The 43,599-nt window shown below is 41.5% G+C and carries 40 protein-coding genes and 1 tRNA gene; 9 read left to right on the top strand and 32 right to left on the bottom strand.

The window, feature by feature from the left end:
* Positions 1 to 206: 206 nt before the first annotated feature.
* On the top strand, positions 207 to 488 hold the full coding sequence (locus tag Q0238_RS06950) for a hypothetical protein (RefSeq protein WP_297944335.1): 282 nt from the start codon (positions 207 to 209) through the stop codon (positions 486 to 488).
* A gap of 360 nt (positions 489 to 848) precedes the next feature.
* Here the strand turns inward: Q0238_RS06950 and Q0238_RS06945 are convergent, their stop codons facing one another.
* Both Q0238_RS06945 and Q0238_RS06940 read right to left on the bottom strand, forming a co-directional pair.
* Positions 849 to 1,805 carry a hypothetical protein gene (locus Q0238_RS06945; protein ID WP_297944332.1) on the bottom strand — a complete coding sequence of 319 codons (957 nt, stop codon included), beginning with the start codon at positions 1,803 to 1,805 and terminating at the stop codon, positions 849 to 851.
* Positions 1,806 to 1,815: 10 nt separating this feature from the next.
* A complete protein-coding gene (locus Q0238_RS06940) occupies positions 1,816 to 2,337 on the bottom strand; it encodes a hypothetical protein (RefSeq protein ID WP_297944328.1) in 522 nt (173 codons plus the stop codon).
* Positions 2,338 to 2,436: 99 nt separating this feature from the next.
* Here Q0238_RS06940 and mobB point away from each other — a divergent pair, with 99 nt between their 5' ends.
* From mobB to dapE, 6 genes are all read left to right on the top strand, one after another.
* Positions 2,437 to 2,925 carry a molybdopterin-guanine dinucleotide biosynthesis protein B gene (mobB, locus tag Q0238_RS06935; RefSeq protein WP_297944327.1) on the top strand — a complete coding sequence of 163 codons (489 nt, stop codon included), beginning with the start codon at positions 2,437 to 2,439 and terminating at the stop codon, positions 2,923 to 2,925.
* Positions 2,926 to 2,935: 10 nt separating this feature from the next.
* Positions 2,936 to 3,784 (top strand): class 1 fructose-bisphosphatase, encoded by an 849-nt coding sequence (locus tag Q0238_RS06930; RefSeq protein WP_297944325.1) that lies wholly within the window; start codon positions 2,936 to 2,938, stop codon positions 3,782 to 3,784.
* Positions 3,784 to 3,993, top strand: a complete 210-nt coding sequence (locus Q0238_RS06925) for a hypothetical protein (RefSeq protein ID WP_295151906.1) — start codon at positions 3,784 to 3,786, stop codon at positions 3,991 to 3,993. Before Q0238_RS06930 ends, Q0238_RS06925 begins: the two co-directional genes overlap by 1 nt.
* 536 nt (positions 3,994 to 4,529) lie before the next feature.
* Positions 4,530 to 4,667: a hypothetical protein gene (locus Q0238_RS06920; RefSeq protein WP_297944322.1), complete on the top strand. Its 138-nt coding sequence runs from the start codon at positions 4,530 to 4,532 to the stop codon at positions 4,665 to 4,667.
* Between the two features lie 551 nt (positions 4,668 to 5,218).
* The gene (locus Q0238_RS06915) at positions 5,219 to 5,815 is read left to right on the top strand and encodes a LysE family translocator (RefSeq protein ID WP_297944319.1); all 597 of its coding nucleotides are present in this window, start codon (positions 5,219 to 5,221) and stop codon (positions 5,813 to 5,815) included.
* 15 nt (positions 5,816 to 5,830) lie between these two features.
* Positions 5,831 to 7,009, top strand: coding sequence for a succinyl-diaminopimelate desuccinylase (gene dapE / locus Q0238_RS06910; protein WP_297944317.1), 1,179 nt, complete (start codon positions 5,831 to 5,833; stop codon positions 7,007 to 7,009).
* A 225-nt stretch (positions 7,010 to 7,234) separates the two neighbouring features.
* On the opposite strand, the gene Q0238_RS06905 is transcribed toward dapE, so the two are convergent.
* The 4 genes from Q0238_RS06905 to Q0238_RS06890 form a co-directional block, all read right to left on the bottom strand.
* Complete coding sequence (locus tag Q0238_RS06905) at positions 7,235 to 7,414, bottom strand: hypothetical protein (protein WP_297944314.1); 180 nt, start codon at positions 7,412 to 7,414, stop codon at positions 7,235 to 7,237.
* 655 nt (positions 7,415 to 8,069) lie between these two features.
* On the bottom strand, positions 8,070 to 8,633 hold the full coding sequence (locus tag Q0238_RS06900; protein ID WP_297944312.1) for a methylated-DNA--[protein]-cysteine S-methyltransferase: 564 nt from the start codon (positions 8,631 to 8,633) through the stop codon (positions 8,070 to 8,072).
* A gap of 144 nt (positions 8,634 to 8,777) precedes the next feature.
* Positions 8,778 to 10,679, bottom strand: a complete 1,902-nt coding sequence (locus Q0238_RS06895; protein WP_297944309.1) for a hypothetical protein — start codon at positions 10,677 to 10,679, stop codon at positions 8,778 to 8,780.
* 25 nt (positions 10,680 to 10,704) lie between these two features.
* Complete coding sequence (locus Q0238_RS06890; RefSeq protein ID WP_297944306.1) at positions 10,705 to 11,517, bottom strand: M23 family metallopeptidase; 813 nt, start codon at positions 11,515 to 11,517, stop codon at positions 10,705 to 10,707.
* Positions 11,518 to 11,625: 108 nt separating this feature from the next.
* On the opposite strand from Q0238_RS06890, the gene Q0238_RS06885 reads away from it, so the two are divergent.
* Both Q0238_RS06885 and Q0238_RS06880 read left to right on the top strand, forming a co-directional pair.
* Positions 11,626 to 12,441: a lipid-binding SYLF domain-containing protein gene (locus Q0238_RS06885; protein ID WP_005872227.1), complete on the top strand. Its 816-nt coding sequence runs from the start codon at positions 11,626 to 11,628 to the stop codon at positions 12,439 to 12,441.
* Positions 12,442 to 12,697: 256 nt separating this feature from the next.
* Positions 12,698 to 12,773: transfer RNA gene (locus tag Q0238_RS06880), tRNA-Lys, on the top strand.
* Between the two features lie 170 nt (positions 12,774 to 12,943).
* Here the strand turns inward: Q0238_RS06880 and Q0238_RS06875 are convergent.
* From Q0238_RS06875 to Q0238_RS06750, 26 genes are all read right to left on the bottom strand, one after another.
* Positions 12,944 to 13,159, bottom strand: a complete 216-nt coding sequence (locus tag Q0238_RS06875; protein ID WP_297944305.1) for a hypothetical protein — start codon at positions 13,157 to 13,159, stop codon at positions 12,944 to 12,946.
* Positions 13,160 to 13,305: 146 nt separating this feature from the next.
* Complete coding sequence (locus tag Q0238_RS06870; protein WP_297944302.1) at positions 13,306 to 13,674, bottom strand: hypothetical protein; 369 nt, start codon at positions 13,672 to 13,674, stop codon at positions 13,306 to 13,308.
* Between the two features lie 18 nt (positions 13,675 to 13,692).
* Positions 13,693 to 14,466, bottom strand: coding sequence for a hypothetical protein (locus Q0238_RS06865; RefSeq protein WP_297944299.1), 774 nt, complete (start codon positions 14,464 to 14,466; stop codon positions 13,693 to 13,695).
* Between the two features lie 207 nt (positions 14,467 to 14,673).
* On the bottom strand, positions 14,674 to 14,832 hold the full coding sequence (locus tag Q0238_RS06860; RefSeq protein ID WP_297944296.1) for a hypothetical protein: 159 nt from the start codon (positions 14,830 to 14,832) through the stop codon (positions 14,674 to 14,676).
* 231 nt (positions 14,833 to 15,063) lie between these two features.
* Complete coding sequence (locus Q0238_RS06855; protein WP_297944294.1) at positions 15,064 to 16,374, bottom strand: sugar transferase; 1,311 nt, start codon at positions 16,372 to 16,374, stop codon at positions 15,064 to 15,066.
* A 1-nt stretch (position 16,375) separates the two neighbouring features.
* A complete protein-coding gene (locus Q0238_RS06850) occupies positions 16,376 to 17,740 on the bottom strand; it encodes a mannose-1-phosphate guanylyltransferase/mannose-6-phosphate isomerase (protein WP_297944291.1) in 1,365 nt (454 codons plus the stop codon).
* Positions 17,733 to 18,857 carry a glycosyltransferase family 4 protein gene (locus Q0238_RS06845; protein ID WP_297944289.1) on the bottom strand — a complete coding sequence of 375 codons (1,125 nt, stop codon included), beginning with the start codon at positions 18,855 to 18,857 and terminating at the stop codon, positions 17,733 to 17,735. The genes Q0238_RS06850 and Q0238_RS06845 overlap by 8 nt, the downstream gene beginning before the upstream one ends.
* Positions 18,854 to 19,912 carry a glycosyltransferase family 1 protein gene (locus tag Q0238_RS06840; protein WP_297944286.1) on the bottom strand — a complete coding sequence of 353 codons (1,059 nt, stop codon included), beginning with the start codon at positions 19,910 to 19,912 and terminating at the stop codon, positions 18,854 to 18,856. Before Q0238_RS06840 ends, Q0238_RS06845 begins: the two co-directional genes overlap by 4 nt.
* Positions 19,913 to 20,010: 98 nt before the next feature.
* Positions 20,011 to 21,135, bottom strand: a complete 1,125-nt coding sequence (locus Q0238_RS06835; protein WP_297944283.1) for a glycosyltransferase — start codon at positions 21,133 to 21,135, stop codon at positions 20,011 to 20,013.
* Entirely contained in the window at positions 21,128 to 23,212 is a 2,085-nt protein-coding gene (locus Q0238_RS06830) for an alginate lyase family protein (RefSeq protein WP_297944281.1), read from the bottom strand. Before Q0238_RS06830 ends, Q0238_RS06835 begins: the two co-directional genes overlap by 8 nt.
* Complete coding sequence (locus tag Q0238_RS06825; RefSeq protein WP_297944279.1) at positions 23,212 to 24,615, bottom strand: hypothetical protein; 1,404 nt, start codon at positions 24,613 to 24,615, stop codon at positions 23,212 to 23,214. The genes Q0238_RS06830 and Q0238_RS06825 overlap by 1 nt, the downstream gene beginning before the upstream one ends.
* Complete coding sequence (locus Q0238_RS06820; protein ID WP_297944276.1) at positions 24,608 to 25,306, bottom strand: class I SAM-dependent methyltransferase; 699 nt, start codon at positions 25,304 to 25,306, stop codon at positions 24,608 to 24,610. The genes Q0238_RS06825 and Q0238_RS06820 overlap by 8 nt, the downstream gene beginning before the upstream one ends.
* A complete protein-coding gene (locus tag Q0238_RS06815; protein WP_297944273.1) occupies positions 25,293 to 26,399 on the bottom strand; it encodes a hypothetical protein in 1,107 nt (368 codons plus the stop codon). Before Q0238_RS06815 ends, Q0238_RS06820 begins: the two co-directional genes overlap by 14 nt.
* 80 nt (positions 26,400 to 26,479) lie before the next feature.
* The gene (locus Q0238_RS06810; protein ID WP_297944271.1) at positions 26,480 to 27,433 is read right to left on the bottom strand and encodes a glycosyltransferase; all 954 of its coding nucleotides are present in this window, start codon (positions 27,431 to 27,433) and stop codon (positions 26,480 to 26,482) included.
* Entirely contained in the window at positions 27,426 to 28,787 is a 1,362-nt protein-coding gene (locus tag Q0238_RS06805; RefSeq protein ID WP_297944268.1) for a hypothetical protein, read from the bottom strand. Before Q0238_RS06805 ends, Q0238_RS06810 begins: the two co-directional genes overlap by 8 nt.
* Positions 28,784 to 30,913 (bottom strand): bi-domain-containing oxidoreductase, encoded by a 2,130-nt coding sequence (locus tag Q0238_RS06800; RefSeq protein WP_297944266.1) that lies wholly within the window; start codon positions 30,911 to 30,913, stop codon positions 28,784 to 28,786. The genes Q0238_RS06805 and Q0238_RS06800 overlap by 4 nt, the downstream gene beginning before the upstream one ends.
* Positions 30,910 to 31,881 (bottom strand): acyltransferase, encoded by a 972-nt coding sequence (locus Q0238_RS06795; RefSeq protein ID WP_297944263.1) that lies wholly within the window; start codon positions 31,879 to 31,881, stop codon positions 30,910 to 30,912. Before Q0238_RS06795 ends, Q0238_RS06800 begins: the two co-directional genes overlap by 4 nt.
* A 123-nt stretch (positions 31,882 to 32,004) precedes the next feature.
* Positions 32,005 to 33,198 (bottom strand): UDP-N-acetyl-D-mannosamine dehydrogenase, encoded by a 1,194-nt coding sequence (gene wecC / locus Q0238_RS06790; protein ID WP_297944337.1) that lies wholly within the window; start codon positions 33,196 to 33,198, stop codon positions 32,005 to 32,007.
* Positions 33,192 to 34,328, bottom strand: coding sequence for a UDP-N-acetylglucosamine 2-epimerase (non-hydrolyzing) (gene wecB, locus Q0238_RS06785; RefSeq protein ID WP_297944260.1), 1,137 nt, complete (start codon positions 34,326 to 34,328; stop codon positions 33,192 to 33,194). The genes wecC and wecB overlap by 7 nt, the downstream gene beginning before the upstream one ends.
* A gap of 727 nt (positions 34,329 to 35,055) precedes the next feature.
* Positions 35,056 to 36,564 carry a hypothetical protein gene (locus tag Q0238_RS06780; RefSeq protein ID WP_297944257.1) on the bottom strand — a complete coding sequence of 503 codons (1,509 nt, stop codon included), beginning with the start codon at positions 36,562 to 36,564 and terminating at the stop codon, positions 35,056 to 35,058.
* A 95-nt stretch (positions 36,565 to 36,659) separates the two neighbouring features.
* Complete coding sequence (locus Q0238_RS06775; protein WP_297944254.1) at positions 36,660 to 37,094, bottom strand: hypothetical protein; 435 nt, start codon at positions 37,092 to 37,094, stop codon at positions 36,660 to 36,662.
* Positions 37,087 to 39,147 carry a glycosyltransferase family 39 protein gene (locus Q0238_RS06770; protein WP_297944253.1) on the bottom strand — a complete coding sequence of 687 codons (2,061 nt, stop codon included), beginning with the start codon at positions 39,145 to 39,147 and terminating at the stop codon, positions 37,087 to 37,089. The genes Q0238_RS06775 and Q0238_RS06770 overlap by 8 nt, the downstream gene beginning before the upstream one ends.
* A gap of 2 nt (positions 39,148 to 39,149) precedes the next feature.
* Positions 39,150 to 39,848 (bottom strand): 3-methyladenine DNA glycosylase, encoded by a 699-nt coding sequence (locus tag Q0238_RS06765; protein ID WP_297944251.1) that lies wholly within the window; start codon positions 39,846 to 39,848, stop codon positions 39,150 to 39,152.
* Positions 39,845 to 39,970 (bottom strand): hypothetical protein, encoded by a 126-nt coding sequence (locus tag Q0238_RS06760; RefSeq protein ID WP_297944249.1) that lies wholly within the window; start codon positions 39,968 to 39,970, stop codon positions 39,845 to 39,847. The genes Q0238_RS06765 and Q0238_RS06760 overlap by 4 nt, the downstream gene beginning before the upstream one ends.
* Positions 39,967 to 40,950 carry an ATP-binding protein gene (locus Q0238_RS06755; RefSeq protein ID WP_297944247.1) on the bottom strand — a complete coding sequence of 328 codons (984 nt, stop codon included), beginning with the start codon at positions 40,948 to 40,950 and terminating at the stop codon, positions 39,967 to 39,969. Before Q0238_RS06755 ends, Q0238_RS06760 begins: the two co-directional genes overlap by 4 nt.
* The coding region (locus Q0238_RS06750; protein WP_297944244.1) for a DEAD/DEAH box helicase at positions 40,934 to 43,599 on the bottom strand (2,666 nt) is incomplete at its 5' end. The genes Q0238_RS06755 and Q0238_RS06750, both read right to left, overlap by 17 nt.

The following is a 43,599-nucleotide window of genomic DNA, read 5'->3' as shown; positions in this document are numbered from 1 at the left end:
CGAGAAATTTTAAAAGCCGCCGCCCCAAAAGCGCAAAATTTGCCAGCCAATAGCTTAGACGAGCAGATCAAAACGGCGAAATTTTACCGCAAAAGTAGGCAAGGCGCTATAAAATCGTGCGAATTTATTTTGACTTCAGTGGTTAAATTTTATCTATTAATGCCTAATGACGACCATTTCCAGATCTGCACGAAAGGTGGCGTGCCATGCAAATTATCGCGACCGTAGTTCTCATAATAGCCGCCATTTTGTGCGTATCGTCGTTTAAAGACGAAAAGAAACGCACCGCAAATTTAGCGGCTTGCTTGTTTTTTATGACGTTTACGTATTGCGTGCAATTCGGCGTAGGGGACAAGAGCTGCGTCCGAGCGGGCGGCGCGGCGCTGATAGTCTTTTTATCTTTGCGCTTGCTTTTTTCGAGCTTTATTTCTGAGGTGACGAGCTTTAAAATTCAAAATTCATTGAAATTTTATCGCGGCGTTTTGTGAGCGATCAAATTAGCGCCCGAACGTATAATTTTAAGTGACATGAAATCAAAATCGGGCGCTTTTGGTTATGGAATTTAAACATATAACCTATCCGCAGCTTATCCGCCGCAAAGGCTGTGGCAGGTTTAAATTTAGCCGCTTTGCAGCTTGTTTGCTTGTTTGAGACGCCTTAAAATTTCGTAACTTCGGATATGCAAGCCGCCGTTTTAAAATTTCGGCAAGTTTTAAATTTTAAATCTACGCCTCTTTGCCGCGCCGTTTTAGCTAAATTTAACCGCGCAGGGTCTGCGGACGTGAGATGATTTAATTTTACGACCTTAACTCCGCGCGAGCTTCGGCGGAATAAAGCGATCAAATTTGCTATTTAAAAAGCCCTTTGATCTTGCCGAAAAGCGACTTCTCGCTGCCTGCGGAGGTTGCGTCTTTATGATCTTCTGCGGCGAAATTCTCGTCGCCGCCTTCTATCGTATCGCCGCTGTACGGGACGGGATTCTCGCCGTTTGCCTTCATTGCGCCGCCATCCGCTTCCATTGCACTGCCGCCGCCCGTTACATCGACGCCGCGCGAGGTAAAATTCTCTCTAACCATCCTATTGCCTCCGCATGCCTTATCTCGCTCTATCGCCTCGCCGATCTGCTGCGCCGCAATATCCGCGTAGATCAGCGCGCCCTGCGTATCGCAATTAAAAAGATTTGAAAATGACTCGGACCTATTCAGATCGATCGGATTGGGCTCAACCACTTCGGTAGCCTCAAGCAGCCCTACTCCAAGCTCGCGCGCCAAATTTAGCGCCTTTAAAAACACGGGCAAATTCTGCGCGTAAAACTCATCTATCGCCTCTTTTATCTCGCCGTCCGCTTCGTAATCGCGCAGCAGTTTCTGCACGCCATCGGCGCCAAGGTACGCGCCGCAGCAGTAGTTTTCGATGATCTCGTTGTGAATTTGCCCGCTAAACTCCGCTAAAAATTCCGCCGGTAAAACCTCGCGCCAATCGCTTATGTAAGGTTTAAATTTAGAGCTTTGCTCCGCCAAAAAGCTAAACGCCGTGCCGCGCGTGTAAAAATACTCTCTAAAATAGCCCTGCACCACGGCTATATGAAATCCGTGCGTTTTATTAAAAATCCCCTGCGTGCCGTACTGTAGCGCCGAGCGGAAGCCGTCCGCGTATTTTTCTGCGTAAAATTCATCCACCCCCGCTTCGCGCGCTATTTTAGCGATAGCCTCAAAATCTCCCTTCTGCGCGAGCTTTAGCGGCTTAAAATACCACTGCGGAATTTCATCTTTGCCGATCGCGTGATAGCTTATATCGTAACCCACCTTCTACCCTTTAATCTTTTAGATCGATCTGCGGCTGCCAATACAGCGACTTTGAAATTTTACGAAATTTCATCGTGGCATCCAGACCATTTGAGGTGCGGTAGCTAAGCACCAACTCGTCCTTATCGCTCCTAGGTGCGGTAATCTTGTAGCGGCTCGCCCACGCGATCTTAAAAAGCTCCTTTTGCAAAAGCGGATCCCCGTCGTGCAGCAGCACTACGTTTGCGTTAGCGCCGTTGATCTGCACCGCGAGGATCTGAATCTCTTTAGGATAGGAGGTGAGCAAAAACACCTCGTCTCCAGCGGCGTTTCTAAGCTCTGGCGCGACGGGATTTAGATAGGTCGCCACTGCCAAATAGCGATCGCCCGCGCGCACCGATTCAAATTTTTGCGTGTAGGCCAAAAACTCGTTTTTAAGCGGATCGTGACGGGGATCGTTCGCGGAGCAGGAGTTTAAAAATAGCGCTAGCGCGGCTAAGAGCAAGCCCTTCAGCAGGCCGTTTAGCGCGCCGCTAAAATCAAATTTCTTCATCGATTTTCCTTTGAAATTTTAGGCCCATTTTAACGAATTTTGCTTTTTAAAAGGCTAAATTCGCTACAATTGCACATCTTAAAAAGCCGGATTTTAAAAATGAAAAGACTTGCCATCGCATTTTCAGGCCCTTCCAACAGCGGCAAAACGACGCTAATCTGCAAGATCGCTAAAATTTTTATCGCTAGCGGTCTACGGACTGCGATCGTAAAGCACGATCCGGGCGATAAGGCGCGCTTTGACGTAGAGGGCAAGGACAGCGCCAAATTTAGCGAGCTCGGCGCCGAGACCGTGGTGATGAGCCCTACGCGGACGAGCTATTTTTCGCAGCGCTGTATGCAGATTGACGAGGTCGTGCGGATGCTAGGCGAGTTTGATATCTTGCTCGTAGAGGGGCTAAAGACGCTGCCGCTGCCGCGCATAAGCCTGTTTCGCGACAGGATCGATCCAGCGTATCTGCCCTTTTCAGACGCGATCGCTTCAAATTTAAGCGGTGAGCAGATGGATAAATTTTGCCGCGTAAATTTCGACATCAACGACGCTGCGGGCATTAGCGAATGGATATTAAAAAACGCCAAAAAAATGTAAAGGAAACAGAATGCAAGAGATCGTAAAATCAATCCAAAATATCGCGCTACAAATCGCCGAGGAACTGAAATACGCAGACTTCGGCTACACAGATCATCACAACAGCACGGGCGATACGCAGCTCAAACTCGACGTAAAAAGCGACGCCATAATCGAGGCGGAATTTCGCAAAAACCCGCTCGTACGCGCCCTAATCAGCGAGGAGAAAGAGGAGACGCTAGAGCTTCGAAAAGACGCGCGCCTAATCATCGCTTACGATCCGCTCGACGGCTCGAGCTTGGTGGATGTAAATTTCGCCGTGGGCTCGATATTTGGCATCTACGAGGATGAAATTTCGCCCGCAAACTTAAAAGCGGCGATCTATTGCATCTACGGACCGCGCCTTGAGATGGTCGTTTGCGAGGACGCGCCGAAGCTCTACCGCCTAAATCGCGAGGGCAACTTTAGCTTCGTAAAAGACCTGCGCCTACAGCAAAAAGGCAAACTAAACGCCACGGGCGCGACGCAAAAGGGCTGGAGCGAGCCGCACCGAAAGCTCGTGCGGGCGCTGTTTGATGAGGGCTACCGCCTGCGCTACAGCGGCGCGATGGTAAGCGATCTGCATCAAATTTTATTAAAAGGCGGCGGACTTTTCAGCTACCCCGCTACCAGCGATCATCCTCGCGGCAAGCTTCGCGTAACCTTCGAGGTTCTGCCGTTTGCGTTCATCTTCGAGCACGCAGGAGGCGCCACTAGCGACGGCGAGAACGGCTCGCTTTTGCAGCTTAAAATCGAGAAAATCCACCAAAGCAGCCCTTGCTTTTTCGGCTCGAAGTACGAGATCGCGAAAATGCATGAAATTTACGGCGAGAAAAACTGATGGCGGATACCGAGAGCAGCGCGCCGCGCGACGTTTACGACGAAATTTTGGATAAAAGCTTAGCCGCGCTGCAAGCCTGCCAGGCAGAGCACAATCTCACCAGCTGCTTGGAGTGCGAGAAGCTGCTAGATTGCGCCGTGCGCGATAAATACGTCAAGGCGGTTTATGAGAGCATGTCGCACGGCGCGACGGGGGATTTTTCGTTTTAAATTTGGCTATTGCGATGCGACGAGGGATTTTTACGAATTCGGGTATAAATATACCACCGCCTTCCTCTTGCGTCGCGAGGTTTTCACGAAAATAGCTGCGGCGCGGAATTTGCTCTGCGGTGCAGATTTAATCCGGCGGCGCGCAGGCTCTTGCTTTGCAGTGTAAAAAATTTGCTCCGCTGCGAAACGATAAAATTTACGGCGCGATTTGGCGTTGCGGCGAAATATGCTCTGAGGCGCGCCTGTTTTGCGGGCCAGATTTTACGGCGGGCGATAAAATTCAAAATGAAGGTGTAGCCAAATTGCAGGCACGCGGCTAAATTTCAAACGCACATACGGTTAATTCGGCACGCGGCTAATTGAAGCGGACAAACGTTGAGCGGGCTCCGCGGTCGGATTTTTAAAATTTGTGGATAAAATTTTAAGACAGGCAGAACGGCGGGATTGTATCCTTCGTTGAGTTTTTAAAATTTACGGATAAAATTTTAAGGCGCGATTTCGCTTCGCAAAATTTTATCTGCGATCATAAGCCGTTTATGAGCGCAAATATGCAAAATTACGCAAAGCAAAATTTCGGCGGGCTAAATTTTACCGCCGCGATCTTTAAATTTACGCGATTAAAATTTACCGACTTGCGCAAGCCGTCGTTCGTCGCCAATCTTTTGCTAGTTTAAATTTTGCCTTGTTAAATTTAGCTCACGACTAGAGTGACGGCTCTGCTACCAGCGATGAAATTTAAATTTTGCCTTGCGGAATTTAACTCGAAAACTTAGCGACGCAGCAAAACGGCAAATTTTGCCTCGCAAAATTCTAGCCGCAAAATTTAAAGTGTAAATTTAAATCGCGATCCATGCGTTAAAATTTAAAAACTAAATTTGAAGTCTAGTAAGCGGGTCCACCGCACGAATGCTCGTATAAATTTCAAGCACATAATGCTCATATTGAAATTTTGCGACTGAGCATGTATGTGAAGCGCTCGTTAAAATTTCAAATCCGAAGCCCATGCAACTACACACGTTAAAAATTTTAGATCCGAGCGCGCTACGACGCTTGCGTTAAAATTTTAAAGCCAAGGCGCATTACGGCGGCGGTTGCGTTAAATTTAAAACCGATCGCAGGTCGCGCGAGATTTCAGATCGATCTATTCGCAAAGCCGCGCCCATAGGTTTTTTCGCAGCATCGCACGCCGAAATTTTAGAGCAGTTTGGGGAGTACAAGCAAAAGGATGCAACCATTCGTACAAGGGGTTTTGATGGGGCTGGGCGTTAGCGTGCCGATCGGCCCGGTAAACGTACTGATAATGTCCTACGCGCTGCGAAGCTACACCAAGGCGCTGTGCCTGGGCTTCGGCGCCATGAGTGCGGATATGCTGTATCTAGCGCTATCGGCGTTTGGCATATCGCAGTTAGCTAAAATCCCGATCGTTTTTACCTGCATATCGGTATTTGGCGCGTGCTTTTTGATCTACACGGCGTACAAGATCTGGCATAGCACGGCTAGCTCGGTGCAACCTACAAGCGTCGAGCCTTGCTCGGGCGCGGCGCTTTACGGCAAAGGCTTTTTAATAAATTTACTAAATCCATACGTCATTATGTTTTGGCTCAGCGTCTCTGCCGGTACCGCGCGAGCAAATTTCGCGCTTGCTCTTGCGGGGCTTGTAAGCGGAATTTTAGCTTGGATCACGCTTTTTCCGCTTGCAATATATCTAGCTCGTAGCAAGCTTCCAAATATAGTAGTGCGGGCATTTGCATATATCTCGGCGTTTATTTTGACATTTTTTGCGCTAAAGCTTTTATACGCTATAATTTTCGCTAAAATTTAAACCAAAGGAAGGCTTATGAAACCGATTGAAATTCTAAAAGAGCTCATCAAATTCCGCTCGCTCACGCCTAGCGACGACGGAGCTTTCAACTACGTCTCAATGCTGCTGGCGGACTTTAGCGAGGATAGATTCGAGCTAAACGGCGTAACTAACGCGATTTTTACCAAGCGCTTCGGACAGGGTCCGCATCTGTGCTTTGCCGGGCACATCGACGTCGTGCCGCCGGGCGAGGGCTGGGCGAGCGATCCGTTTGTGCCGGTGGAAGCGGATGGCTTTTTATACGGGCGCGGCGCGCAGGATATGAAAAGCGGCATCGCAGCGGCAATCTGCGCGCTAGCGGCGGCACGCGATTTTAAGGGCACGCTAAGCCTGCTGCTAACCAGCGATGAGGAGGGCGACGGCATCTACGGCACGCGCGAAATGCTCTCTAAATTGCGCGAGCAAGGTGCCCTACCCGACTTCGCAATCGTTGCGGAGCCTACATGCGAAGTGCGCTTCGGTGATACCATTAAGATCGGCCGTCGCGGCTCGATTAACGGCGTCCTCACACTCACGGGTATCGGCGGGCACGCAGCCTACCCAGATAAATGCATCAATCCTGTCCACATTTTAGCGCCGGTGCTTGCAAGCCTCGCGGGGCATGATCTGGACGCTGGCAGCGATGATTTCGCTCCAGCCAAGATAGTCATCACCGACATTCGCGGCGGTTCGCAGGTAGTAAACGTAACACCCAAGGACGTACGCGTGATGTTTAACGTACGCGGCGGCGTAGGGCTGGGGCTAGAAGACGTGCGAGACTATGTACTGGGGTTATTTGAACTGGACGCAAAAGATGCGCTATGCAACGAAAGCGAATCCTGCGGCAAGCTAGAAATGAGCTGCACCGCGCAGCTGCGAGCAGGCGCGTCGCTACACCTCGCGCTAAAAAGCTCCTCAAAGCCTTTTTTAACTCAGCGAAGCTCCAAAATCGTGCAAAAACTAAGCGCTAGCGTGCAGAAGATCTGCGGCGCAGCAGCCGAGCTAAACACCGCAGGCGGTACGAGCGATGCGAGATACTTCGCGGAGTTTGGCGTGGAGACGGCGGAGTTTGGCGTGCGAAACGACACGATCCATCAGATCAACGAACGAGTAGAGATTAGCGACGTCGAAAATTTAGCTAAAATTTTTAGCGATCTGATAGAAAATTTTGGCTAATTTAGGAATTTGGCAAAGCTGCGTAGATTTTCTGCGTTCTGCCAAGCTTCGCCAAATTTGCCAGGGTTTTCGCTCGTAGCTGCTTGGCAAATTTTATCTCTGCCGTGCGTATTGCGTAGAAATTTTGCCCTGCTACGCCGCTTTTGCTAAGAATTTTATCTGCAGCACGCTCGCCGCTTTTACAATTACTTTGCTATGCAACGTCGATTTCGCAAGAAAGAAGCCTTAGCTAAACGTCGCCACTTCAAAGGTGAGCTTTGACGACGATAATGCTGTCCCTACTAGGAATTTTTTAAAAGAATACTGCTTTTGCGCGAATTTCAGCAAATAGCGCGGTCTTTGCGCAAAATTCATCTCGCTCTCTTTGCGTAGAATTTCATCTTCGTCAGGTGTCTCTAGCAACATACTGCTGTACTTTGCCGTCTTCGTGAAAAATTTTATCTTTGACGCGCCCGCTGCTTACGCAAGAAGCTTGGCTAAGACAATGCCGTTTCTGCTGGGATACCGCCCGCTTCGTGGATTTATAGAATTTTATTTAGTCACGTTGCCGCTGAGATAAATTCTGCCCCGCTTACCGCTTCTGCGCGGATTTTAACCATGCCTGACAAGCGCAATTAAAATTTTTACTTTGCTTTGATACGGCGGCGTTGAATTTTACCTTGCAGCGCGGTGACGCAGAATTTTTAAGCTATGCAAAATTCTGCCGCAAAACCTTGCTATGCTCGCCCTATTTGCACGAAAAAGGCTCAAAATTTGCCGCCTCGCGTGCTGCTACACTAAATGCACGCAAGATAAAAATTTATCGAAGGACTTCAGCGCAGAATTTCGCAAGGCTAAATTTATCACTGCGAAAAATTTCAACCGCTCATAGTAGGCGTCTAAGGCGCGATAAATTCCAAATTAGAGCTTCAGCCGGCTTACCAGGCTTCTTGCCAAATTTTAACTACCTTGGTCGCCGTAAGACTAGAAATTTGCAAAATCGCTTTATGAAATTTCGCAGCGTCGCGCGGTAAAATTTTAAAATAAACGCCGTACCTGCAAAGCAGAATTTAATGGAATTTTACTTGCCAAATTTGGCTAAGCTTTCTCTTTCAAAGTTTAGTAGCCACGCTTTGGTCGCTACGCCGCCCGCGCCGCTGTATCCGCCGAGCCCGCCTGCAGCTACGACGCGGTGGCACGGCACGATGATGGGGATTTTGTTTTTGCCGTTTGCGCTACCTACTGCGCGGCTTGCGCGCGGTCTGCCGATAGCCCGGGCTAGCTCGCCGTATGTTACGACCTCGCCGTAGGGGATCTCTAAAAGCGCGCTCCACACGGACTTTTGAAACTGCGTGCCATTTTGGCTCAGTTTAACGCTAAAGCTCTCAAGCTCGCCCCTAAAATAGGCGCTAAGCTCGTCGGTGCAAAGAGCCAAATTCTTTCTTAAATCACTAAGCTTTAAATCGCGTCCTTTATCATCCACAGCACACACAAAGCCGAATTTAAGCTCTGCGTCGTGTTTTTTAAAGATCTCATCATTGGGCTCGCAGACAGAGCTTTTGACCCAGTCGATACTGCAGATCCCGATCTCGTCATCACAAATTTCAAGCATTCCAATGGGCGAATTAAAAAAGGCTTTTTGCATCTCAATCCTTTCAAATTTTTACTGGTTTGATCAAAAAAATTTTAAAAAGCGCTTGTTGCGGTGCGAGCTAAAGCTCGAAAACGATGGAATTTCATGCGGTAACGCGAATTTTTTAAAATTTATACGCAAGGCCCTGCAAAGTCTCTACTCAAACCGCACGAGGTTTACCAAAACCCCGTCGAAAACGTCCTGCTTAAAGAGTTTGATCTCGCGCACGATATCTGCGTTATCATCGTCGATGACGCCGTTTTTGACGAGGCTGTCCTCGATGAGCTTAAAGATAAAGGCGTGGTTGCTGACGTCGGAGATACCGCTTTTAAAGCCCATTTCAAGGCGTACTGGCACATCGATATGCACGCCGCGCAGATCCTTGGCGATGTAAAGATCAGCGATCGTGCGCACCATTTTTTTAGCCATTTGGTAGCTCGCCGTGGACGACAAAATATCATTAAGACCGAAATTCTCCATCAAAAGCGGAATACGAACGCGCGCCAAAACCCCTTCGCCAGGCTCGCTCGCGCTCTTTTTCAAAAACGAAATTTTAATCCTATGCGCGATGCCTATGAAACGCGGCTTAAGCTCGATGAGCCTAGCTTTAGACGCTTGCGGTAGCGAAATAGGACGCGAAGTGCTTGCAATAGGCAGAGCCTGCGGACGCTCTCGAAGGCTCGCGCGCTCTTTCGTAGGCGCTTTGCGCGCAGGCTTGCCATAGAAATTTACGGGCTTAGTCGCAAAAGTTGATTCGCTCCCAAAAGCAGCAGACGCGGGCTCATCACCAAGCGCCCCCTCCGCCATAGAAGAAGCAAACGTAGAATTCTCACCCGTTAACGCAGACTGCGCGGATTGCTCGAATTCGGGCACAAATTTATTTCCCGCTTGCGGTGGCAAATTTAAAGGGTGCCACTCTTGTGCAGAGATTTTCTGTGCTAAATTTTGCCCATCGGAATTTTTTAGCGCGTAATTTTGCCCTTTTGCCAAAAACGCGGAATTCTCACCAACGCAATTCTCATCTTGAGGCGTAAATTCCGAGGCATTTTCTGAGACAAAATTTGCGGCACGGCGGCCAGCGAAATTAGCGCTTTGCCCCTTGGAAAACTCGGAGCCTTGAGACCCACAATCATTTGCGCACTTTATATCAAGCGCAGAATTTGCGAAAGTGGGATTTTTTGATGTAGAGCTTTGCGCCGTAGAATTTTTACTTCGTAGGTTCGCACCTTGCTCTGCTACAAACGAATTTTCAGCCACAAAATTCTCCGTTTGCGCCATAAAATTAGAATTTTGCGACTCAAATGCGGAATCTTTCACGAGCGCAGAGCTTTGCGCGGAAATAAAATTTCGCGATGCAAGAATGAAGCTTCGCCCTTTGGCAGAATTCGTAGGCGCAGAGCTTTGCGGCATAAAATTTTCGCTCCTCGCATTTGCGCTCTCTTCGAAACTAGCAGCAAGCCCCACACTCATGTCATCCTGCGCAGCATCATTTTGCGAAATTAAATTCTCGCGCGTCGTATCCCACGCGGTATCTGCGCAAAATTCCGCCCGAGCTGCGCCATAAAATTCTGCTTGCGAAGCATCTTGAAATTCTGCTCGTGAAGCAAAATCTCGCGCGCTCTGAGCGCTGCGCGCAGAAAAATCTCGCTCGCCGCACCTTGCGTTTGTGGCATACGAAGTCTTTGCCAAGCTGCCGCCAGCTTCTGGCGAAACTGCGCCCGAATCTCCTTCGCAAAAGCTACCAAAATCGCAGGCGCCGTCAAACTCCGCATAGCCATCTGCCGCGCGGAGACGATCTGCGCGGGCTTTCTTTTTGGGCGTAGAAGAGAGCGTGAGCCTGCCTGCAAGCTCGCGTCCGCCAGAGTTTAAAATCCCAAAAATTCTAGCCCGAAACCGCTCAAACTGCTCGCCACTGAGCGAAATTTTGTCGCTTAGGCTCTGCACGCCGAAGTCTGCGGCGGTAAAATTTACGATCGCTCCGTCCCTACTCGCGACGCGCACACGACCTTTGACCGAGCCTTTTAGCTTAAAATCGCTGCCTGCGAGAATTTTTTTCATCAACTCCTTCGGATTGTAGGGCATTTTAGCGCTCGCCAAAAACCACTTCGTTGAATTTAGCGACGAAGCTTAGCGGATTGACGCTCACGCCGTTGATCGCGATGCCGAAGTGCAGATGCGGACCGCTAACTCTACCGCTTTCGCCTGAAAGCGCGATTTCATCACCTTTGTGAACGCGATCGCCAAGCGTCACCTTGATTTCGCTTAGATGATAATATTGCGAATAGATGCCGCCGCCGTGATCGATCACGACCGAACCGCCGGCGTAGTAGCGGTCTTTGGCGATGACTACGACGCCGTCGTTGGCGGCGCGCACCGCAGTGCCTACCGCGGCACGATAATCGGTGCCGCTGTGATAGCTTTTAAGCTCGCCATTAAAGGTGCGGGCATTGCCGAACGCAGAGGTTATTTTGGAGTTTAAAGGCAGCTCAAACGGCGTGGAAAAAAGATAGCGCGGCGTGGTGATCGCATAGATCGCGTTAGCTTCGTCGAGCTCTTTTTTGATACGCGCGACGGCTTCTTTAGGTGGCTTAACTTTGCCTGGAGCGACACTTAGAGCCTCTTTTTTATACTCACCCTTTTTCAAAGCAACGATCTGCTCGTGGCTGCCGCTTTGATCTACTATCCGCAGCGCGAAATCTCCCTTAGCGCGGTAGTTTGCCGCCAAAACGACGATTTTATCGCTAGAATTTGGCGCCGTGATGAGGGGGATTTTCTTTGAGCCAAAGCTCAACTCGGTCGTGCTTTTATCTAATTTTAAGATAATAACGTCGCCGTTTACTATGTCTAAAGCGAAAATTTTGATCGCCAAAAGTGCAAAAATAGCTAGAAATTTCATAAATTTTCCAAAATTCGTTATTTTTCATCAATTTTTTGTTAAAAATTAGCTAAAAAGAATGAAATTGCTGTTATAATAACGAAAATTCAATTTTAAAAGGATTAAATGATGAAAAAGTTTTTGCTTCTAGCATCTGTTGCACTTTGCGGTCTTTTGCACGCGGACGTCGTGGCAAATCAAGAGGTTATAGCGGCGACTAACGTCGTTAGATCTTTCGTAGCGGCTAATAACTTCGGCACCGATGAGCGCTATCTGACTAGCGCCAAAGCCGTCGCAATCCTAACCGACGTAAAACGTTTAGCTGCGGGCGCATCACTACAATACGGCGATGGAATTTTTAGCGTCAAAGGCGAGAACGGCGAGTGGAGTTCGCCGATTTTTATCAAATATAAAGGCTACGGCGTAGGCTTGCAAGCAGGCTATGAGACGAGCGACATCGTGATGATCTTCCATACTACGAAGTCATATCAAGACATTTTTACTGGCACAGACACCCTTGAGATCAATGTAGGTGCTGCGGCGGGCGGCGTAGGTAGAAGAACAGGTCGCGCAACCGATCTACCTGATATTTCTGCATGGATGGTAAGCCCGGGCGAGCAAACAGGTGTCTACCTAGGCGTATCGATCGACAACGGCAGAATAACTATCGACGATCAGCTAACTAACGACTTCTATGAGAGAATTTACGACTACGAGGATATCTTAAACGATTCTCCGCGCGCGAATAAATACGCAAAAAGATGGAAAGAAGTGATGAGGAAGTATTTCACAAACGGCGAGAAATACGGTGCTAGCAGCAGTGCGGCGATACCTGTAAATCACGTGCAGAAAAAATATCCTGACGGTAAGCCGATCATCTCAAACCGCTCTCCTAGAACTCATGCTAAGGCTACGCGAAGCAAAAAGGCTAAAAAAGCAAAATAAATTATCGAGTTAAGCCCCGCTTATGGGGCTTCTTGTTTTGGACTTTGCGTTGAGTTTGCGCAAGAGCGTTTATATGTGAAATCGAAACGCATGGGTCATTTTAAAAAGATTTATTGGTTCTTTACTAAAGTATTTTATTTAATTTTTATGAGCCATTTAGATATTATAAAAGCCGATAGAATTTTATGGAATTTAACGAAATTTTTATAAAATTTAATCAGTTTTTTATATTTTTATCACTACAATTACGTTTCTTGTCTCGTTAGCTCAGTTGGTAGAGCATCTGACTCTTAATCAGGCGGCCGTAGGTTCGAATCCTACACGGGACACCATCTATCAAATTTTCCCCCTATTTTTAGTTTTTTGATTTTTTTTAAAAGCCCTACATCATGGGTTTTTGAAATTTTTTCAAAAAAATTTCAAATGCTAAAAACGCTAGATTATACAGGCGGTTTAAGAGAAACTACTATATATTAAAAAATGCATAGTGCTCTTAAGCTTGTTAAACTCTTTGGAAGCTTTTATAATTTGTCCTATCATTTCCATATCCACCTATTAGTAAATCGCCGTCGCCTTTACCCATTAGCGTATCATCGCCATATCCGCCCAATAAAACATCGTCTTTGTAGTCGCCCGTTAAAAGAAGTCCGCTTGGGGTTACGCCATAAGGGAAAAATGACGACGATAAAGGTCTTGCATAGACTGTTTTGTCGGGCATTGTTACTTTTAGAATACCTTTTTGCAAAGCGTTCATATCAATATCTGATAGTCCGTCGTCCGTTATTTTGTCCCATAAATTTTGTGCCTGTTTACGTAAATCAAATATGCCACTATCTTTTCCGTCCAACTTATCTAATAAATTTCCTATGTCATACCATATGTTATCCAACCGACAACAGGGATGAATTTTGTAATTGCAATAAGTCCGAAATCCACAGCTGCGCCCACGACGGTATGACCGAAGCTTTGACCGTCAGCCATATCATCGACTATACCAGCCAAACCATTTGCTAATCCTACTTTCTTGATATAATCGTCTAGTTTTTCTAATTCAATTTCTGCGTATCTTTTGCCATTTATCTCAACATATTTTTCTAATCCAGTAAATGACATATCGGCACCAGAAAGTGCATCTTTCAATAATTCAGTTAATTGTCTAACCAAATCACTATTTTTTCTAAGTCTTATTTCTGCTTTGTCTAATTCTTGTTTAGCAACTAATTCTCTACTCATGTTTTTCTCCTTTTTAGGTTAAAATTTCTTTTCAACCAAATTTAAATTTATATGTTTCTTATCAGAAAAATATTTTTGTAAATCTGAATAATCTTGTTTATGAATTATATAAACCATATGAAATTTATCTTTAAGAATATCTAAACTAGACCTTCCTTTGCATATGAGTTCTCCATAATCAAATATAAAAGCGGGAAATAATGTAAAATCTTTCAAATTTCCGCCTAAAATCAAATGAAAAATAAGTTTAAATAAACAATTTAAAAGTAAATAAATGACATAATAGGCGATAAGATAATGAACCATTTTTACTAATGCAACCATAAAAAATATAAGTAGATTAAAAACAATAATTCCAATTAGCGATGATGGCGTAAGCAATCTAAATGTCCTTACTACAGGTTCTAAATCAACCAAATTCTTAACCCTTTTTGTTTCGCCATTTATGATAAATTCTATCGTTCTATTTGTGAATTTGGTTTCGCATTTGTTTTTGATAATGTAATAATAAAATGTAGCGACGATATGCAAAACGCCAATTCCAAAAAAAGCCCATAGAAAAATATTGCTAACATTTGCAATCCCCATATAATCAGCATAAACCAATAAAACAAGCACCGTTCCGCAATGAGAAAAAAAGAATAAATTTGAAAGAAAGAATTCGTAAGGATTTTTTATAACAATCGGTTCTTTATCGTAGTCTTTTTGATTGAAATCGTTTAAATTTGCGTTTTCATTTGAGTTTAAATCCCGTTTTTTAACATTTTTATTCCAGTTTTCAAAATTTTCCAAATTTTATCCTTCCATTTTCTCTGCTTTTCTCGTCATTGCGGGTAAACTTTGCAAGCGAGCAATCTGCCGACAGCGAATGTTATAAAATCTCAGTCCTTTTCTCGCCTTGATTTGGTTGCTTTTACGAATTCTATATCCATCTTACTTAAGCAGCTATAAATTCCCCGTGAGTCTTAGCCGCTTCACTTACTCCCACCCATTCGTAGATCAGCTCATAGACAAGAGCAATCTTAGAGCTTTTTTTGCGGTATTGGAATTCTCGTCTATCGTTATCTCTTTGTAGTTTAGATCGGTGCTTTTGATATTATTATCCGCAAGCGAGCTTAGCTCTCCTTCATCGGTAATGCCGTTAGAATTTCTTAGCACTATCCCTCTATCCTCAAATAGATCAAAATTTTATCCGTAGATTCTCTAAATTTTAAAATAGCTGCGGTTTTTGCGAGATAGGCAATTTAAAATTTTAAAATTCGTCGGCACGAAAGTAAGGGCAATTTATCCGTCTTGCGTAAATTTTACATTGCAGTATTCGTACGAAAGCAGAAATCAAGTAAAATTTATCTCAAAAGAAAGACCCCGTCTTAAGGACTCGATAACCGATCAGCTTGCCCCTTCACGCGCTAAAACGACTTTGAAGGTTTTGAAAATAATTACGATGTCGTTCCAGATCGACCAGTTTTTCATATACCACGTATCCATGCCGGCCCTAGTCGCAAAATCCACGTCGCTGCGCCCGCTCACCTGCCAAAGCCCCGTAATGCCAGGCTTGACGGACAGAATTAGATCTGCGTATTCGCCCATATCCTTGCGCTCGTATTGCGCGCACGGGCGAGGACCTACGATGCTCATTTCGCCCTTTAGGACGTTGATCAGCTGCGGAAGCTCATCGAGCGAGCTTTTGCGCAAAAAATCACCCAGCTTCGTGATGCGCGGATCGTGCTCGTATTTGTGATATTTTTCAAAATACTCCACCTCTTGCGGATTTTGCTTTAGGTACTGAGATAAAATTTCATCGCCGTTTTCTTTCATCGAGCGAAATTTTAGGCACCCAAACGGCTTGCCGCCAAATCCCATCCTTTGATGCGAAAAAAATATGCGTCCCGTGGGCTCTTTTAGCTTCATCATCAACGCGATTACGCCAAAAATCGGCACCAGCAAAGGAAGTGCCAAAATTATAAGCGCCAAATCAAGTCCACGTTTAAGAGCTAAATTTAAAGGGCTTTTCAGAGAATTTCGTATCGCAAAGAGGCTGGTGCGCGAGGCAAAAACGCTGTAAATATCCGCCTGCGTAAAATCGTATGAGCGCAGCACGGGGGTGAATAAAATTTCTTTGTTTTTTCTGATATTATGCTCGATAAGCTCGTTCAAGGCTTTCGCCCCAAGCCTGCTTCCGCCGATAAACAGCACGTCGTAATCGTTGCCAAGAGCTCTAACATATCCTAAATACGCGCTTTCTAAGACGGCGTTTTCAAACTCCTCGCCCTCGCCTAAAATTTTCGCCCTCTTCTGCCATAATCCAAATTTAAAAAGCTTCCTTTTCGTTATGAGCTTACAAAGGGGCAAAACCACCGCCATAAAGGCAAAGCTCAGAATAAAGCTGGCGCGCGAAAATTCGTAATTGACTTTAATTAAAGCAAGCAACGCAAGGCTGAGTAAAAGCCCAAAAAAGCAGCTTCTCACTAAAATTCTACTCTCGTGCCAAAAATCATATCGCCTCGAATAGATCCCCTGATATAAAAACAAAAATATCATTATGACGTAGGATGGCGCGAAACCCTGATACTTGCCGATGTCCAGCAGCGCGCTATCGCCGTAGAGCAGATTTTTAAGCACCACGGCAAGTCCGAAGCAAAGCCAGATGCCGAAAATATCGACAGCCAAGATTATCAAAACGCAGAGTTGCTTTTTCATCCTAGCTCCTATTAAAATCATCTTGCAGACGCACGATATCGTCCTCGCCGGTGTAGCTGCCGACTTGAGCTTCGATTAGCACGACGGGGATTTTGCCCTCGTTTGCGAGGCGGTGGACCTCGCCCATCCTAATGAACGTCGATTCATTCTCGCGCAGCAAGAAATTCCGCTCGCCCACAGTCACGGTCGCAGTGCCGCTAACGACGATCCAGTGCTCGTTGCGATGATAGTGCTTCTGCAGCGATAGTCGCTTGCCGGGCTTAACGACGATACGCTTGATCTTGTAGCCGCGCTCATCTTCGAGCACCGTGTAGCTACCCCACGGACGGTGCGTCGTTACGTGCACGCGCGCTAGATCGCTATCCCTCAGCTGCTCCACCACCTGCTTTACCTTTTGGGTAGAGCCTTTTTTACATACGAGCAGAGCGTCTTTAGTATCGACGATAGCGAGATCCTCGACGTCTATGGTGGCTATCGTGCGGCCCGAGCCGATGATGAGATTGTTTTTGGAATTTAGAGTGATATTTTGCTCGCTTGTGGTGTTGCCGTTCGCATCTTTAGGCAGCTCGGCGTCTAAACTATCGAAGCTTCCCAGATCGCTCCAGCCGATGTCTGCGGGCACGACTTTAGCAAGGCTCGTGCGCTCCATAACCGCGTAGTCGATGCTATCTGCCGGAATTTTTTGCATATCTTCGGGCTTAATTCTAATCGGATTTTCAGCGTTAGAATTTTCGTGCGCGCGAACGCAGGCTTCATAAATTTCAGGGCTCTGCGCCTTTAGTTCGTCTAAAAATACGCCCGCTTTGAACATAAACATGCCGCTGTTCCAGTAAAAATTCCCCGCCGCTATGTAGCTTTGCGCTACCGCAAGCTCAGGTTTTTCGTGAAATTTCAACACGTCCTCGCCGCTAGCTTCGATATAGCCATAACCCGTATTTGCATCCGCGGGCTTGATACCGAACGTTACCAAAAACCCCTGTTTCGCAAGCTCGCGTGCGCGCAAGACGCTGTTTTTATACGCTGCCTCATCTCTAATTAGATGATCGCTCGGCGTTACGAAAACGACCTCCTCGGCCTTTAAGCTCAAACACGCAAGCGCGATCGCAGGAGCCGTGTTTCTGCCGACGGGCTCGAGCAAAAATTTTACGCCGTGCGCGCCCAGGGCCTCAAGCTGATCAAGCGCCAAAAAATACTGCTGTTCGTTCGAGACGACGAGCGTGCGCTCGCATAGCGGGGAGTTTCGCTCGTAGCTCATCATAAAAAGCGAGCGATCGTCAAAGAGGCGCACGAACTGCTTTGGCATAAGCGTGCGGCTGATGGGCCACAGCCTCGTGCCGCTGCCCCCGCTTAGGATTATATTAGTCATTTAGGCCGTCCTTAAATTCCTCATATTTTTTCTCGACGTAGCTTTTGATCTCGGCCTCAAAGCGCGCGCGCGAAAATTTTAAAGAATTTTCTCTTATTTTTACAGGCTCAAATTTATCATAATTTTGCTCAAATTTAGCTACGGCGGCGAGCAGCTCCTTTGCGTTTTGCTCCATAAAATAAAGCCCGCTCTCGCCGTCAATCACCGTCTCGCGAGCGCCGCCGCGCCCAAAGCAGATCACCGGCGTACCGCATGCCTGCGCCTCCACCGGCGTAATGCCGAAGTCCTCCTCGGCGGCAAAAACAAACGCCTTTGCCCGCCCCATTAGATCCGCCATCGTTTCATCGCTCGCAAAGCCCAGAAGCTCGACATTTTTGCCCGCTTTTGATTTTATTTTTGCCATATCAGGCCCGTCGCCGATAACGAGCAGCTTTTTATCCGTCTGCGAAAATGCCTCGACGATGAGATCTATCTTTTTATACGGAACCATGCGCGAGGCGGTGAGGTAAAACTCCTCTTTGGCTTCGCGCAGAGTAAATTTATCCACGTCCACGGGCGGATAGATGACGTCGCTAGGCTTGCCGTAGGTTTTTTTGATACGGCGCGCGATGTAGCGGCTGTTTGCGACGTAGTGATCTACGCGGTTTGCGGTGCTCGCGTCCCAAAGGCGAATTTTATGTAAAAAATACTTCGCCAGCATACCCTTTAGACCGCGATCTAGCCCGCTTTCGCGCAAGTACTGATAATACAGATCCCACGCATAGCGGATCGGCGTGTGTACATAAGCGATGTGAAGCTGATTTGAATGCGTCAGTACCCCCTTTGCGACGGCATGCGAGCTGGATAGCACGACGTCGTAGCCGCTTAGATCAAACTGCTCGATCGCAAGCGGAAATAGCGGCAGGTAGTTGCGGTATTTGTCCTTTGCAAAAGGAAGTTTTTGGATAAAACTCGTGTGAGCGTGCTTGCCTTTTAAAATTTTATCCCGGTCGGTGCCGCTTAAAAAGTCGATGAGGCTGTAAATTTCAAAATCATCCCATATATTGGTAAAACTCTCGACGCATTTCTCCGCACCAGCATAGGTGCTGAACCAGTCGTGGATAAGGGCTTTTTTCATTGCAAATTCTCCATTATTTCGATAATCTGCTTAGCCGAGCGCTCCCAGCTAAATCTTTTTACATTTTCAAAACCTTTAGCGCGAAGCTCGTTTTGTAAATTTTCGTCATTCAAAACCATTTGAATTTTATCCCTCATATCTTCCACGCTGTATGGATCAAAATACACGACGCTGTCTCCGAAAGCTTCAGGTAGGCTTGCCGCATCTGAGCAAACGACCGGACAACCGCACGCTTGCGCCTCAAGCGGCGGAATACCAAACCCCTCGTATAACGACGGAAACACAAATAATTTCGCCAAATTATAGATAGCAGCGATATCTGCGTCTTTAACATAGCCCGTAAAAAATATACGATTACTTAGATTTTTTCTCCGAATAATCTCAGAAATAATGCTATCGCCCGTTATAAAGCCATCCTTTTTCCCTACTATGACTAAATTTAAATCCATCTTTTCTAATGCAAATAATAAATTCTTTAAATTCTTATGCGGTTTGACATTTCCTACAAACAAAACGAAATCCTCAGGAAGACCATAGTCCTTTGCCACCACTTCTAAGGCGTTTGAATCGCAATGGCGATTAAAGCGCCTCTCGTCTATCGCATTTGGCACAACGAAAATATTTTTATCGGTTTTAGTATATTTTAATATCTCGTTCCGCGAAAAATTTGAAACGCTAAGAACTATATCGCTTCTGCTTAGTGCTTGATTAAAAATCGTTTTTGCATATATTTTCTGCATAAAATTTAGCGTATCATAAAAGGCCAAATGAAATGCATCATGGATAGTAACTGCTCTAAATTTAGCTCTTATTGGTAGAATTGGAATATTGTAATGCGGAGACCAAAAGATATCGCATTTAGGAATTTTTAAAGGCAGCTCAAGCTGCTCTTTTATAGAATAAATTTTGGATTTACATTCTAAAATTTTAACGCCTTTGCTCCACGCATAATCCTGTATCTCAGCTCTACTACCAAGCAGAATAACCTCAAATTTTTCCACTAAAAAAGGCAGTAGTGATTTGACATATGTACCTATACCAGATGCCTTATGCATACGAAAATCAATTACTAACTTTTTATACTGCATTTATTACTTTCGTTTCGCCTCATCGTTTAAATTTAAAAATATTATAAATGAAATTATATCTAATTTTAAATGATATGTCGTATCTTTTCTCTCCAATCATTATCCTTGGCAAAATTTAAAATTTCAGTCTTGTCGCTTTTACTTAAATCTAGAGATTTTTTTATATATCTTACAAAGTCCTCTTTTGAACTCGCCAATAAAGCAGGACTGTCAAGCTGCTCTAACTCTTGCCATTTAGTTGCTACCGCATGAAGCCCAGCCGCAGAATATTCATATAGTTTTAGAGGGCTTATAGAATGAACCAAATCCATATCCAGTCTAAACGGGATTATACCGACATCTGAAAATTGCAAAAAAGAGGCAATCAAATCATTATCAACCTTGCCGTAAAACGTAATATTTTCTCTAGATCGTATTTGATCAAAATTGTCGGGTTTGAATTTTATAGCTCCAATTACTAAAAAATGCACATCTTTTAGCTCTTCGGCGATATAATCTAATAGACCGAAGTCAAACCAGCTTTCTATAGCGCCCACATAAATAGCAACCGGTTTTGTAATTGTGTAAAAAAAATCCGGTTTATCGTATTCTTTTTGAAATTTATTAAAATCAACTCCGTTTGGCAGATAGAGGCAATTTTTATTAAATTTTTCTATATAGTTTTTAAGGTTTGATGATGTATATATCACTTTATCTGCTTTTTTTATTAGATACTCCTCTGCCTTGATAGCTGCTGCTCCTACACCAAAGCCGCTAAGATTATCGGTAACCCTAACAATCAGCTTCTTATATTTTATGATGTTTATTAAGGGCAGAAATACGAAATTATCTATCACTAAAATATCTACATTTAAGAAATTATAATTTTTAAGCATATTTTTAAAATTCGGTAAGGTAAAAATATACCATATTTTTATAAACCAATAAAATTGGGACGGCAGCTTTTTAAACGGCGGAATAAGTGCAAATGGGGTATATATAAAATAGTTTTCACAAATTTCATGCACGCCTTTTTTTGACTGAGCCAACCTAGTGGCTTCGTTGATCTTATTATGAAAGGGGGAAATGGGCGGCGCGATAAATAAAACCTTGTTTCCCTCCTTAGCCAGTAATTCACTATAATAATTACAACCTACCTTAAATGGAGATCCATAATAAGAATTTCCGCACCATAGTATTTTTTTAGACATTTTTCATCAACTTCCCATACCCATTTGAATATAACTCAAATTTACTATAATAAAATTCCTTGTTTGCCATATCGATAATCTCCAATTTGTCCTCTTTTATCTCAAATTTTCTAATAATTTTTACGCCTTTATATTCTGCAGCGAGACTTATAAAATTTTCTCCAAAATCCGCCACCTCGCATCTGCATTCCGCAAACATTCCAAATAGTCCTATCGCCCCCTCACCCCAACTATTTTGTTCCAAATCGCCTATAATCGGCACATTGTGCGCTTTGACGCTTCTAAATTCATTTCTCCTATCTGGAAGCGGCGTATAAAGATAGGTACCGGGATCTCTTGCTATATCCAGCCCGTCTACCCACAGCTCGTAGCTCAGCTTATCGTTGTGCGTATGTCCGCCGTGACCCCTTTGCCCAAGCGGCGTAGCGCAGACGGCGAGGTAAAATTTGCTAGATTTGAAGATAAAAATTCCGCTGTCCGGATAAAATAGATTTTTGATCTCTTGCGAATTTGAAATTTTAAATTTCATGCTTTTTCGGTGCGGCAGTTCGCCAAATTTCACGCCCGAAGCGACCTGGCTTTTGTATGTTTTATCTCCTATTTGCAGCGTGCGCCCTGCAAGAGCTCTCGTAAAACTCCGCTCAAAGCAGATATCGTTTTTAAATATCTCATCGTCAAAAATCCCGCCCATGCAGCTAATTAGCGTGGAGTGGTTTAAGATATTTTCATCCCAAAACGGCTCGCCCCCGCCCTGGGAGCCGCTTAAATTTAGATATTTTCGCGCGGCTTGTTCATTACTCAAAAACTCGCCGTTTGGGCTAAATTTAAAAAACCTGCCGCTGTCGTTATCGCCGAACTGCGGCACTTCGCCGTTTGGCTTCGTGATGTCTGCGGTAAACCTGCCGATTTTGTACAGTCTGTCCACGAACCACTGCGGCAGCGATATTTGTCCGTTTAAAATTTTAAATTCCTGCTCGTTTGGCGGCATGAGTTTTGGCTTTTTGCGCCAAAGCTTTGCATCATAATTTTTTAGCGATAAAATTTTTTCTCTTTTTAAACCCAGTATCAGAGCCGTCGCATACGCCATTAGCTCGCCGCTTAGGCGGTGGTAACTCGTAGAGCTCTCAAAATTTCCGCCGTCTTCGTAAAATTCCTTTTTCATTTCGCCGATTACTTCTTGCACGGCAAACGCCAGCCACGCGTCTATCTCGCCGCCGCCACCCAAATACGCGCACGCAAACAGCAAGCCCACGATGTCGCTTAGATAGTGATTTGACGTTAGTTGAGGTGAATACTCCAGATTATTTACGATGTGAAGCGCGTGCTCGTAGACGCTATTTGAAAAGGTCTGTTTGAAATTTTGATCTAAAATCCCACTCTCATCCATCTGGCAAAACATATCGTAAGCCGCCAGCATATTAGCGACCCTGATGCCCACGTCCATCGTACAGGTCCAATTTACGCCCATTCGAGGCGGATTATTGTGAATAAAATCTAAAATTTGGTTTTTAAATTCCTTTAAATTTGGCTCTTTTAAGCTCGGATCCACTATCGTAAAAATAGCAAGCTGCGGCAAGTGCTGAAACCTCGCAAGCTCCCACGGCACCTTTATATCGCTGCCGGGCTTATGGGCTATGCGCTGATCTTTGTACCATTTTTTTTCGCTCCAGCGAAAGCCGCTTTTAAAATCCTTTTGCCAATCAATCGGCTCGCAGCCCTTAGGCGCGCTCGTGGGCGCGGTGACATTCATATCGTACTTATAACCCTCAAGCCCGAGCGCCGCGCTATCATAGCTATTTTTTACCCACCCACTACCGAGCAGATCAAATTTATGCTCAATGTACATTTTGGATAGATATTTTGCGACATCCGGATCGATATTTGACAGGTCGAGCTCTTTTATATTTATGTAGCTATTTTTTATGATCGGAATGTTAAAATTTATGTGAGTATTTTTATTTATAAAATCAATGCAGCGATTAATAAAGTTATTTAAAAAAACAGTTATTTTATTAAATAACTTTATTAAAACTATGCGAAACGGAGTAGAATAGAGACGCTTTAAATAATATAACATTATGCTTCCCCTATGCGCGGACAGCTTTTATATTCTTTAATTGCCCTGATAGCTAACCAGCTATAAAAAATTAGAGTTAATAGAAATAGTAAAACTTCCGATAGCAAGTCAAATATTTTAAAGATATAAATTATACTAGGAAAGAATAAAAATAACAAATAATAAAAATACCCTAAAAATAATTTTGGATATATTTTTTTGGAAACTATCATATATACAACGAATCTAAAAAATGAAATAACCACTATACAATATATAAAGAAGTAAAAATCAAAATAATATGCACAAAGCAAAAGAGAAGATACGCTTAACACTCCTACGAATATCTCTAAATAAGAAAAATAATGATTTTTCTCAGAAATCTGGATATTTAATTCAAGAATTCTCGAAATCAATGTGCAATATCCGCTGAATAAAAATACGAATAAGAAGTGTTGATACTCTATATATTTCTCTCCGGCAAATATATATACGACATAATATGAGCCTAAAATAAAAATGCACATCATAAATCCATATCCGTTAAAAATTATATTAAGCATCATCTTGTAGATTCCAATAAAATTCTTTTCCTTATAAAATTTAAGGACTCTCTGAGAAAAAACTATATAAAGCGGATCAAACATAATATAAATAGTTGATGCGATTTTTTGATAAACCGAAAAAATTCCATTAAATTCTCTATTTAAAAAAACTTTATCAATGATAAATTGTGGGCTTAATGATGATAGGTATGACCCGACAATACCGGGCGCAATTTTTATGGAAAATAAAAAGGAATTTTTTATGATGTGATAATTTACGCTAAATAGCCAACCTTTAATAAAAAAGCTAAAATAACTAACCAGGGAGACAATTGTACTAGAAAACAACATAGCATATATTATATTGATCGCACTACCCCCTATATCGTAATTTTTTATAATAAAATAAAATATAATTGTTAAGAGTATCTTACTAATTATAATTACTCCATATTGCATATCCTTTTCTTCCAACCTTTTTTGATACTGTATAAGATATATCAGGCTATCAGAAAATGACAAAATAGACAAAGCAATAAAAATTTTCCAACTCAATAAATTAAAATAATTTATAATACACAATAACAATATACCCATAATTACATGAGAAAGAAATGTAACATTAACGATGCCGCAAAATAATTTATATCTGGATTCTTCTGTAGAATATTCGTAGTAATATCTTGCGTATCCGGATTTAAATTCTAGCGATAGTAGAAAAGATAAAAATACATATATAGTCATGTACAGTCCATATTCACCCATATCATTCATGCTTAAAGTGTGAGCAATATATGAAAAAAATAGTACCGATAAAATTTTTTCAATCATTAAGAAAATAGCATATAAAGATATTGTCTTAATAAATTTTTTAAGCATTCTCTACTTTCTTAAAAACGTAGAAATACCCCAAGGAATTATTTTTATATTTGTTTTTAAATACCTTTAATCTACCTATTAAATCTAAAAGTCTAAAAATTACGTTTATCGGTAAGTAAAATATAGGACCCAAAATGGGTTCTATCCTGAGACTACTTAGTGTATTTCGTATAATTGATATAAAACAAAAGCCTACGTTTGCAAAGTCTCCGCCATACGTATCATATCTTATAAGTTCCAAATTTACTTCTTTTGCTAGCTTAATCATGGCATTTGGAGCAAATCTAAAAAAATCAAAGGGGGGATTATGTATGCTTGCATTTTGCGCCTCAAGAGCGAAATAATACCCACCATCTTTAAGCACTCTTGAAATTTCATAAAAAGTCTTCTTAATATAAAAAGAATCATCTAAAACAAAAACTGTCATAATTGCATCAAAACTAGAATTATCACAAGGGATATTTTCAGAGCTACCTATTATATCCGGATTTGCATATTCGCATTCACACACATCAAGACCTACGTAATCGGATTTTTTTAGTAATTTCTTATATGGTTTTTTTCCGCAACCTATATCTAAAATTTTATACTTAGAATCAAAAAAAGAATCTATTGTTGCTATATATTTTACAACGTCTTTTAATAAAAATCTATATCCGGTAATCAAAGAAAAATGTCTATCGAAATACATCCTTGCGCTCCTTATATATTCCTTCAACCAAATCATTAAAAAACCATCTATTATTTTTCATAAAGCCTTCATAAATTTCTTTAGTTTGTATGTTTTCTAGGTATCTATGCTCCGAGATAAATGTTAGAAACATTTTCCAGTCACCTTTATATTTTATTTCGAACGCTCCATCGCCCATATCTAAAATATAGGTATTATTATAGCTCTCGTAATAATTAGCACATTCGCTAAAAGTAGCATACCAAACATCTTTATTTCTTAGATATCCAAAAAGAAAATCTAAAGAATTTATGTCATCATAAACATTTGGTGTTTGCCTCTTTCCATCTGGTCTAGCATTCATAAAATGCTCCGCTATACTAATCACATATCTACTTTTCATCATTTTTTCTATCTTTACGATATTTAGCAAGTGCTTAATTTTACTTTTTATTGCATTTCCTCCATATATAAAAGCATCGCCGCTTATATTTGACGGCATTTCTATAATTTTATCATCGCCATACTTCAAAGAAATATTATTGGTAAAAGGCTTAAAGTCAAAGGACCACCAACGAAATTTTAAGTCAATTAGTCCTCCAACCAAATCTTCTCTAAAACTATAGCATGGAGTTCTTCCTCCTAAAATTTGGTAGCCAAATGTTTTTTTGAAAAGATCTAAATCATTTTTTATAATATTAAAATACTCACCCGGAGAATACTGCTCAAATTCTCTACACCATTTTCTATCCATCAATGTAGCATTGGAATATCCATGATTATGTCCATGGTATGCTATCTCATCAGATCTATCTAGAATGGTTTGCAATAATCTTAAAAAGCCATCATTTTTATATATAGTATCGGTTTTGGCGCCATCAAGATATGCCGAGCTAGGTCCCATAACTAAAAAATATGTAACTCTAATTTCTGGGTATTTTTTTAATAGATAATTCATAAAATAATCATATATGCCATTATTATTTAGCCCAAGATAGCCGCAATCGCACTGTTCTCTTAGGAAACGCGAATGGCATATTGAATTTGTAATATCATCTATCCCCAATATGATAGGACAAATTTTATCTAGAAACCATTTTGCTTTATCAATCATGATATTTATCCATCCTTAATATAATAAAATTAATATTTTAAATAAGTAACTATTAATCAATAACCAAGTCCTTATAAAATTTACATTGCATCCAAAACCCTTTTTGTTTTATCGCACAGATCATCTAAATTTCTATTTTTAAACAAAATTGTTCCCTCTGGCCTATCACATACATCGCTTGCTATCGCAGGACATCCAAAATATAAGGCTTCTGCAATACTAACACCATACCCATCGGCATTCGTAGGTCTTATCATTAGACTAGCCTTTTTAAATATAGGCCAAAGCTCTTTTTGCCCCGTCAGAAAATAAAAATTTTCCTCTAAATTTAACTCTTTTATACGCAGACGCATTTTATCTATATACTCGGTATTAACCTTTTCGTTTGCTAGCGCAAAAATAAACCCTAAATTTGGATAGACATTTTTTAGCTTGGCCGTGAGTTCTATACACATATCAAGTCCGTATAAGTCGGTATTTTTATAAAAAACCAAACTAGACGCATTCGCTACCAATAACTTATCTTTTTTTGATATAAAATCGAAAATTTCTTGCGGATAGGTTTTTAATATGCTTTCTTCATCACACAATATAGGTGGTAAAAAAGCATTTTTTACTATGATTTTATCATTTTGTAGCCCTAAATCAAGTAAGAATTTTACAAGATGAGGACCTACTACCTGTATATATTCTGATTTAAAAATGGCATTTTTTAATAAAAATTTCATTATAAAATTACTATTTTTATAACTATTTTGCAAACCTTCTCCATGAGAAACTATAATATATTTATTTCCTCTAAATATTTTTGAAAAAAGCAATGCAATTCTTTTTACCATTGATGGAGAGTGATAAATAAAAGTTTTATCGCTATTTAAAAAAATTAATTTAATAAAATCGATCCTATTAATATTATTTTCGTTAACAAAGCCTATAGAGCTATCATTATTGGACCTTGATAATCTATATAGATAAACGGATATTCCTCCAAGTGGAGGCGGCATAGGTCCTATATGCAAAATATTGCTATTCATAATTTTTTATCCTATTCTCTATCCATCTAAACTTACCATTTGATGCAAAATCAATCCGGTCTACATGCCTTATATTTATATCTATACTTTGCCCATATATTTTCTTTAAATCCACGACAAGCGTATCTACCTCTTCTTTAAAACGTTTATCTAACAATATATTTTGATCTTTTACCTCAAGAACTAAATCAAATAATTTTAACTCATATTGAATAATTTTAGCAGCATTAATATAAAATAAATGCTTAAACGGAAATGTGACGACTGCGGGCGGAATCAAATCTCCATTTTCATTATAAGTATAATCCTCCTGTCTTCCGATTATATCCTTAATAACTGGATATAGAGCATCGTTTGAGCTACTTAAAACACCTTCAGCTACATCCGACATTTGGTATCTTATAATTGGCATAACCTCATTTATAAAACCTGTTGCAATAATTTTATTTTCATAGTCTGTTTCAAATATACCATATGTCGGTATAAAATGATATAATCTATCGTTATTCCATGCACCTAATGCCACTTTTTCAGACTGGCCATAATGCGAAATTTTCTGACAATGAAAAACTTCATCTATAATACTCATTTGCCAATCGTATAGCACCTCTGATGCTAGCATTATTCCTTTTGGCTGATAGTGTATTTCTGATTCTTTTAATAATTTTGCAAATTTAACTATCGCCGATGGATACCCATGAATAAAATTATATCCTGTTTTTAAAATACGTTTTATAAGAATATCTATATTATGAATATCCATTTTTATAATATTAATTCTTAAAACTCTTTCGTCTGGCAGAAAAATAAAATCTTTATTGCCATCTACAAAACCTCTAAATTCAATTCTGCCATCGCCAGGAACGTAACCAATTCTCTTCCATTGATAGAAAATAGATGCTAATTCTCGTAGTCTAGTTTTGTTATCCTCATATATTTCCAATGTTTTTCCAGTTGTTCCACTCGTATAAGCCTTTTTTAAATGCGCTATAGAAACGTCACTACGCACCATATCTTTAGAGTTATTTCTTATTTCGTCTTTTGTTAATATCGGTATTTTCTTTAAATCAGAGATTTCATTTAACATGGAAGGATGAAAGCCGGCAGAATCATATTTTTCTTTATAGAATGTTGTTTTATAGTATGCGATACCAACAATATGCTTTAATGATTCAAACTGATATTTTTCGATATATTTGATATTTTCTGTTTCGTTATTCAAAAGCAGGTTATAGAAATCGTAAAATTCTCTATTTAACTTTCTAATCCTATATGGTATAATGGCATAAAGCCTTCTTGCAAATGCCTCTAAAATATAGTTTGATTTAATAATTTTTTTTATACTGTCAATCATATCAAAAACGAAATCTCCGTCGTCTGCACCATATCCCAAAGCTCTATCGGCCAGCCTTTTTTGCTTCCTTTTAGAGCCCCAAATAGCGCCTCAAGCTCTTCGAGCTGCCCCTTTTGGCTTACGCTCGTTGAAATTTCTTTCAAGCCCACTCCATATCCTTTTAGGCTTTTGTAATCGTCCAAAACGATGCTCTTGCCGTCGAAGTGAACCTCCATAAACTCCTTGCTTAGCTCCTTGCTACCGTTTGCAAAATACTCGATATTTGCCACCGAACCGTCTTTGTATTTTAAGACGATGGATTTGTTATCCTCGGCGCTATATTTTTCATTACTCGGCGTGATCGCCTGTGAAAATATACTCTCTATCTCGCTGCCCGTTAGCGCCGTCATCAGATCTATTATGTGGCACGCTTCGCCCACCATTCTGCCGCCGTTTTCGTGCACCCAGTGATCCATCGGTATGTAACCTGCGTTCATTCTATATCTAATTATCATAGGATTTATTCTAGCGCTCGTATGCTTTTTTATCTCCTGCGCATAGGCGCTAAATCGCCTGTTAAATCCTACGAATAAAAGGGGCTTGTCGCCTCCCTCAGCGTAAAATTTCTTTATCTTTTCCAGCTCATCTTTATTTGTCGCAAGCGGCTTTTCTACAAATACGTTTTTGCCCGCTTCAAGCGCCTTTAAAGTAAGCTCCGCATGGCTATCGTGCCTTGTGGAGATGATCACCAGATCAACGTTTTTGTCATTTAAAATATCGTCTAAATTTGAAGTAGCGTAGTTCGCTCCGTATTGCTGCGCCACCGCCTTTGCCTTATGTCCGCTTCGGTTCATGATCGCATAAATTTTATACTTGTCCGTAAGCTTTGAGATATTAGGCAGGTGCATCCCTGTGGCAAATCCACCGACGCCTACGAACGCGACATTTATCACGTCCCTGTTTACTGGCGCGGAGCTTATGATGATTTTTTTATCGTGATTTAGATAGCTATCAAGCTCGGCTAAATTTGCCTCGCCGTAGTCGAGCAAAACCATAAGCGGCTTATTCTGCGAAGTCTGTAGCGACTCAAACGCCTCCGTTACCTGCTCGATAGGATATTTTGCGTCTATGAGTTTATCCAGCTTTATCAAATTTTCATTTACCAGCCTTAGATACTCGCTCATATTTCGATTTTCAGTCCATCTGACGTAGCTAAACGGATAATCAAGCCCCCCCTCTTCGTAGCTCTTGTCGTAGCGACCGGGACCATAAGAGGTGGAGATGAGAAAATCGAGCTCCTTTTTATACATATCCTCTCTATTGATCTGCATGCCGGCAACGCCTACGAGCACCACTCTGCCCTTTTTCTTGCACATCTGAAAGCTTTGCGATAGCGGCTCGCTACTGCTCGTAGCGGCGGTAAATAGCACTCCATCGGCGCCGTATCCGCCGCTCCAAGACGAAACGACGTCTAGCAAATTTTCCTTTGAAGGATTGATAGTTAGCTCGGCGCCGTATTCTTTAGCTATCTGCAAGCGCCTATCGTCAAAATCGCTGACCGCAACCCTTACGCCTGAAATTTTAAGCATCTGCACCGCAAGAAGCCCTAAAATCCCAGCTCCCACGACTACGCAGGTCTCGCCCAGCCTTAGATCGATCCGCCTAACGCCTTGCATCGCTATGCCGCCGAGCGTCACGGTGCAAGCCCGCTCAAAGTCCATATCCTGCGGCATTTTCATAACTAAATTTTTAGGCACGTCTACGTATTCTGCGTGATTCGCAAGCCCTGCACCGGCTGCGGCGACGCGCTCACCGATCTCAAAATTTGAAACGCCCTCTCCGACCGCTATGACGACGCCGCTAAGCGAATAGCCGGTCGGATTTCCGCTATCAAGCTTGCCCTTTACCTTCGCATAGACGCTGGCTATGCCGTCGGATTTCACCATATTGATGACTTTTTTTACGTTCTCCGGCTGCTCCAAAGCCCTTCTGATCAGACTCTTACCGCTATTTGATACGCCGCTTATCTCGGTGCCCGCCGATATGCAGCTATTTACTACTTTTATAAGAACGCATCCCTTTGAAACGCTCGGAGCCGGTATCTGCTCCGCTAAAACCTTACCTTTTTTAACTATTGCTTGTATCATTTTACGACCTTTATTTGTTTTAATTTCAATGCCGGCTTTTCTATAAAATTCCAAGAAACGCAAGCTACCGTGAGCGTCGCGGCCACCACTATGAGATATAGCCATAAAGAGCCGCCAAAGCCCAGACTAATTAAAATTTGAACTATCAGCATATGATAAAGATATGTACTATAAGAGAGATCGGTGCTTCTAGCTATCTTTAAATTTGTGTAGGAAAAAGCCATGCTAAAGATCACTAGCGCCAAAAGGAAAATTTGAAATACAGTAGAAATTTCCAAGCCTCTCTTATAATCTCCAAGCCCTCTTCCAAACTCTATAGCCGCAAAACAAAATATCAAATAGAGCGCAATATAATATAAGCCGTAGCCTACGAGATATTTTTTTATATCCAGCCAATAAAGCCTCATGACCATGCCGATGATAAATATCCACAAAAACGGCAAGCATATCAGCTCAAGAAGCTTATTTAAATTTGAAGCGGAGTAAAAATTTTCATCGGCGATTGCTGGAATTATCATTGATGTAAAAAATAGGAAAACTAACAATAAATTTCTTATTATCACCTTTCTAATACACAAAATAAATGGAAGGACGATATAAAACGATAATTCGACGCTAAGTGTCCATAAAACGCCGCTCGGATAAGAGCTAAAAAAGCCGTCATAATTATATAAAGCACCGTTTTTTATACCAATTATAAAGCCCGCTATGCCTGAAGCGGCGGTAATGACATAGAGCACGAAGTATTCCACGTATTTTAATACCGAGATATCATTAAAATTTTTGCCCACGTACATAGCTAACTCAAGTACTAAAATATTTACAAATAGAGCCGGATATATCCTAAGCGCTCTTTTTATAAAATATTCTTTTAAATTGCCGCTATTTAAGTAACTATCGGTAATTAAAAATCCCGAAACCAGGAAAAATAATGGAACGCCGGGAAATAGCCTAAGAAACTTATCCACGTGCCCCCCCCCATAAAAGCGGTATTTTTAGCCATTCCGTCGAGTGCATATATACCACTTGTAAAGCAAAAAGTAATCTAAAAAAATTTAGGTGGTTATCTCTATCTATTACTTTTTGAAAACTCATTTACAAATTCCGCAAAAATCCAAAACTTCTTTTTCTATTTTCAGCCCTTTAAATTCCTTATGTCCTACCAAAAATACGATAATATCCGAAATTTCGATAGCCTTTTTATAATCCACTATCTCAAAATCTTTATGAGCCTTGATATTAGGCTCTACAGCAACCACATCGACGCCGTCTGCGATCAGGCGCTTGGTTATATTTAGTGCAGGCGACTCTCGCAAATCGTCGATGTCGGGCTTAAAAGCAAGCCCCATGCACGCGACTTTAGGCTTTCTGCCGTTTTGCAGCTCAAATTTCAAAGCGGCGTTTTTGATCTTTTCTATACACCACTCAGCTTTGTGATCATTGACCTCTCTTGCGGATTTGATCAACCTCGCTTCGTAGCCGCCCGCATGCACTATAAACCATGGATCGACCGCTATGCAGTGCCCACCTACGCCGCAGCCCGGGCTTAAAATATTAACTCGCGGATGGCGATTTGCTAGCGAGATAAGCTCCCAGACGTTAATGCCGAATTTATCGCACAAAATGCTAAGCTCGTTTGCAAAGGCTATGTTTACGTCGCGGAAAGAATTCTCTGTAAGCTTTGACATCTCTGCAGTTTTCGAGTCAGTCTGTAAAACTTCGCCTTCTACGAATTCTGCGTAAAATTCCGCTATTTTTTTAGTAGCAATTTTTGTAGTTCCGCCCACGATCCTATCATTTTGGGTGAGTTCTTTTAAAATTTTACCGGGCAAAACTCTCTCAGGGCAATGAGCGATATAAATTTTAGAAATATCAACACCGCCATTTTTTAAAATTTCACCTATCTTTTCGGTAGTACCTACCGGCGAAGTGGATTCTAAAACGACCATATTATCGTCTTTTACATATGGTATTATAGATTTTGCCGCACTTATGACATAATCGATATTTGGCACGTATCCGTCTCGAAACGGCGTCGGAACAGCTATGATAAAAACGTCTGCGAAATCAGGCTTAACGTCTGCTTTTAAATTTCCGCTCTGCACTGCTTTTTTAACAAATACGTCAAGTTCTGGCTCGACGATATGAATTTTACCCTCATTGATCGTATCTACGACGCTCTGCACTACATCAACGCCGTGGATTTTATAGCCCCTATTTGCCAAAAGCGCCGCCGTCGGTAGTCCTATATACCCAAGACCTAATATGCAAACTTTTTTCACAATATTCCTTTTAAAAATTCCAGTATTTTTTTACAAGCTTTACCGTCACCATATGGGCTTACACTTTTACTCATTTTATCATATTCGTCTTTTAAATTTAATAATCTTTGCACCTCTTTTATTATATTTTCGCGCTTGGTGCCGATAAGCTTAACGCATCCTGCTCTTATCCCTTCAGGTCTTTCGGTAGTTTCTCTGATAACTAAAACGGGCTTGCAAAGGCTCGGTGCCTCCTCCTGGATGCCGCCACTATCTGTTACTATCATATATGACTTGCTCATAAGATAGACGAAACTATCATACTCTAGCGGATCAATTAAAAATATATTCGAAATGCCCGATAAAATTTCTCCCACAGGCTTTCTTACATTTGGATTTAGATGCACGGGGTAAACGATGTCGATATTTTCATTTTTTAGCGCTATTTCACGTAAGGCCTCACAAATATTAACAAAGCCTTCTCCGAAATTCTCTCGTCTGTGTCCTGTAACGAGAATAAATTTTCTATCACTAAGCTTATATTTGGAATTTATAAAGGATAAAATTTTATTTTTTAGCAGCTCGTTGTTTTCGATTTTATCTATCGTCCACAAAAGCGCGTCTATAACGGTGTTACCACTAACGATTATATTTTTTGAATCTTTGCCTTCTTTTAATAGATTGTCTCTAGCATCGATGGTCGGCGCAAAGTGATATTTGGCTATCAAGCCGGTGATCTGCCTATTTATCTCCTCTGGAAACGGCGAATAGATATCGTGCGTCCTAAGACCCGCTTCGACGTGCGCCACATCGATCTTTTGATAAAATGCGGCTAGCGATACCGCGCTTGTCGTAGTCGTATCGCCGTGGACAAATACGATGTCCGGTTTGTAGCGCTCGAATATCCCGCGCATGCCGAGCAGCACCCCCGACGTGACGTCGTATAGATCCTGAGCCTGCTTCATTAAATTTAGATCAAAATCAGGCTTGATCTCAAAAAATTCAAGCACCTGATCTAGCATCTGTCTGTGCTGCGCCGTGACGCAAACCTTCACTTCAAATTCCGCGTACTTTTGAAATTCCTTTATCAACAAAGCCATCTTAATGGCTTCCGGGCGCGTCCCAAATACTATTAAAATTTTTCTTTTCGTCATAATATTTTCCTAATGTATAATCTAACTTTATTAGATTTACCCAAGATACACTATTTTCTGTGGTATTACATCTAAAAATCTTATAAATTTTGTGCGCAATCCACAAATTAACTATTTATTTTACCGCTAGAATTATAACTTATCCCCCTTAAGTATTTATAAAATCTAAATCATATCACCTCTATTATCGCTATGTGTCAGACCTTTTATCAAAAAATATTTGCAATATATAATTTTATACAAGTCTTTATAGTATCTAGCCAAACATGTGATATATACAATCTATATACGATATGCGTACGCCACTGCTATAAATCAAGATTACACTTTTTACTACTGCTTCGCTGAATTTTATTATATTATGAGATAATTTGTTTAAATTTTACCAATTCCTTGCTACCCATATAAATATCACTAATTCAAAAGACTATAGTTTATTGTTTTTTCTTGATATTTGGTGCTGTTATTACTATACTGTGAGCTTTACGAATCTATACATGGTTATATAATTTGCAAATAAATTTTTTATTTCAATATCTATCTTCTATATTTATATTAGCTCACCTATATTAATCGCCATAATTAAGCAAATCGGTTGCAGTAGAATTATTTTATATAGCTTAATTATTGTATAAACCGTGAAAATCATAAGATAAGAGGATGACTAAAATAAGTAAATTCGTAGTATTTAAATATCTACTAGCAAAAGGTAAATTCTTACGTATAATCATAATCTATTATTTATTTTATAGATATTTATAGTATTAAAATTCGCCGCATTAATCGGTTCAACCCCAAGTTGAGGAAAAACTTCCATTATATGAGCTGCATTGCCACTCAAGGTTACTATATCGGAATTTCTAATTACATCATTAATATCTTGTAAGGCGGCTCCATCTCTAGTGATTCGCATAAGATTCAAATTTTCCCCCTGGAGCCATATATAAAATTTTTCATAACTTTGACCGAAAAATTTACTGTTTTGAATTATTACATCTATTTGAATATTTAAATTTTTATATGCATTATTAAACATCAAACTATTGGGTACTACAAATGATTTTATAAATTTATATCTACTTTGTTTTACCCATTCATTCATAGAGTTATAAAAATCTTCTTGAATAAAATCATCTTTTCTCAAAAGTCTTTTGTTTATATCAAACGCCTTCTTGTAATATTGATATAAAACGATATTCTCGGTTGGCCTGTTTGTAAAATCAATATATTCTTGTTTAATCAGTTTTGTTGGAGTTACATCAAACCATTGTGTTACTAAGTGATATGGTGGAATTTTATCATTTAAAAGATACATTATCGGTAAGTTAAAAAAGTAAAAATCTTTGTCAGATACTGTATTTTTAGGTACATAATCATGAATATAGTCAAAAATATAAGATAATTTCTGATTCATATAAATATTTTTTAAAGGAATATATGAGGTCTCGGATTTAGCCTCGAATACACTACCTTGATAATTTTCAAGCCAATTATATGGTATTAAAAATTTTACGTATATTATGAAAGATACCATTACAAGCATCCAATAGATCAGTAAAATCCTAGCTATTTTGCGCAAATTTTGATTTAATAAAAAGCTGAATGCCAACCCTGCACACAAAAGAATGCTATTCATATTTAAGGCGATAGTAGTGAAAGTATTACTATAAACTATAGCAGCAACACAAAAAGTAATGAAAATGTAAATTTTTGATCCAAAAATACTACTATTTTTATAGAACATAGCAGCAAACATGATATACAAAATCACAGCTATGGAAAAGCTAATATAAGAGATATATTTAATAATATATAATATAACAGTATTATGAAATAAAACAATATAAGTAAGCGCAGTCAGTCCAATAGCTACGATAGTAAATCGAAATAAGATAGTTGTTCTTGCTGCAATTTGTCCTACCAATACATCATATAGATATACAATATTTTTTCCAAAATATGCAAGAATTAATATTATAAAAAATTCCGATACGCTTATTGTTAATATCCGACTAAGCTCTGGTTCAAAAATAAATCTAGTCGCTACAGTCCATAGACTTCCTTTTGAGTCATTATCGGTTATAGATGCGGGATCAAAAGGCATTATAAAATTTACGGATACAAAGAATATAACGGTAAAGAGCAGTAAAAATCCTATTCTTTTAAAATAATCTTTTACGCTACTGGATATAAAAGCATAAGATACAAAAAGACTAGCAAAAAGAACTAATCCCACATTTTGCTTTATGAAAAAAAGTAGGACTAGAAATAAGATTCCAAGTATTTGATATATGGTACCTTTTTTAGAATTTTCATTTTTTATGGATTTTACTAGAAATAGTAGGGTAAAAATTCTATGATGAAGACGTAAGTATGATAATCCTTCGGTATATATGTCTCCATACTAAACCATAAAAAGCTAGCAAAAGTGGCTCCTATAGCACTAGCCGGTTTTGAAAAAAACTCTCTCAAAACCAAATACAATAAAATTACCTGTATCATTGCGGCCACTACACCGATGCAGGCAAAAGCAAAGAAATTTATTCCAAATATTTTTTGATAAAAGGCATTTATATAGACAAATAACGGAGTCCACGCTAGATAAAAATCTTTATTGATCACTTCTCCTCTATTTACTAAATAAGCATAGGTTTCCCACCAGCCTTCTTGGAGTGAGAAGTAATGGTTAAAGATGAAGAGATGTAGTATTAATGTTATGCTCAAGCACAGTATTAATACAAATTTATCTATAACAGAGCTATTCACTACGGTCCCCTTGTTTTTCATATACATTAATAGTATTAAAAAAAGTCGCTTCAGTCGGAGCCACTCCTAGAGTTGGAAATACCCTGCACAGATCAACAATACTACCGTCCATTTGTAATACATCACCATTTTGCAAACGGTCATCTTCTTGCTTTGTCTCATTTTGGTCAGTAGCTATTTTTTTATCACGCCTAATAGCAACCAATGTTATACCGTTTTCCTTTAACCACTCCGTAAATTGTAATCTATCCATACCGAAAAATTTTTCATTTTGCAAAATAATGAGCATATTTTTAAGAATATGGTTTTTTTCTTCTTCAGCAGGTACATTATCGTATGGAACTACAAACGACTTTATAAATTTATATCTTCCTTCCCGTACCCATTGATTCATAGTTTCATGAAAATCAAGTTGTTTAAAAGAGCTTTTAACTTGAAAATTTCGATGCACAGTAAAGAAAAATGTCTGATATTGATACATAACAACGTTCTGCGCAGGAGATTTAATAAATTCATCATATTCCCTAGATATGGCCTTAGATGACGATACGTCTAGCCAATGAGTTACTAAATAATACGGTGGAATTTTATTATTCAATAAGTACATTATGGGAAAATTAAAAAAGTAAAAATCTTTTTGATTTTTAGATTTAACAGCTACATACTTATCGAAATAATCAAAGATTTCCGATATCCTCTCATCCATATAAATACCATCTAACTGAGCGTATGAACTTTTAGAATTGGCGCTAAAGATATCTACCTGAGTATTGAAATTCCAATAATACGGCATTCTTATAGTTGCTAAAAACATAAAAAATATTATTATTAAATGTATATATATAGTAATGTATTTTATTTGTCTTAATCTACTTATATTTATAATAAATGCGCTGGCAAAAGCTATACATATCATATTACCACTCGCCGTAAAAGCATCAGCCAAAGTACCCGAATAAGATATGGCGGCCATGGCTACAATCATAAAGGCATATATCTTTGATGAATTGCCAATTACATCGTTCCTCTTGAAACATATATACAGCAAAAATAGAATAATACCTATTGAAAGAGATATAAAATTCTTTATTTCTATCCCGCTACCGCTCATCTTAATAAACATACAATATATTAAAATTATATGTAATATTACAAGCATTAATATACGAAATTCTCTTGTAGTTTTGGCTATAGCTTTTTCATATAAATTAGTATAAATTTCCGCTATTTTTGATCTTATAACATATAAGATGAGTACAACTATCGATACAATAAGTGAGTTTTTTAGTATCGTTTGATTTAAAGGATATGTGATAAATCTAGTAGCCATAGCGAAAAAGCTGCCTTTGGAATCATTTTCTGTTATAGAAGATAAATTAAAAGGAATGACAAAATTCATAATAGTAAAAAATATAGCAGAGGTAATGAGTAAAAAACCGATTCTTTTTATATAATCTTTAAAACTTGTAGCAACAAAAGCATATGCGACAAACAAACTAGCAAAAAGAACCAAACCCACATTTTGTTTAATGAAAAACAATAAAATACAAAACAAAATTCCAATTATATGATAAATTCTACCCATATTAGAATTGTAATTTTTGATATATTTTATAAAAAATAGCAATGTCAAAAATTCTGTAATATATACGTATGTATGATAATCTTTGGCGATATAGGTGCCGCTATTTATATTTAAAAATGTCGCAAAAAGTGCAGCCACGGCGCTGCTTGTTTTAGAAAAAAATTCTCTTAAAACCAAATACAATAAAATTACCTGTATCATTGCGGCTACCACACCAATGCAGGCAAAAGCAAAGAAATTTATCCCGAATATCTTTTGATAAAAAGCATTTATATAGACAAATAATGGAGTCCATGCCAAATAAAAATCTTTATTTATCACCTCTCCTCTATTTACTAAATAAGCATAGGTTTCCCACCATCCTTCTTGGAGTGAGAAGTAATGGTTAAATATCAGCAAATGTAACGCAAGCGTTATACAAAAACAAAAAGCAACCATTAAATTTTCTAAAATTTTAGTATTAAACATATCTACCTCAAATCATTTAAAATTATTTTCGCGCTCTCGTCGAAAATTTTACCTTTCAAATGTGCTTTACAAAATTCCACGATGAGCCCATGAAATAATGCATACGCGCCATTTTCGTTCTCCAGCTTTCCTGCTTTTGCCGCCGCATCGCAGGGAGAGTTGGCGGAATTTACAAACTCATAGATCCGCTCAAATTCCAGCTCGCCGAGCCACGCGCTAAGCTCGTCGTAGCTTTCAAACTCATAGCCCAAAGCGCCCAGCAGGCGCGCCGAATAGCTGTCCGCGACCATCACCGCACGCTCGCACGCATAGCACAAGATCGCATCGCAGCTCTCCGCGCCGATCCCCTTGCGCGCTAGCAGCCACTCGCGGCTAACGCCCGCTTTGAAGCTCTCAAAATCCCCAAAATCCGCGATTATCGCTTTGCAAAGCAAGCTTAGGCGCCTAGCTTTTTGATTATAAAATCCGCTTACTTTGATGATCTCCGCAAGCTCCGCTTCGTCTAGCCCGGCGATGCTTTCTAAGCTCAAAAGCTCCTTGCTACGCAGGTTTTGCAGTGCCGCATCGGCATTGCGCCACGCCGTATTTTGGATCAAAATCGCCCCTACGACCACCTCAAAGCTTCCAAACGCGGGCCACCAGCGAAAATCCTTGATTTTCACGACGCGAAAAAGCGCGATAAAAAGCTCGGTCGCGCTCATCTCGTACCTCCGAAATTTCTAGCATCGTTTCTAAAATTTCGCGCGGCGACGGCGATTTTTTGCGCGCACTCTAGCACTGCGATAAAATTTACGCTAAATTTAAATTCGCGCGCCGTATTCATCTGCCGCCACCTTTTAAATTTGCAAAAAAATCCTCGCCAAAGCTCAAGAAAAACTGCTTTGCCGCGCGGCCGCTTCGGCTTGCGCGAAGCATCGCAAACTCCCTCGCCTTTGCGTACAGCTCATCTAAATTTGCAGCAAAGCTCAAGCGAAATTCCGCCGCGCTTATACTTTGCGCAGCCGCAAAATAGGCATCTACGATCCCTAAATACTCCCGCATGCTCCCGCCGTAAAAGCTTAGCTGTAGCCCAAAGCGTTCACTCAGGCTGATTCGTTCGTTCGCCGCGTCGCTTAGGTGCAGCTCGCCGCGGCTTATCTGCGCGGCGTCGTTATCGCTCGCGCATTCGCCTACGATGTGGCGGCGGTTGGACGTCGCACACATCAGCACGTTGTGCGGCGCGCGCTCTAGTGAGCCTTCGAGTAGCGGCTTTAGGTGCTTGTAGCCGCTCTCGCCGAGTTCGAAGCTCAAATCGTCGCAAAAGATGATAAATTTAAAGTTCATTTCGCGGATCGCGTCGATTATCTCCACGAGATAGCCCAGATCATCCCTGCCGATCTCGATGATCTTAAGGCCTTGCGAGATAAATTTAGAAAAAACCGCTTTTGCAAGGCTTGATTTGCCGCAGCCGCTCTCGCCCCACAAAAGCGCGTGGTTGGCGCTGCAGCCGCGCAGGAAGGCGTCCGTGTTTTTTATAAGAGCCGATTTTTGACTCTCTAGCCCCACAAGCGCGTCAAGATCGGTAAAATCGATGTCGCGGATGATCTTTAGCGCCTTTTTATTCGCGCGAAAGACGACGACCTGTACCGCGCGCCAATCAATCGCGCTAAAATCGCTGAAATAAATTTGCTCGCCGGCACCGCTCTGCGCGTTTTTTAGGACGGCTTGCGACGCTAAATTTAAACCGCTCGCCGCGTTTAAATTTAACTCTTCGCTCCCGCTTTTGCTCGCGCTTTTTTTGATATTTTCATCGCAGGTTCGCATTTTTTAGCTCCCTTCGCAGATAGATCAAAATTTCATTTATCACGTCGTCATCGTCGCGCGTCTGTGCCTTTAATCGCACCTTATCGCCGTTTGCAAGGGTGATTAAGATATTTTCGTCCATGCTCGAAATCACGCGCAAGCCAAGCTTCGTAGCCAAAACCTTAATCATCATCACGTCGATGAATTGCTTGGTGTAGATATCCGCGCGCCCGAAGCGATCCTCGATCTCGCCAAAAATTTCAAGCACTTCGCTCGCCTCGGCGCACTTACTAAGCCGCCTATAAAGATCCAGGCGCAGGCGATCCTCTCTGATAAATTCCGAGTTCAAAAAGGCGTTTACCGAAATTTTAAGCTCCACGCTTGCAGCGGCACTTTTTCTGCTTAGCAGCTTGCCGACCTCCTCTTCTAGCATCTTTAGATAAAGCGAGTAGCCGATCGCTTCGATATGCCCGCTCTGCGCCTCTCCGAGCAGATTTCCGCCGCCTCGAATTTCAAGATCGTGATACGCTAACACCGAGCCGCTGCCCAAAAATGAGTTGCTCTCAAGCGCTACGAGACGTTTTAGCGCATCCTGCGTAAGAGCGGTTTTATCCTCGATCAACAAGTAGCAAAAGCCCTGTTTATTGCTGCGCCCGACGCGACCGCGCAGCTGATGCAGATCGGCGATACCGAATTTATCAGCGTTTTCGACGATGATCGTATTTACGCGCGGCATGTGGATGCCGCTTTCTACGATGCTAGTACAAAGCAGCAGATCGTATCCGCCCGCTACAAATTTTAAAATTTCATCCTCCGTCGTCTTGGCGTCGATCTTGGAGTGCAAAATTAGAATTTTAAGGCTCGGCAAAATTTCAAGCAGCTTCTTTTTGGCGCTTTGCATCGTCGCGATGTGGTTGTGGACGTAAAAAATCTGCCCGCCGCGTCGCAGCTCTCGCGAGATCGCCTCTTTTATGATCTTTTCGTCCCACTGCTTGACGAAGGTGCGCACATCCAGGCGGTCCTGCGGCGGACTAAGCAGCGTGGAGTAGCTTTTAATCGAGCTTAACGCCATATTCAGGCTGCGCGGTATCGGAGTGGCAGACATACTAAGCAGGTGTGAGGCGGCGCTTTTCTCTTTGAGCCGCTCCTTTTGCTTAACGCCGAATTTGTGCTCCTCATCGATGATTATGAGCCCTAAATTTGCGGGGTTTAAATTTAAAAGCGAGTGCGTGCCGACCACGACGATCGCCTCGCCGCTTTGCAAGCGCTTTAAAATTTCACTCTTTTGCCTCGCGCTACTGAAGCGATCGAGCTTGAAAACGGGAATTTCAAACTCCCTAAAGCGCTCGCTAAGCGTGGCGTAATGCTGCGAGCTAAGTAGCGTCGTAGGCACAAAAAACAGCACCGAATGCCCACTTCGGATGCAGGCAAAGATCGCATTCATCGCAACCTCAGTCTTTCCAAAACCCACGTCGCCGCTAAGTAGGCGGTCCATTACCTTGCCGCTTTGCAGATCCGCCAAAATCGCGCTTACCGCCTTTTGCTGATCGCTCGTGTAACTAAATCCGCTCGCGCTTAAAAATTTCGCATAGTCCGCACTTTCGTTTTTGATGACGAGCCCCCGCACCAGCTCGCGCTTGGCCGCCAGCGCGATGATCTTTGAAGCGATCGTAAAGAGCTTTTCGCGCACTCGCTCTTTGATTTTTGAAAAGCTCGCCCTGCCCAGATGATCCAAGCTCACCGCGCCGCCGCTTGCGACGTAGCGATCGATCTTATTTAGATACTCTACCGGCAGCAGCAGTTTGTCACCGCCCTCGTAGAGCAGGGATACAAACTCCTTGCTGCGCCCCATCACCTCGATAAGCTCAAGCCCGTTAAATTTAGCGATACCGTGATCTTCGTGCACGACAAAATCGCCCACGTTTAGCTCATCCAGAGCTAGGCTCGATCTTCGCACGCGCTTTTTAGGCGCCGCTTTGTTTAGCGAAAGGATGATCCGCTCGGCGCTTATTAAATTTACGACGAAATCCTCGCGTAAAATTTCGATATTGCTAAATCCGCTAAGATCAAACGGCGCGAGCAGTGCGTCGTTTCGCGCGATCAGCGTGATAGCCTCGCTGCGGTGGAATTCAAAAAATTCCTGCGACGGCGTCACGGCGAGGTCTTTAAATTTACGCGCCGCGGGCAATACCTCGATCGCGTCTAAAAAATCCAAATTGCGCTCGGAAAAAATTTCATCCTTTTTGATCTCGTGCAGCAAGACGCAATCAAACGCCTCTGTGTAATCTACGAAGCCCTCGATGAACCAAAACCCAAGCGAGCCCAGATCGCGGGCTAACGCGTCGCTGTCCGCGCGCGATATCTTTTCGCTCACGCTCTCAAACTCGTCCTCGCTTAAATTTGCCAAAAACGGCGCTATCTCGGCTTGCGCAAGCTCATCTTTTTCGCTTTTTTGCGTAGCGACGTCAAAGCGCCTGATGCTCTCGACCGTCTCGCCGTCGAGTAGAATTCTAACCGCGCTTTCGCTCCCTACCGAAAAAATATCGATAATCTCGCCACGGAAGCTAACCTCGCCCATGCTTTCGACGATGTCGCGCACGTCGTATCCCAGGCGCAAAATTTCCTCTTTCAGCTCGCTTAAGTTTAACTCGCTTCCAAATTTTATATTTA

Source organism: uncultured Campylobacter sp. (assembly GCF_938045775.1).
Taxonomy (GTDB): Bacteria; Campylobacterota; Campylobacteria; order Campylobacterales; family Campylobacteraceae; genus Campylobacter_B.
This window is presented reverse-complemented; position numbering and strand designations above follow the sequence as displayed.

Bases quoted from the DNA above. Each gene is read 5' to 3' on its own strand.
- Q0238_RS06760 (WP_297944249.1), bottom strand. From the start codon at position 39,970: ATGAATACGGCGCGCGAATTTAAATTTAGCGTAAATTTTATCGCAGTG.
- Q0238_RS06800 (WP_297944266.1), bottom strand. From the start codon at position 30,913: ATGATACAAGCAATAGTTAAAAAAGGTAAGGTTTTAGCGGAGCAGATA.
- Q0238_RS06920 (WP_297944322.1), top strand. From the start codon at position 4,530: ATGAGCGCAAATATGCAAAATTACGCAAAGCAAAATTTCGGCGGGCTA.
- Q0238_RS06925 (WP_295151906.1), top strand. From the start codon at position 3,784: ATGGCGGATACCGAGAGCAGCGCGCCGCGCGACGTTTACGACGAAATT.
- Q0238_RS06770 (WP_297944253.1), bottom strand. From the start codon at position 39,147: ATGTTTAATACTAAAATTTTAGAAAATTTAATGGTTGCTTTTTGTTTT.
- Q0238_RS06885 (WP_005872227.1), top strand. From the start codon at position 11,626: ATGAAAAAGTTTTTGCTTCTAGCATCTGTTGCACTTTGCGGTCTTTTG.
- Q0238_RS06755 (WP_297944247.1), bottom strand. From the start codon at position 40,950: ATGCGAACCTGCGATGAAAATATCAAAAAAAGCGCGAGCAAAAGCGGG.
- Q0238_RS06940 (WP_297944328.1), bottom strand. From the start codon at position 2,337: ATGAAGAAATTTGATTTTAGCGGCGCGCTAAACGGCCTGCTGAAGGGC.
- Q0238_RS06830 (WP_297944281.1), bottom strand. From the start codon at position 23,212: ATGTTATATTATTTAAAGCGTCTCTATTCTACTCCGTTTCGCATAGTT.
- Q0238_RS06890 (WP_297944306.1), bottom strand. From the start codon at position 11,517: ATGAAATTTCTAGCTATTTTTGCACTTTTGGCGATCAAAATTTTCGCT.
- Q0238_RS06850 (WP_297944291.1), bottom strand. From the start codon at position 17,740: ATGACTAATATAATCCTAAGCGGGGGCAGCGGCACGAGGCTGTGGCCC.
- Q0238_RS06870 (WP_297944302.1), bottom strand. From the start codon at position 13,674: ATGAGTAGAGAATTAGTTGCTAAACAAGAATTAGACAAAGCAGAAATA.
- Q0238_RS06950 (WP_297944335.1), top strand. From the start codon at position 207: ATGCAAATTATCGCGACCGTAGTTCTCATAATAGCCGCCATTTTGTGC.
- Q0238_RS06900 (WP_297944312.1), bottom strand. From the start codon at position 8,633: ATGCAAAAAGCCTTTTTTAATTCGCCCATTGGAATGCTTGAAATTTGT.
- Q0238_RS06930 (WP_297944325.1), top strand. From the start codon at position 2,936: ATGCAAGAGATCGTAAAATCAATCCAAAATATCGCGCTACAAATCGCC.
- Q0238_RS06840 (WP_297944286.1), bottom strand. From the start codon at position 19,912: ATGCATAAGGCATCTGGTATAGGTACATATGTCAAATCACTACTGCCT.
- Q0238_RS06810 (WP_297944271.1), bottom strand. From the start codon at position 27,433: ATGAATAGCAATATTTTGCATATAGGACCTATGCCGCCTCCACTTGGA.
- Q0238_RS06845 (WP_297944289.1), bottom strand. From the start codon at position 18,857: ATGAAAAAAGCCCTTATCCACGACTGGTTCAGCACCTATGCTGGTGCG.
- Q0238_RS06820 (WP_297944276.1), bottom strand. From the start codon at position 25,306: ATGTATTTCGATAGACATTTTTCTTTGATTACCGGATATAGATTTTTA.
- wecB (WP_297944260.1), bottom strand. From the start codon at position 34,328: ATGACGAAAAGAAAAATTTTAATAGTATTTGGGACGCGCCCGGAAGCC.
- mobB (WP_297944327.1), top strand. From the start codon at position 2,437: ATGAAAAGACTTGCCATCGCATTTTCAGGCCCTTCCAACAGCGGCAAA.
- Q0238_RS06835 (WP_297944283.1), bottom strand. From the start codon at position 21,135: ATGTCTAAAAAAATACTATGGTGCGGAAATTCTTATTATGGATCTCCA.
- Q0238_RS06825 (WP_297944279.1), bottom strand. From the start codon at position 24,615: ATGCTTAAAAAATTTATTAAGACAATATCTTTATATGCTATTTTCTTA.
- Q0238_RS06905 (WP_297944314.1), bottom strand. From the start codon at position 7,414: ATGTTGCTAGAGACACCTGACGAAGATGAAATTCTACGCAAAGAGAGC.
- Q0238_RS06875 (WP_297944305.1), bottom strand. From the start codon at position 13,159: ATGCCCGACAAAACAGTCTATGCAAGACCTTTATCGTCGTCATTTTTC.
- Q0238_RS06915 (WP_297944319.1), top strand. From the start codon at position 5,219: ATGCAACCATTCGTACAAGGGGTTTTGATGGGGCTGGGCGTTAGCGTG.
- Q0238_RS06815 (WP_297944273.1), bottom strand. From the start codon at position 26,399: ATGATTGATAAAGCAAAATGGTTTCTAGATAAAATTTGTCCTATCATA.
- Q0238_RS06895 (WP_297944309.1), bottom strand. From the start codon at position 10,679: ATGAAAAAAATTCTCGCAGGCAGCGATTTTAAGCTAAAAGGCTCGGTC.
- Q0238_RS06805 (WP_297944268.1), bottom strand. From the start codon at position 28,787: ATGATTGACAGTATAAAAAAAATTATTAAATCAAACTATATTTTAGAG.
- Q0238_RS06765 (WP_297944251.1), bottom strand. From the start codon at position 39,848: ATGAGCGCGACCGAGCTTTTTATCGCGCTTTTTCGCGTCGTGAAAATC.
- dapE (WP_297944317.1), top strand. From the start codon at position 5,831: ATGAAACCGATTGAAATTCTAAAAGAGCTCATCAAATTCCGCTCGCTC.
- Q0238_RS06855 (WP_297944294.1), bottom strand. From the start codon at position 16,374: ATGAAAAAGCAACTCTGCGTTTTGATAATCTTGGCTGTCGATATTTTC.